The organism is Desulfosediminicola sp., assembly GCF_048381775.1.
Lineage (GTDB): Bacteria > Desulfobacterota > Desulfobulbia > Desulfobulbales > Desulfocapsaceae > Desulfopila > Desulfopila ganghwensis.
This window is the reverse complement of the sequence record NZ_JBLXGE010000006.1, coordinates 288,358-346,028: the sequence shown is the minus strand read 5'-3', so window position 1 is coordinate 346,028 and position 57,671 is coordinate 288,358. Positions and strand designations below refer to the sequence as shown.

Annotated in this window: 46 protein-coding genes and 7 tRNA genes (2 of these 53 only partly in view); 39 read left to right on the top strand and 14 right to left on the bottom strand. The window is 47.6% G+C overall.

The features are described from left to right. From ACN5NT_RS12655 to rnr, 4 genes are all read right to left on the bottom strand, one after another. Positions 1-2,111, bottom strand: partial view of a BTAD domain-containing putative transcriptional regulator gene (locus ACN5NT_RS12655; RefSeq protein ID WP_419175639.1) — the 5' portion only. 1,201 nt of this gene lie to the left of the window's left edge; the window shows 2,111 of its 3,312 coding nt (coding positions 1-2,111); its start codon is at positions 2,109-2,111; the stop codon falls past the left edge of the window. A 19-nt stretch (positions 2,112-2,130) separates the two neighbouring features. Then, positions 2,131-2,877: an RNA methyltransferase gene (locus ACN5NT_RS12650; RefSeq protein ID WP_136798130.1), complete on the bottom strand. Its 747-nt coding sequence runs from the start codon at positions 2,875-2,877 to the stop codon at positions 2,131-2,133. A 145-nt stretch (positions 2,878-3,022) separates the two neighbouring features. Beyond that, positions 3,023-3,550, bottom strand: a complete 528-nt coding sequence (locus ACN5NT_RS12645; RefSeq protein ID WP_136798129.1) for a hypothetical protein — start codon at positions 3,548-3,550, stop codon at positions 3,023-3,025. Positions 3,551-3,726: 176 nt separating this feature from the next. Continuing rightward, positions 3,727-5,946, bottom strand: a complete 2,220-nt coding sequence (rnr, locus tag ACN5NT_RS12640) for a ribonuclease R (RefSeq protein WP_419175638.1) — start codon at positions 5,944-5,946, stop codon at positions 3,727-3,729. A 147-nt stretch (positions 5,947-6,093) separates the two neighbouring features. Between rnr and ACN5NT_RS12635 the strand changes: the two genes are divergently transcribed. Beyond that, on the top strand, positions 6,094-8,199 hold the full coding sequence (locus ACN5NT_RS12635; protein ID WP_136798127.1) for an HD domain-containing protein: 2,106 nt from the start codon (positions 6,094-6,096) through the stop codon (positions 8,197-8,199). A gap of 38 nt (positions 8,200-8,237) precedes the next feature. On the opposite strand, the gene ACN5NT_RS12630 is transcribed toward ACN5NT_RS12635, so the two are convergent. Both ACN5NT_RS12630 and aat read right to left on the bottom strand, forming a co-directional pair. Next, the gene (locus ACN5NT_RS12630) at positions 8,238-8,783 is read right to left on the bottom strand and encodes a hypothetical protein (protein WP_228721398.1); all 546 of its coding nucleotides are present in this window, start codon (positions 8,781-8,783) and stop codon (positions 8,238-8,240) included. After that, positions 8,770-9,459 (bottom strand): leucyl/phenylalanyl-tRNA--protein transferase, encoded by a 690-nt coding sequence (gene aat, locus ACN5NT_RS12625; RefSeq protein WP_136798126.1) that lies wholly within the window; start codon positions 9,457-9,459, stop codon positions 8,770-8,772. The genes ACN5NT_RS12630 and aat overlap by 14 nt, the downstream gene beginning before the upstream one ends. Before the next feature lie 411 nt (positions 9,460-9,870). On the opposite strand from aat, the gene ACN5NT_RS12620 reads away from it, so the two are divergent. Beyond that, positions 9,871-12,063 carry an AAA family ATPase gene (locus ACN5NT_RS12620; RefSeq protein ID WP_419175637.1) on the top strand — a complete coding sequence of 731 codons (2,193 nt, stop codon included), beginning with the start codon at positions 9,871-9,873 and terminating at the stop codon, positions 12,061-12,063. Positions 12,064-12,428: 365 nt separating this feature from the next. Here ACN5NT_RS12620 and ACN5NT_RS12615 read toward each other — a convergent pair. Beyond that, positions 12,429-12,504 (bottom strand) — tRNA-Ala (locus ACN5NT_RS12615). Between the two features lie 264 nt (positions 12,505-12,768). On the opposite strand from ACN5NT_RS12615, the gene ACN5NT_RS12610 reads away from it, so the two are divergent. From ACN5NT_RS12610 to rodA, 5 genes are all read left to right on the top strand, one after another. Beyond that, complete coding sequence (locus tag ACN5NT_RS12610; RefSeq protein WP_136798124.1) at positions 12,769-13,806, top strand: rod shape-determining protein; 1,038 nt, start codon at positions 12,769-12,771, stop codon at positions 13,804-13,806. Between the two features lie 119 nt (positions 13,807-13,925). Further along, on the top strand, positions 13,926-14,804 hold the full coding sequence (gene mreC, locus ACN5NT_RS12605; RefSeq protein WP_167495802.1) for a rod shape-determining protein MreC: 879 nt from the start codon (positions 13,926-13,928) through the stop codon (positions 14,802-14,804). A gap of 16 nt (positions 14,805-14,820) precedes the next feature. Further along, positions 14,821-15,342 carry a hypothetical protein gene (locus tag ACN5NT_RS12600; protein WP_136798122.1) on the top strand — a complete coding sequence of 174 codons (522 nt, stop codon included), beginning with the start codon at positions 14,821-14,823 and terminating at the stop codon, positions 15,340-15,342. An 18-nt stretch (positions 15,343-15,360) separates the two neighbouring features. Beyond that, a complete protein-coding gene (mrdA, locus tag ACN5NT_RS12595) occupies positions 15,361-17,256 on the top strand; it encodes a penicillin-binding protein 2 (RefSeq protein ID WP_419175636.1) in 1,896 nt (631 codons plus the stop codon). Between the two features lie 47 nt (positions 17,257-17,303). Then, positions 17,304-18,431: a rod shape-determining protein RodA gene (rodA, locus tag ACN5NT_RS12590; RefSeq protein WP_136798120.1), complete on the top strand. Its 1,128-nt coding sequence runs from the start codon at positions 17,304-17,306 to the stop codon at positions 18,429-18,431. 128 nt (positions 18,432-18,559) lie between these two features. On the opposite strand, the gene hemH is transcribed toward rodA, so the two are convergent. After that, positions 18,560-19,519, bottom strand: coding sequence for a ferrochelatase (hemH, locus tag ACN5NT_RS12585; RefSeq protein WP_419175635.1), 960 nt, complete (start codon positions 19,517-19,519; stop codon positions 18,560-18,562). Positions 19,520-19,841: 322 nt separating this feature from the next. Here hemH and ACN5NT_RS12580 point away from each other — a divergent pair, with 322 nt between their 5' ends. Both ACN5NT_RS12580 and polA read left to right on the top strand, forming a co-directional pair. Continuing rightward, positions 19,842-20,372, top strand: a complete 531-nt coding sequence (locus ACN5NT_RS12580) for a cold shock domain-containing protein (protein WP_419175634.1) — start codon at positions 19,842-19,844, stop codon at positions 20,370-20,372. Positions 20,373-20,577: 205 nt separating this feature from the next. Then, positions 20,578-23,250 (top strand): DNA polymerase I, encoded by a 2,673-nt coding sequence (gene polA / locus ACN5NT_RS12575; protein ID WP_419175633.1) that lies wholly within the window; start codon positions 20,578-20,580, stop codon positions 23,248-23,250. Between the two features lie 93 nt (positions 23,251-23,343). Here polA and ACN5NT_RS12570 read toward each other — a convergent pair whose 3' ends face one another. Continuing rightward, the gene (locus ACN5NT_RS12570; protein WP_136798116.1) at positions 23,344-24,642 is read right to left on the bottom strand and encodes a citrate synthase; all 1,299 of its coding nucleotides are present in this window, start codon (positions 24,640-24,642) and stop codon (positions 23,344-23,346) included. A 213-nt stretch (positions 24,643-24,855) separates the two neighbouring features. Between ACN5NT_RS12570 and ACN5NT_RS12565 the strand changes: the two genes are divergently transcribed. Both ACN5NT_RS12565 and ACN5NT_RS12560 read left to right on the top strand, forming a co-directional pair. Beyond that, positions 24,856-25,080: a hypothetical protein gene (locus ACN5NT_RS12565; protein WP_419175632.1), complete on the top strand. Its 225-nt coding sequence runs from the start codon at positions 24,856-24,858 to the stop codon at positions 25,078-25,080. A gap of 162 nt (positions 25,081-25,242) precedes the next feature. Further along, positions 25,243-25,920, top strand: coding sequence for a hypothetical protein (locus tag ACN5NT_RS12560; protein ID WP_419175631.1), 678 nt, complete (start codon positions 25,243-25,245; stop codon positions 25,918-25,920). A 97-nt stretch (positions 25,921-26,017) separates the two neighbouring features. Here the strand turns inward: ACN5NT_RS12560 and hflC are convergent, their stop codons facing one another. The 5 genes from hflC to ACN5NT_RS12535 all read right to left on the bottom strand — a co-directional run bounded on the left by hflC (position 26,018) and on the right by ACN5NT_RS12535 (position 32,430). Then, positions 26,018-26,962: a protease modulator HflC gene (gene hflC / locus ACN5NT_RS12555; protein WP_419175630.1), complete on the bottom strand. Its 945-nt coding sequence runs from the start codon at positions 26,960-26,962 to the stop codon at positions 26,018-26,020. A 24-nt stretch (positions 26,963-26,986) separates the two neighbouring features. Further along, a complete protein-coding gene (gene hflK, locus ACN5NT_RS12550; RefSeq protein WP_419175629.1) occupies positions 26,987-28,099 on the bottom strand; it encodes an FtsH protease activity modulator HflK in 1,113 nt (370 codons plus the stop codon). Between the two features lie 184 nt (positions 28,100-28,283). Continuing rightward, the gene (locus ACN5NT_RS12545; RefSeq protein WP_419175628.1) at positions 28,284-29,177 is read right to left on the bottom strand and encodes a rhomboid family intramembrane serine protease; all 894 of its coding nucleotides are present in this window, start codon (positions 29,175-29,177) and stop codon (positions 28,284-28,286) included. A 268-nt stretch (positions 29,178-29,445) separates the two neighbouring features. After that, positions 29,446-31,413 (bottom strand): phosphoenolpyruvate carboxykinase (GTP), encoded by a 1,968-nt coding sequence (locus ACN5NT_RS12540; protein WP_136798111.1) that lies wholly within the window; start codon positions 31,411-31,413, stop codon positions 29,446-29,448. 930 nt (positions 31,414-32,343) lie between these two features. Next, positions 32,344-32,430 (bottom strand) — tRNA-Leu (locus tag ACN5NT_RS12535). 96 nt (positions 32,431-32,526) lie between these two features. Between ACN5NT_RS12535 and ACN5NT_RS12530 the strand changes: the two genes are divergently transcribed. From ACN5NT_RS12530 to rpoB, 28 genes are all read left to right on the top strand, one after another. Continuing rightward, positions 32,527-33,498 carry a bifunctional riboflavin kinase/FAD synthetase gene (locus ACN5NT_RS12530; protein WP_136798110.1) on the top strand — a complete coding sequence of 324 codons (972 nt, stop codon included), beginning with the start codon at positions 32,527-32,529 and terminating at the stop codon, positions 33,496-33,498. A 215-nt stretch (positions 33,499-33,713) separates the two neighbouring features. Continuing rightward, positions 33,714-34,343: a tetratricopeptide repeat protein gene (locus ACN5NT_RS12525; RefSeq protein ID WP_136798109.1), complete on the top strand. Its 630-nt coding sequence runs from the start codon at positions 33,714-33,716 to the stop codon at positions 34,341-34,343. 36 nt (positions 34,344-34,379) lie between these two features. Beyond that, positions 34,380-35,519: a DVU0298 family protein gene (locus tag ACN5NT_RS12520; RefSeq protein ID WP_136798108.1), complete on the top strand. Its 1,140-nt coding sequence runs from the start codon at positions 34,380-34,382 to the stop codon at positions 35,517-35,519. A gap of 2 nt (positions 35,520-35,521) precedes the next feature. After that, on the top strand, positions 35,522-36,130 hold the full coding sequence (locus tag ACN5NT_RS12515; RefSeq protein WP_136798107.1) for a tetratricopeptide repeat protein: 609 nt from the start codon (positions 35,522-35,524) through the stop codon (positions 36,128-36,130). 21 nt (positions 36,131-36,151) lie between these two features. Continuing rightward, positions 36,152-36,817, top strand: coding sequence for a riboflavin synthase (locus ACN5NT_RS12510; RefSeq protein WP_419175627.1), 666 nt, complete (start codon positions 36,152-36,154; stop codon positions 36,815-36,817). Positions 36,818-36,865: 48 nt separating this feature from the next. Beyond that, on the top strand, positions 36,866-38,074 hold the full coding sequence (locus tag ACN5NT_RS12505) for a bifunctional 3,4-dihydroxy-2-butanone-4-phosphate synthase/GTP cyclohydrolase II (protein ID WP_136798105.1): 1,209 nt from the start codon (positions 36,866-36,868) through the stop codon (positions 38,072-38,074). 63 nt (positions 38,075-38,137) lie between these two features. After that, positions 38,138-38,605 (top strand): 6,7-dimethyl-8-ribityllumazine synthase, encoded by a 468-nt coding sequence (gene ribE / locus ACN5NT_RS12500; RefSeq protein ID WP_136798104.1) that lies wholly within the window; start codon positions 38,138-38,140, stop codon positions 38,603-38,605. Between the two features lie 147 nt (positions 38,606-38,752). Then, entirely contained in the window at positions 38,753-39,178 is a 426-nt protein-coding gene (nusB, locus tag ACN5NT_RS12495; protein WP_419175626.1) for a transcription antitermination factor NusB, read from the top strand. A gap of 118 nt (positions 39,179-39,296) precedes the next feature. Beyond that, on the top strand, positions 39,297-41,432 hold the full coding sequence (locus ACN5NT_RS12490; RefSeq protein WP_419175625.1) for a DNA translocase FtsK: 2,136 nt from the start codon (positions 39,297-39,299) through the stop codon (positions 41,430-41,432). Between the two features lie 300 nt (positions 41,433-41,732). Further along, positions 41,733-42,149 (top strand): adenylyl-sulfate reductase subunit beta, encoded by a 417-nt coding sequence (aprB, locus tag ACN5NT_RS12485; RefSeq protein WP_136798101.1) that lies wholly within the window; start codon positions 41,733-41,735, stop codon positions 42,147-42,149. A 60-nt stretch (positions 42,150-42,209) separates the two neighbouring features. Then, positions 42,210-44,228 carry an adenylyl-sulfate reductase subunit alpha gene (gene aprA, locus ACN5NT_RS12480; protein ID WP_136798100.1) on the top strand — a complete coding sequence of 673 codons (2,019 nt, stop codon included), beginning with the start codon at positions 42,210-42,212 and terminating at the stop codon, positions 44,226-44,228. Between the two features lie 292 nt (positions 44,229-44,520). Then, the gene (locus ACN5NT_RS12475; RefSeq protein WP_136798099.1) at positions 44,521-45,780 is read left to right on the top strand and encodes an NAD(P)-binding protein; all 1,260 of its coding nucleotides are present in this window, start codon (positions 44,521-44,523) and stop codon (positions 45,778-45,780) included. Between the two features lie 6 nt (positions 45,781-45,786). Continuing rightward, entirely contained in the window at positions 45,787-48,048 is a 2,262-nt protein-coding gene (locus ACN5NT_RS12470; RefSeq protein WP_419175624.1) for an FAD-dependent oxidoreductase, read from the top strand. Positions 48,049-48,178: 130 nt separating this feature from the next. Continuing rightward, the gene (qmoC, locus tag ACN5NT_RS12465; RefSeq protein ID WP_136798097.1) at positions 48,179-49,378 is read left to right on the top strand and encodes a quinone-interacting membrane-bound oxidoreductase complex subunit QmoC; all 1,200 of its coding nucleotides are present in this window, start codon (positions 48,179-48,181) and stop codon (positions 49,376-49,378) included. 435 nt (positions 49,379-49,813) lie between these two features. Further along, positions 49,814-49,889 (top strand) — tRNA-Thr (locus ACN5NT_RS12460). 81 nt (positions 49,890-49,970) lie between these two features. Beyond that, positions 49,971-50,055: transfer RNA gene (locus ACN5NT_RS12455), tRNA-Tyr, on the top strand. Positions 50,056-50,088: 33 nt separating this feature from the next. After that, positions 50,089-50,164 (top strand) — tRNA-Gly (locus ACN5NT_RS12450). A 28-nt stretch (positions 50,165-50,192) separates the two neighbouring features. Then, positions 50,193-50,268, top strand: a tRNA-Thr gene (locus ACN5NT_RS12445). 58 nt (positions 50,269-50,326) lie between these two features. Next, a complete protein-coding gene (tuf, locus tag ACN5NT_RS12440; protein ID WP_419175623.1) occupies positions 50,327-51,517 on the top strand; it encodes an elongation factor Tu in 1,191 nt (396 codons plus the stop codon). 72 nt (positions 51,518-51,589) lie between these two features. Next, entirely contained in the window at positions 51,590-51,739 is a 150-nt protein-coding gene (gene rpmG / locus ACN5NT_RS12435; protein WP_136798095.1) for a 50S ribosomal protein L33, read from the top strand. An 8-nt stretch (positions 51,740-51,747) separates the two neighbouring features. Continuing rightward, positions 51,748-51,824 (top strand) — tRNA-Trp (locus ACN5NT_RS12430). 94 nt (positions 51,825-51,918) lie between these two features. Beyond that, positions 51,919-52,170 carry a preprotein translocase subunit SecE gene (gene secE, locus ACN5NT_RS12425; protein ID WP_136798094.1) on the top strand — a complete coding sequence of 84 codons (252 nt, stop codon included), beginning with the start codon at positions 51,919-51,921 and terminating at the stop codon, positions 52,168-52,170. Between the two features lie 88 nt (positions 52,171-52,258). Next, positions 52,259-52,792, top strand: a complete 534-nt coding sequence (nusG, locus tag ACN5NT_RS12420) for a transcription termination/antitermination protein NusG (protein WP_136798093.1) — start codon at positions 52,259-52,261, stop codon at positions 52,790-52,792. Between the two features lie 90 nt (positions 52,793-52,882). Continuing rightward, positions 52,883-53,308, top strand: coding sequence for a 50S ribosomal protein L11 (gene rplK / locus ACN5NT_RS12415; protein ID WP_136798092.1), 426 nt, complete (start codon positions 52,883-52,885; stop codon positions 53,306-53,308). Between the two features lie 73 nt (positions 53,309-53,381). Beyond that, positions 53,382-54,086, top strand: coding sequence for a 50S ribosomal protein L1 (gene rplA, locus ACN5NT_RS12410; RefSeq protein ID WP_419175622.1), 705 nt, complete (start codon positions 53,382-53,384; stop codon positions 54,084-54,086). Between the two features lie 216 nt (positions 54,087-54,302). After that, positions 54,303-54,830, top strand: a complete 528-nt coding sequence (gene rplJ, locus ACN5NT_RS12405; RefSeq protein ID WP_136798090.1) for a 50S ribosomal protein L10 — start codon at positions 54,303-54,305, stop codon at positions 54,828-54,830. Positions 54,831-54,883: 53 nt separating this feature from the next. Then, on the top strand, positions 54,884-55,264 hold the full coding sequence (gene rplL / locus ACN5NT_RS12400) for a 50S ribosomal protein L7/L12 (protein ID WP_419175621.1): 381 nt from the start codon (positions 54,884-54,886) through the stop codon (positions 55,262-55,264). 405 nt (positions 55,265-55,669) lie between these two features. Next, positions 55,670-57,671: the beginning of a DNA-directed RNA polymerase subunit beta gene (gene rpoB, locus ACN5NT_RS12395; protein ID WP_136798089.1), read on the top strand. Its footprint extends 2,078 nt past the window's final position; 2,002 of the gene's 4,080 nt are visible here — the first part of the coding sequence; it begins with the start codon at positions 55,670-55,672; the stop codon falls past the right edge of the window.

Sequence of the window (57,671 nt, the reverse complement as noted above, 5' to 3'; positions counted from 1 at the left end):
TCTTCTATGAAATGTACGGCCTCTTCATTGCTCCCCTGTAGCGCATGTCCATAAGCAAGCCACTGTAACAATTGACTGTGCATGTGATGACTGGAGGCTGTTGAAGTGATACCGAATCCCTTGTTCAAAAGCTCCATTGAGGTATCGGTCTGGCCCATGGAGATGTAGCAGGCGGCTCCCCATACATAAATATATGGCGCAGCCACAGTCTGGTCGACGATTGTCCGGTCAATGCTTTTCTGAATTGCTTCCTGTGCGATTTTAAAGTTGAGGAAATCACCGACCATGGAGAGGTAACAGAGGTACATCACGTGAATGGTCAGTTTGTTTGACATCCCAACTAACGGGTCGTTTGACAGGGAGTAGCATTTTTCAGCCTCACGCAGAAATTTTGCCCTATTGCCACAGAGTAATTCAATATATCCCTTGGTAAAACGGGCGGAGGCTTGGAAATTTCTACTGTCATAACGTTTGGAGAGGGTGTTGGCCATATGGATATAATTTCTGGCTTTATCCATTTGGCTATCAAAGAAGCAGTGACCGCAGGCAAGATTACGGGCAGCAAGAATTTTTACCGTGTCCGGGAGGGATTGTTCGTGTGCCTTTAAAAGGTGAGCAGTGTTGGGGAGCAGTCGTGAGCCTACATTGTATTTGCCGGTGATGACGAAATGGAAATAAATCATCTGGGACAGACACAAAATTTCACCTATGGGATCACGGCTTTCCATAAACAGTTCGATAGCCCGTTCGTAATATGGCAGGGTTGTCTGGGGCGAATAATCGTTTTGCATCAATCCGGCAAAAAAGGTCAGCCAGTTATATTCAAAAAGAGTCTCTTTTGGGATCGAATTTAACAGGGCAAAAATGGTAAATGTCCGGTTTTTGGATACAAGTTCCATACCTCTGGTTTGCAGGATACGGTCCATAGTCAGGTAGTCCTCAGCTTTCCGGTAGCAGGCAAGGGCTTTTTCAACCATGTCCAGTTCCAGATAGTACTCGGCTTCCCTGGTATGGATCGACTGGATTTCGGTGTTGCTGAACAGAGCTGTACCCTGCAATTGGAGGAATTCCTGAAAAAAGTGATGGAACCTGAATACAGATTTGTTGTCATCAAGTCTGTAGACGAAAAAATTCTCTCTGGCCATTTCTGAGAGGATGTTTCCAACGTCTTCGATACCGGTAAGGATCGTAGCGAGTTGAACGGGAATTTCACTGATGAATGATAGACGGAAGAACGGAGTGTGTAACTCTTCCGGGATCTTGTCGAAAATTTCATCCTGGAAATAATCAAGCATGTGTCCCTGGTCTGAATCCGGGGCAATGACAGAGTCATTGGTGGAGTTTTGCCAAAAGTGATTGCGGCCGCTCATCGGGTGGCTGGCGAGTACGATGCCCATTATCCAGCCGTTAGTCATGCGGTGGATATCAATCGCGTCCTGGCGGGTGATATCTCTTTCGAAAACATTGGTGAAAAGGTCTTCGATTTCTCTATTGTCGAGTGCGAGATCACTGGTGCTCAGGTAGCTGATTTTACTGCTGTCCCGGAAGGTTTTACATTTCATCTCGAGAGGGTGCCTTGAGATGAGTATAAAATGGAGTCGCGGCGGAGATGTGTCGATCATATACTCAAGCAGATTGTTGGTGAGTATGCTGCCGGTGAGTAAATGCAGATCATCAAAAACAATGAACATATCCTGTTGGAGGTAGATGTTCAGATCACCAAGCAGGATGTTGGCACATTTTTTCAGGTCGAGGGGACCGACGACTCCGTCCCGGAGTATGGTGGAGAGTTGCGGGGAGTAAAAATCGGTAAATTTCTGATTGAAATTTGCCAGTAGCGATGAGAGCAGCAATACCGGGTCGGAATCTTCAGGGCCGATCTGGTACCAGATAAAATCAATATTGTGATGATTGATGAATTGCGAGACGAGGGTCGTTTTTCCCTGGCCAGCCTGGGCTTCTATGATGATTGCTTTTTTGTTCCGTATCTTATGCGGAAGTTTAGAGTTCAGCAGGCCGGTGCGGAGCAGGGATTGAGATTCGTCAATATGGGGAGGATAGAATTTATTTGATGGAATGGCAAAGGGTCTGGGGATATCGCGTGTGTCCATCGTCGGCTCTCATAGTAAATCATTCTTTCTGGTTTTTCCCCTTGTACCATAAAAACTGGCGACAAATACCACGAATGACGCTGGCGTCTTTAGAGGAAAGTCTGACTCTTCCAAGGAACTGCCTGATGTTGCTCATCCAGTATGTATGACTTTTTTCTTTCAGAAAATCAATACGTAATAAGGCATCCTCCACATGCTTGTACATCCCTTCGAGTTCGAAAGATGATGCATATCTTGGATTGGGCTCAACAGCGTTGGGGGCGTGAACTATACTGAAATACAGCTCATAGCAGTGGATAGCGACAGCCTGGGCCAGGTTGAGTGATGAAAAATCGGCTGTCGGAATGCATGAGGTGTAATTGCAGTATTTTAGTTCGTCATTGGTCAGGCCGGTATCTTCCGGGCCGAACATTATGGCCATATGGTTGTTGGGGAGATCGGGGATAACCGCCTCTATCACTTCCCTGGGATTACGCTCGATGGTTCTCTTTTTGCCGAGTCGGGCCGTGGTACCGACGATAATAGAAAAGGGTTTCAGTGCTTCCTCCAGGGTGGAATATACCTCTATCGAGTCGAGAAGATGTGCAGCTTTGTGGGTGGCCATTTTGGCCATGTTTTCCCGGTCCGGCATTTCGTCGCGGACCAGAATGATTCTGCTGATGCCCATATTAAAAGCGACCCTCGCGGCAGAACCTACATTTTCTGCAAATTTCGGGTGGACGAGGACAATGGCCACCTGGGATAAAAGCTCACGGTCTTGATGCATGATATCTGTCAGGAAAAGGAAATTGTAAAAGGAGGGGTGTTGGCAGAGGGCTTAAACAACAAGCAGAGATTGAACCGTTGTTTCGGTCAATCCCTGCTTGAAGTAATTGAAACTGGCGTCGAATTTCCGCTCGTGCAGAAAAATCTCAGTTTTTCTTGCTGGTGGTATCCATTGAGATTCTGCTGATTTTTTCGTACTCTTCAACCTGCTTGTCAGCGGTAGAAGGCATCAGTCTTTTAAGCAGAGGTACCACACCACTTTCAGATTTTTCGAACAGTCTCTCAGCCTCTTTCAGGGTAACCTGCCAGGCTGGTGCAAACCCTGGAGCTTTTTCGAACATGATGTCGATTGCGGTCTGATAGATGTAGTATTGACGAATCTCTTTTCGACCAGGCTTCTGGTTCAGTGACTGCACAGTAATGCGGAGATTGTCGCGCTCCTGCTTCAGACGGGTTAGCTCTGCCTTACGCCGTTCGTTATCAGTAGAATCGATTTCCAGTTTGGTGTGCAGATGGTTGCGCAGACGGTCAACCTCTTTACTGAGTTCACGTCTGCGAAGCAGTCCGCGAATGTACATAAACGAACACAAGATGATACAGATCACTAAGCCTAAAGCAAGCCCCTTGGCAAAAGGATTGCCGAATAACGACGCAAGCATGCTGGTTTCTTCCATATGAACTATCCTCCAGAACGAGTTAACCGTAAAATATATCTTTAGAAAAAAAAGTATTAATCAGTACCTTCCTGAGAGTACTTAATTCGAAATATTGCAGCAAGTCAAGGTGCAAAAATATCGATCAATATAGGCCCTGTCGGCTGGATGGACTGATTTTTAAGTCTTTCTACTCGTTATTGCTGTGAAGATGGTTCGAAGTAAATTCTGTTTTTATTTCTATCAACATCGCTTGCGGTAACGCTGATGATATCACCAATTTGATAGATCTTGCCGCTTACCTCACCAATGACTCGATGATGTTTGCCGTCAAAGAGGTAATAGTCGTCATTGAGTGACTCGAGTGAGACAGATCCGCTTATGAAGAGATCCAGCAATTCGACAAAGAACGCAAAGTCAGTTACGCCGGAAATGATTGCTTTGAACGATTCACCAAGATGCTTTTCCATATAGAGCAGTTTGAGCCGGTCGGCCATGTCGCGCTCTGATGAGACTGCGGTCCGTTCTCTGCCGGAGAGGAATATCCCGACTTCGTGCAGGTCATTCTTCAATGTGTTTTCTGCCTTGGTCTGTTTTTTGCGTGCGCTCTGTTCCGCCAGCATTGCACAGAGCTCTCTGTGGACGATGAGATCGGGGTAGCGACGGATAGGGGAGGTGAAATGGGTGTAATCTGTAGCTGCCAGGGCAAAATGACCGACATTGTCCGAAGAATATCTGGCCTGCTGCATTGCTCTCAGCAGAAGGTTGTTAACGATATATTCCTTGGGTGAACCTTTACAGAGTTTAAGAACTTTGCCAAACCACTCAGCAGTTGATTCGGGTGGGGGGAGCTGAAGATCGAGCGTCTTGGCGAATTCGCTGAATTCCACAATTTTGTCATGATCCGGCAATTCGTGGATTCGATAGAGGCTTTGACGATGTTTCCTGGTGAAGGTTTCTGCCACCGCTTCATTGGCTGCCAGCATAAACTCTTCGATTATCTGATGGGCAAAATTCCGTTCAGCTCTGGTTATGCTCTCGATATGGCCGTCTGTATCAAGTTGGATTTCGGCTTCGGGCAATGAAAAACCAATAGAGCCTCTCTCCAGTCGTCTGGCGAGGAGTACTCGGGCGAGGTCGTTTGCATGATCAAGCATGGTAAGAAAGGGACCAAAAGCGTTTCGAGTCTCTTCATCTTTATCTATAACAAGCTGGGCAACCGTGGTGTAGGTAAATCTGTTATGACTTTTAATAACGGATCTGCAGAACCGCTTACCGATCCGCTTGCCGGAATGGTCGAAATCCAGGACTGCTGTCACTGCCATTCGACCTACGTTGGGGATAAGGCTGCAAAGATTATTAGACAACTTCTCGGGCAGCATGGGAATTACTCTGCCTGGAAAATATATGGATGTACCCCTTTGATATGCATCCGTGTCGATGGCCGAGCCGGGTTTCACATAGTGAGAGACATCGGCAATTGACACATGGAGTTGGAAACCCTGTGCGGTTTTGGTAACACAGACTGCGTCATCAAAATCTTTGGCTGTTTCCCCATCTATTGTTACATGCAGGATGTCACGTAAATCTTCACGGTCCTCGGTTAGCTTAACGCTTTCATGCAGTTGGTTCGCTTCTGCCAGGGTTTCATCGCTGAAGATGTGTGACAGATGGAACTTTTCAATCACCAGCCGCATTTGTACATCGATATTATCGGCTGGCCCAAGGAGTTCGATGATCTTCCCTTTTATAACAGGCGATGGTTTTTCAGGACGACGGAACTGGGCGATGACTGCAATGCCATTGGCAAGGTTGTCGAAGCCGGCAGGGTTCACTTCGACAGTAAAAGGGAATCTGCTGTCATCCGGGTGAACGAAGCAACCGCGCCGTGTTAATTCTATAGTACCTGCAATTGTGTCTGCCCCAGGGTTCAAAACTTTTAAGATTGTACCTTCAGGGCGTCCGGAAGAGCCGCCACGCCGGGTGTGAACCAGAACCCGGTCGCCGTGCATGGCACCGCCCATCCTGTTCGAAGTGATGTGGATATCCTTGGCCAGATCGGGAGCCTTGGCGTGCTTGACAGCGACGGATACGAAACCAAAGCCTCTCGGATGTTGCTGCAATGTGCCCTCGTAAAGAGGAGCATTGGGACTGAGTTGAAATCTCTTCTTGTCCGCCTTGGTTAATGTTTTAGTATGTAACAGATGAGTAAAAGTACCTTTGACCTCTTGGGTCAGTGTACTCTTTCCGGTAACAGCCCGGGTGATGTCGGCCATGCTTGCCGGTTCTGTGGAGGTGTAGAGGTAGGCCAAAACCTGCTTTTCAAAATGTTGTATTGTTTGGTCTTTCGACGATGATCCTCTTTTGTGAGAGGATTTGGAATGATGCTTTTTTCGTGAGTATCTTTTTTGAGTCATGAAATGAAATTTGTTCCCCCTGAACGGGGAATTCTGTTATTCTGAGACAAGATTGTCTGTTATTTTATTAGTTTTCTTCAGTGTAGCATGGTTTTAGCGGGCAGATATATATCTGTGCCGATGCTGGCATGCGCCTAAAAGGAGAGTATGCGTCGTATTCCTTTTGATATAGTTTCTTACCGTCGGCAGATGCTTGACCTCTTGGGAGATTCTCCGGATCAGGTTGTTTTCTGGGAAGCACTCGATTTTGCAATTGAGGCCCATTATGATCAATGGCGTAAATCTGGTGATGCGTATATCCTTCATCCTTGTTCAGTTGCCAAAATTCTAGCCGAAGAGATGGATATCATCCATCCGGAAATTCTTGCTGCTGCACTGTTACATGACACTGTTGAAGATGTGGAGGAAGTGACGGCTGAAGTGGTAGGTGATCGATTTGGTCACTATGTTCAGGCAATCGTTGAGGGTTGCACAAAAGTAACGCATGTTTCGGGCAGTAAGCAACATAATTCCCAGAGAACGCACAGAAAAATATTTTCAGGTGCGGCACTGCGACCGGAAGTTATGCTTGTTAAACTTGCCGACCGGCTGCACAATCTGCGTACCCTGCAGGCATTGCCGCGCAAGAAGCGCCAGAGAATAGCTGATGAAACAATAGATATTTATGCGCCTTTGGCAACCGTGTTCGGCTTATTTACCATTAAGAGGCAGATGTATAATCTGGCTCTGCTTTTTAAATATCCCAAACAGGGTGCTAAGCTTAACAGTCATATCAGGCAGTTGGGCAAGTCACCAATCGGCCTGGAAATAGTACAGGCACTCAGGCAGCAGGTGAAGGCATATGAGCTTCCCGCCGAAGTGAATATGCGTACTAAAGAACTTTGGGCCTATTACGATGCTACCAACCGGTTGCTCCTGAAACGCATCGAAACTCCGATGGAGATCGTTATTGTCGTTAAAGATCGCCATTCCTGTTATCGCGCCCTGGGCATAATCAACGAGACATTCCGTCCTATTCCCCGAACTATTCGTGACTTTATAGCCAATCCGAAGCCGACAGGCTATCAGGGGCTCCACGCAAGGGCTATCATTAAGGGTCAGAAATTCCTCTTTAAAATACGGGACTATGAGATGGCCAGAAAGGCTCAGCGGGGCCTTTTTCGTAACTGGAGTTCCAAGTCGGGTAAGCAGGGACATTTTGTCAAAGAGGTTCAGGAGCTCTTCGATGTATTGAGTTCAGACGAGTCGTTCTCGTACCGGGATGTCATCGCCGCCAGTGGCAAGAAAGAAATTTACACCTATACGCCCCAGGGAGATCTTATCTGTCTGCCGTTTAAATCAACGGTTCTCGACTTTGCCTTTCGGGTTCATACTGAGATTGGCCGGACCTGTCTCGGTGCGATGATACGAAATACCAGGGTGCCTGCTGATCATGTGCTGACGGATGGTTCCATGGTCCGAATCATACGAGCCAAGGAGCCGGTTCGCTTTGAGCAGCATGTCATTAATATCTGTAAGACGCCCAGGGCCAGAGCTGAATTGGCCAGGGGATTCAGGATTCGGCGGAGAAGAGTTACCCGTCAGGTCGGTGAATCGCTTCTCAGGCAGGAGATGCTCCGTTACGGTTTCCCGTTTCATGTTCTGGAGGGGGAACCATTGCTTCAACTGCTCAGGGATTTCCATGTCGACACGCTGGAGGAACTTTACGGTCGTACTGGTGAGGGGCGTCTGCGGCTTTATGATGTTATGGCCAGGATTAAAAATGATATGTTCGATGGTGTGTCTCCACTTTTCACACCAACCGGAGCCTTTAATAAAATTCAGCTGACCACACTGGATCCCGTAGTTGTGAAGCTCTCTTCCTGTTGTAAGCCAAACCCTGCCAACAAGGATAATTGCGCGTTACTCACCGAGAAGGGATTCTCAGTACACCACAAAAAATGCACTCGATTGCACTCCATCAAGTTCAGGCGCGAAGACGCGGTAAATATCAGCTGGCAACTTCGGGAAACATCTGTGCGCAAGCAACAGGAGTTGCACATCCTACGGGCGTCCCGGGCTGAAGTTATGCAGTCCCTGGGAAATGCACCAGAAGAATTGGATGTCACCCACCTTCAGCTGCTTTCTAAATATTCCACCCTTGAGCCGGCCTGGCAACTTAACTTCAAGGTGCCGAACCTGCATGCACTGCACAAGGTCTTGCGGCACTTCGACAAGTCCAATATCCCCTATGAGTTTTACCTGGAGTGCTGATCACCTCCAGCAGGTTGCGAAACACTGCTCTGAAAAGATCAGGGTGTTTCAACTTCGTGTCTGGCAATATCCTCTGGGCGGTTCGCATACTTACTGAGAACCTTTACCAGCATATCCGGTAGATCGTCGCGTTGCCTGGAGCTTCTGTGTAGTTGGGTTAGGGTCTTTTCCAGAGTCAGATCTTCACCAAGTGCTATATGCCGTAAAACCAGGGAGACCAGCCGGGTAATTGTTGTCAGATTGGATATTCTTGACTGAAGGTGCTGGTCCCGGTCAAAGGCAGTGGAAGCAAAAATTTCAACTGGTTCACCTTTCATTTCGCTGATGGAGACGTACCAGCTATTGTGTTCCCGATCTTTAGTCCTGTAGCGAACAGCATCCAGAACTTCCGGAAGTACCACCGGATCGCCATTTTTCCTTTCTGGCAGCAGATTTTTGATTCGAGTGACCCGATCTTTGTCTCTGGCAATCATTTCCGCGATCGACCCGCATTCGGAGCAGAGTTCAAGGTTATCAAATGGGGTCAGTTCTCTTTCCTTTATACAGCCTGGACAGGTTCCTGTTCTCTTCTCATTTTTGCTCATTCGTCCACCTACCATCAGGGTTGGATGATTGGATATATTTATCCAACAATTGTTGAAACGTTTTTCCCTCAACCTCTCGTGCTCCGAAGCGGAGCAAGTGTTCCGTTGTCATCTGGCAGTCAACCAGCTGAACCCCAATTCTTTTGAGGTGTTCAATCAGCGCAACAAAGGCTATCTTTGAGCCATCAGTAATCCGGGTGAACATCGATTCTCCGAAAAAGACCTTGTCTATCAGAACCCCGTAAAGACCACCGGCGAGTAGGCCTTTTTGCCAGCACTCGACGCTATGACAGTAGCCACGCCTGTGTAATTCGATATATGCGTTTTGCATTTCATTAATGATCCAGGTCTCTTCACCTTTTTTGGTCCTGCAGCTGGCGCAGTTATGGATGACCTGCTCAAAATCCCGATCAAAGCTGATTTCAAACGGTTGCTTTCGGATGGTTCGGGCTAATCTTTTAGAGACCCTGAGTTCGTTGGGAAACAATACCAGTCTCGGGGCAGTGAACCACCAGAGAATAGGATCACCTTCCGAGTACCATGGGAAAATCCCGTTACTATAAGCTTTAATGAGACGTTCGGGGCTGAGGTCGCCGCCTACGGCAAGCAGCCCGCTATCCTCTGCGAGGTCAGGGTGGGGAAATACAATATTATCTGTTAGTTGAAATACTGGCATGAATGAAGTTAACCGTAGTTTTCCAGGATGTCAATAATATGCGATGCAGAGCAATCGGCAGAGGGAAAATGCATCTGTATCGTAAAATACTCATTAAAATATTAAACACAGAGCCTGTTACGTACCAACAAGAGACCTGCCGGAAAAGCTCATCTTTTAAATAAAGTTGTACCAGGCGATTATGGATATTGAAGGCAGCGAACTGCCGGATCGATTTCAGAGCGGTTGAAGCGAAGTGCCGACAATGGTAGGATTGGTGCGCGATTGGTCATATAATGGCAGGATTAGGTGAATGGTTGTACCTGTTCCAAGTGAAAGGACAACAGGAATTGAACGTTACAGCGAGATTGGAATTGCTGCAAAATGTCTGGTTTATGATTAAGGGCGGCAGTTCCAGATGGATATAGAGAAATGAAGATAGACGACAAAATGACAGAGGCCACCCCTAAGGAATTTTCACCTTTTTCTGAGGAGTTTATTCCGCAAAATTTTCATCCCGAGATAGGGCGTCTGAATCTATTGAAGAATATCAGGCAGGACCTGGCGGAAGGCGTGCCAATGGTGGTGGTAACCGGAGAGGCGGGAAGCGGCAAATCGGTAATAGGTAAGATGGTTGCCAACGAATCAGTTGATGGCTGCCGGCTGATATATTTTAGTAAGACTGTGCTGTCATTTGAAAATGTTGTAAAGGTCGTTGCCCGGATTGTCGGGGTCGAGGTGACAGATCTTACAAGAAAAGGCGTCGCGGCGGCGGTGGGGGAGATCGCCGAATCAGCAGCAAGTTTATCTGAGCGTTTGACGTTGGTTTTCGATGGCGCAGAACGAATATATCTGGCTACACTCGAGCGCATTCGTAAAATGCTGGACATGGTTAACGCTAACAATTTCCGTATGCAGATCCTCTTTATAGGCCGGCCTGGCCTGTTGGAGAACTTGGAACAGTTGCATATTTGTAATCTGAATGAGGTTGTTGAAAAACGTTATGGTCTGCAACCGCTGAGTGAGTCTGAGACCGCCCTGTATATTGAAATGTGTACAGGGCGTCTGGCTCAAGTCGATGCCGGTTCGTTTACTACGGAAGCTGTTGCGCGAATTAATCAGGTCTCGAGGGGAAATTTCAGGAAGATCAATAGCTGCGCAGACGAAGTGCTGAAACGAGGAAACTCAGGGGCTTCCTTTTGTGTCATGTTGGAAAATGCAGAAAGCGGCGAGGGTGGAACCGGAGCAGGGATTAAAGGGGCAGTACTACCTGGGCCTGGCGGTTATTCAAACAAGAAGATGTTGATGGCAGGTGGAGCCATTGTGGCCACTCTTGCTGTTGTTTTTGTGTTGGTGACAGGCAATAAAAAAGAGAGCTACGAACCAATTGAAGCTGTTGCCGGGCAGCGGCCTATTATTGAAGAACCTGAAACAATATTAGAGCAGGCATCAGCCGAAATCGGTCTCACAGAAAGAAAACAGCCTGAACAAGGTACACCGGCAGGGCATGATGTTATTGTTGATAATAGTGCCGGTTTAGAAAATGAACCCACCACAATAAATGAAATAGAGATTGATGAGTTGGTTGCTCTCAAATCAGAATTGCCGGAAGGCGCCGCCGAAGCGAGTACATTGAAACAGGAAGCGTCAGGAGTTGCAGACCTGTCCGAAGACTCCAGCCAGATAGTTAAACCAGATCTGTCCAAGGCATATGCTGAGGAAGCCGATAAGGAAGAAAATTCGGTGATCATTGGTGATGACGATTTCGTCAAGGAAGTAGTCAGCATAGTACCACAGCCCACAGTTGGGAAAAAAATTATTGAAGAGCGGGTAACGCGCAAGCCGGTGACTCTGAAAAAAGGTTCCGCTAAAAGGATTGTGGCAGAAGAAACCGAATCATCTGAATCACAGGGCGGGGCAGAAGAGATCGTGGCTGAGATCGACGGCACTGTTCAAACCGAAGCAGAGAGTGTCGTTGAAGGTCTCTCGAATGAGGATATAGACCTGATATTTGAAAAGTCTCTGGACGATTCCACCGAAAACATTGAGTTTCAGCCCGGTGCGCCTGTAACTGAGATGACTGAAGTAAAACCGGCCAGTACAGAACATTTGAGGGCGGGACAGGATACAGTCGGAACCGTGAGCGCAGAGCCAAAAAAAGTAATAAAACCAGCTGAAGCTACCGTCTCAAGTATCAATATACAGGGTTCGAATATCAAGAAAGTCCCTGAAATGGAGAGTGCTGTTATTGAGTCTTCGGTAACAAAAGTTGATTTGGTAACAGATCCGGGCTTGGAGAATGAATACTTCCGCCGCCTGGCCGCAGGTGAGAACTGGTTGCATGGTGAAAGTGACAGCAAATATACCATGCAGCTCATGGTGCTCTCAGCCGAAAATGCGCAGGAAAATATTGAGCAGATGCTTGACGCCGAAGAATATAGACAGGAAGCCGACAACTTTTTCATCCTGGAAGACAGACAAAATTCCGGGCAGGTGTATGTGTTCTACGGGGAGTACGAAACGATGGAGGCTGCGCGGATGGCACGAGACGCAATCTCTGATGCACTGCGGGAACATAGCCCCTATGTGCTTTCGGTTCCGGTGGCTGTTCAAAAGCTTCTTTAAGCTCTGTGCTCCATAACCGGATTAAAAGGGTCATGTGAGGAACACTTCATTTTTCTTATTTCAGATGAGGGAGCTTATTCAATCCCCTGCGATGATTATCACTGCACCAATGTTTTTTGGGTCTGCATGTATACTTTGTCATGAGGGAATGTGCAGCAAGGGTGCTTACTATCGGGCAGGGCATACCATAAGTAGTTAAAATTAAACTATGGGTGTGTATTTGATTGTGCATCGATGATGCTGTTGTTCGTGTGGAGCCAGTGTGGCAAATGTGTGCTGAGTCGGACGACGGGATGATGGAAAGTGAAGTGTGACGCAAAAAGAAAAGGTTACACAAAATTAATTGTGTAACCTTTTTATATCTGTGGTGGAGCTAGGCGGGATCGAACCGCCGACCTCTTGAATGCCATTCAAGCGCTCTCCCAGCTGAGCTATAGCCCCACATTTTGCTCTCTGCAATTTGTGACCGATTATATACCTGGCTTTGAAATCGCTGTCAACGAAATTTCTTCTATTATTGTAGCCGACACCTAATTTGTTGCCAAACCCTATGGTGGTTTGTTATGGTTTGGAGTTTTGTAAGTGATCTCTTAGAGACCTTGAATTTACGCGATTGAGGGGGGTAAAACACCAAGTCGATATCCCGCTGAATTGATCATCTAATTTCCCCACTGAAGGTGGTTTTTTTACTCCAAGGAAGGCTGTATGTATTCACCATTTAACTTTCTTTTTGGTTGGCTCTCTAACGATCTTGCAATAGATCTAGGCACAGCCAATTGTGTGTTGTACGTCAAAGGTAAAGGGATCGTGTTGCGTGAGCCCTCCGTTGTTGCGGTCCGCCAGGATGGCAGGATGAGCAAAGTGCTTGCAGTTGGGCAGGAGGCGAAAATGATGCTCGGCAAGACACCGGGCAACATCAAAGCAATCAGGCCGATCAAGGATGGCGTAATCGCCGATTTTGAAGTGACTGAGGCTATGCTACGTTATTTCATCAACAAAGTTCATAACAGGCGTACCCTTGTTCATCCGCGTATTATGATCTCGGTTCCATCCGGAATTACCCAGGTGGAAAAGCGTGCGGTAAAAGAATCTGCAGAGTCGGCCGGTGCCCGCGAAGTATATCTCATCGAAGAGCCAATGGCAGCCGCGATCGGTGCAGATTTGCCTATTACTGAGCCGACAGCGAACATGATCATCGATATCGGTGGTGGCACCACAGAGGTTGCAGTGATTTCCCTTGCCGGAATTGTTTATGCCAAATCAGTTCGTGTTGCTGGCGATAAGATGGATGAGGCTATTCTGCAGTACATCAAGCGCAAACATAACCTGGCGATTGGTGAGAGAACTTCAGAGTCGATTAAGACCACTATCGGTAATGTTATGCCGGAAGAGCCATACGAGACCATGGAAATCAAGGGACGCGACCTGGTTTCAGGTGTTCCGAAAACTCTCACTATTTCAGCCGACGAGATTCAGTCTGCAATTGCCGAGCAGGTAGACGTGATTGTTGAGGCCGTAAGGGTGGCACTTGAGGTGACTCCACCAGAACTTGCTGCTGATATCGTCGATCAGGGAATTGTGCTGACCGGTGGTGGAGCACTGTTGAAGAATCTTGATAAGTGCTTGAAAGAGGCTACAGGAATGCCGATTATCGTAGCAGATGATCCGCTTTCTTCAGTGGTACTTGGCTCGGGCAAGGCTCTGGACAATCTGGATATTCTGCGAGAAGTCACCATCTATTAACCGGCTTGCACAGGCCGTTTTTTCGCCTGGCAGGTTGTGTTGGAATGTATCGGTTCAACCTGGCGGTTGGACGCCAAGGTGGTATCGGTTTCTAGCCGATGAATGTTAAGTGGAGATCCGTGAGAAATCGAGCGAAAGCGAGAAATGGACAATCTGGCCTGCTTTCAGTGCGAATCCTGCTATTGTTCGGGACTCTGCTGGTGGTGGGCCTTCTTTTGCTTGCCTCAATGCTGGGCGGGCGCTTTGGGGCGTTGCACAGGGTAACGCTTGACCTGATAGCTCCATTGCAATCAGCGGTCACGCACTCATTATCCGGGGTCGCGGCGATAAAAGACGATTATATAGCCCTGATCGAAGTCAGAGAAGACAATAAACGGCTGAAGGCGTTGGTCGATAAGTACATGCTGGAGTTGAGCGAACGTCGGGAAGGGTATCAGAAGTACAAACACTACGAGGAGTTGCTTGAGTTCAAACAGCAAGAGGGGTTTGGCCGTATAACCGCACGAGTTGTGGGTAAAGATCCGTCACTCTGGTTCCAGACTATAATTATTGACCGTGGCTCGGAAGATGATGTGGTTGAGGGTATGGTGGTGGTCAATCCGCGCGGGGTGGTAGGCCAGATTATTCATGCTTCTGAAAATTATTCCAAGGTCTTGCTGGCAAATGCGCCCAGTAGTGCAATTGATGCAATGCTTCAGAAAAACAGAGTGCGCGGCATCTTAAAAGGTGCCGGAGAGCATGGCTACGTACTGCAGTATGTTCTGAAAAATGATGATGTCGCAAAAGGTGATTATATTGTAACTGCCGGTATCGGTGGTATATTCCCGGCTGGTATTCCGCTGGGGCGTGTCTCCAATGTTCGCATCATGGAGCGTGGCATGTTTCAGGAAATAGAGGTTGAGCCGAGCGTGGATTTTCAAAAACTTGAAGTAGTTTTTGTTGACCTCACTGACCGTAAAAAAATCTTGCGTGAAATGTATATGGAGGCAGAGAGATAGTCAGATGCTGGTTGCCATGATCTATCTTCTCCTGGGGGTTTTGCTGGTTGTAGTGCAAACCTCCATGCTGCAGCTTCTACCCGGTAATTTCGCCCGACCTGACATAATATTTCTGTTGGTTGCTTTTTCTGCATATAAGCTGCCCTGGATACCCGGGGTGTTCCTGTCGTTTTCACTGGGGTGGATGCTCGATGTGCTTGTAGCGGCAAATCTGGGTTATTACCCGTTCATTTTCCTTGCGGTTTTTGTCATCCTGAAGACTATCACTGTCAACAGTCCGGTCAAAGAGAGTGCCTATCAGATTCCAATGGTTGGCGTAAGCTATTTCCTGCTGCAGATCGGGTTGTATTTTTTCGCAACCATCTCCGCGGCTCATGCTATACCAGATTGGTCCTGGGGGCAGGTTGTCCAGGACACCTTACTGCTCATATTAGCTGCAATTCCATTTTTCCTTGTTTTCAACAGCCTCTATGAGCATTTGCAGATGCGCAGTGCACGATCTCGGCGCTTGAAAAACAGAACGAGGAACCCGCTTTAAGCGTAGAGGGAAAAGTATATGAAGTTGTTTTTTAAAGAGGTCGAGGAATTCAGCGAGCGGGACGAAGAGGCTGTAGACCTTTTGCGGAGACGTTTGCTTGGCGGAATCGCTGTTATTATACCATTTTTCTCGATTATCATATCCAGGCTCTGGTCATTGCAGATTCTCCACGGCGATGATTACAAGGAACATGCTTACAGTAACAGGGTGAGAGTTCAGGAAATAGCAGCTCCCCGTGGCCACATACTCGACAGAAAAGGGCGTGAGATTGTTACCAACAGGCCTTCTTTTAATGTGGTTCTCATGCGTGAGGACAGCCATGACATCGAGGATGTCCTGAAACATCTTGCGCCGGTGTTAAAGGAAGATATATCCCTTCTCTGGGAGAGGATTCGCAAATCCTCGGGAGTGCCACGGTATTTGCCGATCACTCTCAAAGAAGATATTGACTGGCAGACCCTAGCCTATATTGAAAACCACAATCAGGAATTTCCAGGTATTCGTATTGAGGTGAAACCTGTCAGGGTGTATGAGTACGGGAATCTTGCCTCCAATACTATCGGTTACCTTGGTGTGATCAGTAAGGCAGAGCTTGAAAAGTCAGATCAGGAAATCTATAGCGGCACGGACCTTGTTGGCAAGCAGGGGTTGGAGAAGCTCCGCGAAGCAGATCTCAGGGGTGGCAAAGGACATCGCTATATTGAAGTAGATGCCAGAGGTTTTGAACGCAAACAGCTCAAACAGATCGATCCCTTGCCGGGCAATCAGATTTACCTCACTATAGATGCCGAACTGCAGAAGGTTGCAGAGAACCTGATGGATAGGGATGAGCGCGCTGGTGCAGTAGTTGCCATGGAGGTGAAGACCGGGCGCTTGCTCGTTCTGGCAACAACGCCGTCAATCGTGCTCGATCAGTTCATCGGCGGTATCTCACACAAGAACTGGAACGCCCTGCGTGATAATCCACAGCATCCGTTGCTGAACAAGATTGTCCAGGCAAACTACCCGCCTGGCTCAACCTACAAGATGGTCATCGGTCTGGCTGGCCTCGCGAAAGGTCTGGTTGATCGCGAAACCAAAATCTATTGCCCTGGTCATTATTCTCTCGGCAATAAGACGTATCGCTGCTGGAAGCATAGCGGGCATGGTTCCGTAAATCTGGAAGAGGCTCTTGAGCAGTCTTGTGATGTTTACTTTTATCAGTTAGGGCAGTGGCTTGGGGTTGATACTATAGCAGAGTATGCCAAAAAATTCGGCCTGGGTGAGAAAACCGGCGTGGAGATGGAGCATGAAAAAAGTGGCCTCGTCCCTACCAAGAATTGGAAAAGGCAGCGGTATGGTGAAAGATGGCATGACGGTGAAACAGTAATTGTGGCTATTGGCCAGGGCTATAATCTTGCAACGCCTATCCAGCTCACGGTAATGACAGCTGCTTTGGCGGCCAATGGTAAAAGAATGCAGCCGCAGTTGATAGAGAAAGTTGTCGATCCCAGCGGTGAAGTTACCGATACATTTGAGCCGATAGTTGTGGCCGATGAAAAATTCGATTCCCGGTTTATGGATATCATTCATCAAGGCATGGTAGACGTGGTTCACGGGCGAAAAGGCACTGCTCGTAAAATTGCGATCGATGGCCTGACAATAGCCGGTAAGACTGGTACATCCCAGGTCGTTCGTGTGGCAAAGTACCGTGGATTGAAAGACGATGACATTCCTTATAATTATCGGGACCATGCACTTTTCACCTGTTATGCGCCGGCGGATGACCCTGAGATTGCGTTGACTGTCATTGTCGAGCATGGGCTTGGCGGGTCCTCGACTGCAGCACCTATCGCCAAGGTAGTCCTTGAGAAGTATTTCGAGGATTATCTTAATGAATTACAAGGGAATGAAGAAAAGGAAAATCAAGCCTGATTGAAACCGGTCAAAAAGGAGTTTCAGCCAGGAGAGAGGATATATATATGATTCGTGTTGACCGGCGGCATTTTGAAAATTTTGATTTCGTACTGCTGCTGCTTATTCTACTTGTTTGTGGTATGGCACTGTTTAATCTTTACAGTGCTTCCTACCCACCCAAACCATATGGGACACCACCCTATCTGAGGCAGGCGTATTTTTTCCTGATGGGTGCGGCCTGTTGTCTGGTCATTCTGAGTTTTGACTATAACGATCTGCATATCTGGAATTATCCGTTCTATTTCCTTGTTATCATGCTTTTACTCCTATCGTACTTTGTCGGCAGTAAGGCAGGTGGTGCACAGCGTTGGATTGACCTTGGTTTTTTTAATCTTCAGCCCTCAGAACCTGCCAAGCTGATGCTTGTCATTTCCTTGGCCAGCTATTATTCCAGAAAAGAGGTCATCGACGGTTATAACCTCAAGCAACTGCTCATGCCCATCTTGCTGACAGGCTTTCCCTTTTTGCTGATCTTGCTGCAGCCGGATCTCGGTACGGCGCTGATGCTTGGCATCATCTTTGTGTCGATGACGCTCTTTGTAAAAGTGAAATTTTCCACCATCGCAACTTTAGGGACCTCCGCTTTGGTGGTGGTGGTTTTCGCCTGGGAAAAATTACTGCGACCTTATCAGAAGCAGCGCATTCAAACCTTTCTCAATCCCGAGCAGGATATGATGGGCAGTGGGTATCAGATTTTTCAATCCAAGATTGCTGTAGGCAGTGGTGGAAAATTCGGTAAAGGATATATGGAAGGTACCCAGGGACACCTGCACTTCTTGCCGGAGCGGCACACCGACTTTGCTTTCTCGGTCTGGGGAGAGGAGTGGGGATTTGTTGGTTGTCTTTTCTTTCTCGGTTGTTATTTTTTTATGCTGCTCTGGGGACTGTATGTGGCGATGAATGCCCGCGACAGGTTTGGTGTATTGCTTGCGTATGGAATTGTTATGTTGATCTTCTGGCAGGCGGTAATAAATCTCTTGATGATACTCGGATTTTTACCGGTTGTTGGTATTCCTTTGCCACTGGTTTCCTATGGCGGGTCCTCTCTGTTGACCACTGTCGCGGCGTTGGGAATTTTGATGAATGTGCGGATGAGAAGATTTCAGACCCATAATCCTCCCGGGGTGACCTAGTCATCAACTGCGGATCTGTTGTTGGAACGGTAGGGATATTTTACCTGGACCTGTCTGACTCAAGACAATAACTGAATGGGGATGAGCTGTATGCTGGCAGCTCATCCCCATTTTTTTCTATACAGCAGCTAGTTGTTTTTGAGTTGTCTAAGAATGATGGAGCGCAGGGACGAGATGAAAGCTGGGTCAGAGTTGAGCGAGGGAGTTGAAATAAGGCGAACTCCCAGCTCTGCGGCGTGATCTTTAAAAAGCATATCAATCTCATAAAGCGTTTCAACGTGATCTGAAACGAAACTTATCGGCACCATCAGAATGTTTGTACACCCGTTGGCTGCCAGCCTGTCTATGGTCTCAGATGTTTCAGGCGAGAGCCACTCGACGGGGCCACTTCTCGACTGGTAACACAGTGTTCCCTTGAGCTGCAACCGCTCCTCGATACCGGTGATGGTTTTAGCGAGCTCATCAACGTAGGGATCACCTTCTTTGATAAACGACACCGGCAGGCTGTGCGCGCTATAAACCAACTCGAATGGCTCTCCCTTGAATTCCTCTGCGGTAGCAGAGATTCGTTGGGCCAGAACATCGAGATACCCAGGTTCTTCCGGCCACGAACGGACAATCTCCAGCGGGATTTGAGGCATACACCTTTTATGGGTAGCGATCAGGTCGTTAATGGAAGATCCGGAGGTTGCCTTGGTGTAGTGCGGGTAGAGAGGCAGGGCGATAATTTTTGCAACACCATTGTCCGCTAACTCGGTGAGGGCCTCCTCACAGCTCGGCGCCCAGTACCGCATAGCAACACGAACGATGAACTTCCCGTCTGCGGATAATTCTCTTTCCAGCCGGGCAGCCTGTTGCTCACTTATTTTTCTTAGCGGAGAGCCACCACCTATTTTTTTATAGATGGACTGACTTTTGGCAGCTCTTCGTCTGGAAATCAAACGGGCGAGTGGCTTCTGCAAAAAAGAAGGCCCTAGTTTAATTATGTCTCTGTCGGAAAAGAGATTGTAGAGAAACTGAGGGACATCTTCAAGAGTGTCCGGGCCGCCCATATTGAGCAGAACAATACCTACTGGATGATTATTCATTTAATCACGAATAGTTAAAGGGGTGGTGATCGGAAAGGCGAATACATTCTACTGTATTCCCTGTCAATCCGCCATACTTTGCCAATATTCGATATCGAATTCGTTTGGATCATAATTTTCTTGTGCCTAAACAACTTCCCTAAGCTTGATTCTGAGCCTCTGCGAAATATACTGTAAGTAAAGGTGATGAACGAGAGTGGCTGAAGGTTATCTCTGGCCGGTAAGGCGCTCTGTTCTGAAATCATCAGGGAATGCGCTACGTCGCATGCAGTGGATGGTGGAGAAAGTGCACCACTATCGAAGTATTCAACGGAGGAACTCTATGGAACTTAAGATCGAAGCCCGGAATGTTGAGTTACGCAAAGGATGGCAGACTAAGATCGAAGAGGAGAAGAACAAGTTGGTGCGTCATTACGCCGGTCTGGTTCTTCACCTGCGCGTCTCCATCGAAGGAACTGCTCATCATAAGGAAGGAGGGTTTGAGATCAAGATTATCGCGACTATTCCGAATGACACAGTAGTTGTTGCCAGAAAAGGAGAAACCGTTCGACCGCTGCTGACAGAGGCCTTTGATATCCTGGCTTTACAGTTAAAGGAATGTCTTCGCAAGAAGAGGAAAAACGTTAAGGCACACACCAACGATGAAACAGATAAGATAGGAGTTATTCGTAAACTATCCCCTTTTGAGTCATATGGTTTTATAACCTCTTTTGATAACAGAGATATCTATTTTCATGAAAATGCGCTGAAAAATATTGATATGGAGCAGCTTACCGAAGGAGACAGCGTCTATTTTGGTGAAACAATAGGAGACAAGGGGCCGCAAGCCTCATGGGTAAGGCCCGCAAGGTAATAGTAGAGTCTCATATTAACATTTCAGGCCGCGGACGTTTTTTGTCTGCGGCCTTTTTTATTGAGCGTTTTTCTGTGCCAGGGAATGAATGGGTAATGTTCTTTCGCAGTAATGGCAGAGATTAAAACATGCGTAGAAATCGGTGATGCGGTATAGATAGGTCAAACATTTTCATATAAACACAGTCGCCAAAGGAGTTCATTTCGTGAAAGAAGATGTCTACTTAATAGATGGCAGCGCCTATATTTACCGAGCGTACCATGGGGTTAAACCTCTCTCCAACAGTAAGGGCATGATGACCCACGCTGTTTTTGGATTCATAAATATTCTTCGACGCATCATGCGCGAACGCGACCCGAAATACATTGCAGTTGCCTGGGATAGCCGAGGACCTGTCTTCAGACATGAAATTTATAAGGAATACAAGGCCAACAGGCCGCAAATGCCGGAAGATCTCGCCCAGCAGCTTCCCTATATCCGGGAGTTTGTAGCGTCTTCAAATATACTCTGTCTTGAAGAACAGGGGATTGAGGCAGACGATCTCATTGCTTCATCGGCCAGGAAACTTGCCGAAAAAGGCCATAACGTTGTCATCGTCTCCGGAGACAAGGATCTGTTGCAACTGGTTGGTGATTCCATTGTCATGTGGGACCCCATGAAAGACAAAGTCATGGATTCTGAGGCTGTTGTCGAAAAGTATAAAGTCACCCCGGATAAACTTCTGGAAATCTTCGCCCTCATTGGCGATAGCTCCGATAACGTCCCAGGTGTGCCAGGAGTAGGGCAGAAAACCGCGGAAAAATTGATTGCCGAGTTCGGCGACCTTGATGGTCTCTATGCAAATGTTGAGTCGATGAAAAAGTCAAAGATGAAAGAGCGACTCATCGAAAACAGGGAATCCGCCTATCTTTCCAAAGATTTGATCAGGCTCAAGGAGGATGCCGAAGTACCAGTGGCACTCGATGTCTATTCGATTCAGAAACCGGACGATGCAAAACTTGCCGCACTCTTTACTGAACTCGAGTTTACCACCTTTCTGAAGGATATCGATACGTCGGAGAAAATATCGACAGACGGATTTTCACTGGTTACCGATGAGGGTGAGCTGAAGGCGGTTGTAGAAAAATTGCAAGAGTGCGGTTCGGTGGTGTTCGATACTGAAACCACCTCGCTTGACGCTCGCGTGGCCAAACTGGTGGGTATTTCTCTCTGTGCAGACTCAGATCAGGCCTGGTATGTGCCGGTTGGACATCGTGACGAAGCAGGGGAACGGGTGGCAGGCCAACTTGATGAGGAGTTGGTTAAATCAATACTGGAGCCGCTGTTTTCCGATCCGACCATTGCCAAAATCGCTCATAATCTGAAATATGATTTTACCGTACTCGATCAGCATTGGGGCATTCGCCTTGCTGGCAGACTGATCGATACCATGATTGCGGCTCACCTGCTTGAAGTTCCAGGGCGTTCATTGAAGCTTGATGATCTCTGTTTTGAGCGCGGCATAAAAATGACAGCCTTTAAGGATGTCGTCGGCAAAGATAGTCGTGAAGACTGCTTTGCCTATGTAGGTCTGAAAGAAGCATGTGATTACAGCTGTGAAGATGTTTATGGCACCCTGCAACTCTGGCAGGAGTTCGAACCGCAGATAGTTGAGAAAGATCTCGACCAGCTTTTTTATGATCTCGAAATGCCGCTTGTCCCGGTATTAGCCGATATGGAGGTGAGGGGAATCTGTGTGGATGAGCAGATTCTGAAAGAACTCTCGCTTGAGTTCGCGGGCAAACTCGAAGCAATTGAGGCAAGCATTTATGAACTCGCAGGAAAAACGTTTAATATAAATTCACCTAAGCAGCTTGGACAGTTACTTTTTGAGGATTTAGAGCTTCCCCATGGCAGGAAGACAAAAACAGGCTATTCGACCGATGTTAAAGTGCTTGAAAAACTTGCCTCTAAGCACGAACTGCCAGCCCTCATCCTTGAGTACCGTACACTCGCCAAACTGCAGTCGACATATGTGGATAAGCTGGCCTCTCTGCGTGATAAAATTACTGGTAGAATCCACACTTCATTCAACCAGGCAGTTACTGCTACCGGACGTCTCTCGTCCAGTAATCCTAATCTGCAGAATATTCCGATTCGAACTGAAGAGGGCAATCGGATTCGCCAGGCGTTCGTGCCGGCGGAGGGCTATACTTTTGTGTCTGCTGATTATTCTCAGATCGATCTTCGGGTTCTGGCCCATTACTCGCAGGATGAGGCCCTGCTCGCAGCTTTTAACGCAGGAGAGGATATTCATTCCAGAACGGCGGCACAGATCTTTGGAGTATCCCCTATGCTGGTAACTCCGGATATGCGCAGAGTTGCCAAGAGCATCAATTTCGGAATTGTTTACGGCATGAGCAGTTTTGGTCTCTCCAACCAGCTGAATATCAGCAGAAAGGATGCGCAGAATTTTATTGATAAGTATTTTGCTCACTATTCCGGAGTGAAACAGTTTATGGAGGATATTGTCGAGCAGGCGAGAAACGATGGGTATGTGACCACCTTGATGCATAGACGCCGAGGCTGTCCCGAGATAGATGTTAAGAACAAAATGCGCAGAGAATTTGCAGAGCGCATGGCGATTAACACCCCAATCCAGGGTACAGCAGCCGATATTATCAAGCTTGCCATGCTGCAGGTTGAGCACAAGATCGCAGAAACAGGCAGCCCGGCAAAGCTGTTGCTGCAGATTCACGATGAACTCGTTTTAGAGGTACCTGAACATGCGGTTGAAGAGACCAGCGAGATGGTTCGATTGGCCATGGAAGGCGCTATGAAACTTGATGTGCCGTTGGTGGTTAATGTTGAGATCGGGAAAAGTCTGGCTAAATCCTGATAACCATTTTTGCATGGGCGTAATTGCAAAAGAAAAGGGAGTGATCCAGCCGGATTCGCTCCCTTTTTATTTTGCAGAACCGGGTATGCTGAATTACTTGCGCTGGTGCATCGGTATGAATTGTCGGAGATTGTGGCCAGTATATACCTGTCGGGGTCTGCCGATTTTTGAATTGTGTTTATCTTCTTTCATTTCACGCCACTGGGCAATCCAGCCTGGTAGTCGGCCGAGAGCAAACATAACGGTAAACATATTTGTGGGAATGCCTATGGCCCGGTAAATGATACCGCTGTAAAAGTCCACATTGGGGTAGAGGTTTCTGGAGAGAAAATAATCGTCTTTTCTTACGCGTTCCTCAAGTTCCAGTGCAATGTCAAGTAATGGATCCTCAATTTCAAGTGCAACAAGCACTTCATGGCAGGCATCCTTGATGATTTTAGCACGCGGATCGAATGTTTTATATACCCTGTGGCCGAAACCGGAGAGCCTGAACGGATCATTTTTATCTTTGGCTTTCTCTATATATTTCTTGTAATTACAGTCATCTGCATAGATCAGTTCGAGCATTTCAAGAACTGCCTGGTTGGCACCACCATGGAGCGGCCCCCAGAGGGCGCTGATGCCTGCTGAGATCGAAGCGTAGAGGTTAACTCCGGCGCTGCCTACCAGGCGGACAGTTGATGTTGAGCAATTCTGCTCATGGTCGGCGTGGAGAATGAGCAGTTTGTTCAATGCGGAAGCCACTTCAGGTTTGATGACGTAGGGCATATTTGGACGATCGAACATCATGTGCAGGAAGTTCTGCACATAGTTCAATTTTGCATTGGGGTAGACCAGTGGATGGCCTATATTCTTTTTATAGGAAAAGGCTGCGATTGTTCTGATTTTTGACACTAGTCGTGCAGTGGTTACAATAATTCCGCCATAAGGATCTTCTTCGACATCCATTTCCGGGTAGAAATTGTGCAGCGAACCAACCATGGTGGAAAGGATGGACATTGGTGAGGCGTTAGGCGGGAAGTGATCGAAGAAATGGATCATGTCCTCATGAATCAGGGCAAACCGACGCATATCCCTTTTGAACTGTTCGAGTTGCTCAAAGTTCGGCAGTTCCCCATTGAGGATAAGGTAGGCTACTTCGATGAACTGGCAGTTTTCTGCGAGATCTTCAATGGCGTAACCGCGGTAGTTGAGAATTCCTTTTCCGCCGTCGAGATAGGTAATGGAACTGGTGCAGGAGCCGGTATTCATGTAGCCGCTGTCGAGAGTGATGTAGCCGCTATCTTTAAGTAGCGTTCTGATATCAATAGCTTTTTGACCAGCAGTACCTTCAACGATCGGAAGAGTATAGGTTTGACCATCAATACAAAGCTGCGCAAATTCCTGGGACATAGGTATACCTCGTAGCTGTTGAAACGGTGACCAGAAATGGTAACACACACTTCAGTAATTTATTCGGCAAGCGTTAGGGAAAGTTACTGCTGATTGATGCACAGACGGTACGATTACAGTAGAATGAAAATGTCTGGGTGCATGAAATTTGCTGCCGAAAGGAGCGGTCCTGGCGGGCTGGCATGGTGCTGATAGCGGGGTGAACAGACGACCATGTTGGGACCGTATTTCCATCGATTCGTCAGTAATATAGCCGAAAATAGAGAACAACGCAATTTTTCTTTTTATTTCGACGTGGTTGCCCGTCAGGCGGGGCATAGCGGTTCGCATGAGGCTGTACGAAGGTGTTACGCAACAATCAAAGTTGCGCTCTTGCAGGTAGCCACCTGTCAGCTCATGAGCTGGGGTACTGTTTTGATGGGTGAGCACCACTCCTGAATGTATTTCAAGCTACTGTTTGCGACAATTTTTAGTGCCTGGTAAATGACGGGTGTGTAATTTATAGCGTTTTGCAAAAAAAAGTGACTGAGGTTTAGCCAGGCAGTGTGGCCTGAAAATACTACTTTTACATTGAGAATTGATAATACAGGAGTCAGGAAAATGATGTTGCCCGAGAAGTCCCAGCAGAAGTTGATCGGAGAACTAGATATATTTATCGAGTACGGGGTAACCGATTCCGAGAGAGATTCAGCGAAAAAATTGGTCGAGAAATACAAAAATAACTCTGAAGCGCTGGAGGTTTTGCTTGAGTTTTACAGGGTGTTGCCGGAAACCCGGGAAGAGGCTGTGGTAAAAATTCAGCGACTGGACACTATTCAGGGAGTCATCCTGTTGGCGTTGACTACTGCCAACCATGTGTATAATGCTGTGGTATCTGAAGGGCAGGCACAAATCCTCGGAGAATTCAATCAGGATGAAGTACCCGCTGACATCCTTCAGTTTTTCGGTCATGGCACGAATGATGAGTTTGTTAAGTCCTACAGCCCGATCGAAGAGCAGGAAGAACTTGCAGTAGAAATTGGCGAAGAAGTCTGCCCCGCCTGCCAGGTTGCAGTGGGCCAGGTTCATGTACTGGGTTGCCCTGTGGAGATTTGTCCATGGTGTGACGGTCAGTTGAATAAATGTAACTGTCGCTTTGAAAAGCTCGATGTCGAGAGTCTTGAGTCAAATGCAGAATTGGATCAATTCCAGGAACTGCTGGAGACGAAAGGACGTATACCGTATAAACCTGAGCAGAAACCAGCTTATCCCGGAACAAGTGATGGCCTGGATTCGTAATCAAGCTGTGAACCTGCTTTAATTACGCCAATAAAAAAGGGGGACGTTGCGCAAGCAATGTCCCCCTTTTTCGTTAGTACTCCGAAGTTCTGTCAGCTTATTTGGTTGGTTCTACACTTTTCAGGTAGCGATAGAGATCGGAATCCGAAGAGATAACCAGATTGGTGTTACCACCAATGACCTTATCATAGCTTTCAAGAGTCTTGAGGAACTGATAGAAGTCAGGGTTCCGAGAGTAAGCATCACCATAAATCTGGGTTGCCTCGGCATCAGCATTACCGCGGATTATCAGTGCTTCACGGTTGGCGTTGGAGATGATCTCCTTCAGCTCTCGCTCAATGGTACCGAGAATCTCATTCTTCTGACCTTCACCGAAAGAACGTTTCTCTGCAGCGATTCTCTGTCTTTCGGAGATCATTCTGTCATAAACTCTCTCACGTACGGATTCGATGTAGTTGACGCGTTTGATCATTACGTCAACCAGCTCAATGCCGTATTGTGGGGTTGCCCTGCCTGCGGTCTCGAGGATAATGTCGGCAATCTTGTCGCGACCCATCACCGGTCTGGTCCCCATAGCCTCATTACTGATGCCGGGGGTCATGGTATCTTCAGACCAATCAGAACTGCGGATAATCTCAATCAGATTATTTTTGTTCACCATATCGCGAACGGTACCGCCGATAATGTCATCCAGAAGGGACTGGGCCCGAACCTCAGAACCACTTGCTGCCTGCAGATACCGGAGTGCGTCGGAGATTTTCCAGCGAGCGGTAATGTCGAGGAACACGAAAGTCTTATCATTGGTAGGGATCTGGTTTGGTTCACCGTCCCAGATCTGGATCTTCTTTTCAAACTCATTAACCTGCTGGATAAATGGCATCTTTAAATGCAGTCCGGCATCGGTTACGGGGTCGCCGACAGGTGCACCGAACTGGGTGACAACAGCCTGCTGACCTTCTTCTAAAATATAAAAGCCGTCATATATGACAGTGATAGCCAGGAGAATGAGGCCGACTGAGAAAAACTGTATTATTTGTTTCATCTGTGCTTCCTTATGGTTTCCACACTAGTTGGTCTTCGGGGCTGCGATAGCTGGTGAGCTGCCAATGTTCAAAAGCGGAATTGGCGACTGCTGATTCTCGTCGATGATGTATACAGACTCGACATTGGGCAGCACGTCCTGCATCGTCTCGATGTACATACGGGTGCGGGTTACCTCGGGTGATTTTTCGTATTCTTTCAGAATGGAGAGGAACCTGTCTGTCTGACCGTTGGCTTCGTTCAATCTCTCAGCGGCGTAACCACGAGCCTCTTCCATAATCTGCAGTGCGGTACCGCGAGCTTTAGGGATAACTTTGTTGTACTGGGCCTGTGCCTCGTTAACCAGACGTCTCATGTCCTGGTCGGCAGCGTTCACTTCGTTAAAGGCAGGTTTAACCTGTTCCGGTGGATTGATATCCTGGAACTGTACGGTAACCAGAGTGACACCAGCCTCGAACCTGTTTAGCTCTGTCTGCAGTTCGCTCTTTACGCTTGCAGCGAGCAGGTCACGGTTACTGAGAACATAGTCGAAGTCCATGTTACCCACGACACGACGGGTCACACTTTCGGAGGCATCGTGAACAGACTGTTTGACATCTTTTACTTTGAAAAGATACTGGTAAGGGTCGCTGATTTTGTACTGAACGATCCAGGCAACGTTGATGACGTTTTTGTCTGCGGTCAGCATCAGTGATTCCATTTCATAGGCGCTTCTGTCAAATGAACTGACTTGGCTGGAGCGGGTTCTGAAACCGAATTCCTGCTTTCTGATCTGCCCAATATCGACTTTGTACAGAGCTTCGAGGTAGGGAAGCTTGAAGTGCAGACCCGGGTCAACGGTACGAACGTATTTACCAAGTCGAAGTATTACACCGACTTCACTGGGCTGGATCTTGAATACCGATGAGTAGACACCTTGGATCATGATGAGCACAAGGATGATAGCTAGAATTTTGCTTATGCTGGCAAAAGGATTGACCGGCTTGCGTTCTGGCGTGGAGCCGTTTGGGCCGGGACTTTGTTTCTGGTTTTCCGAGAAGAAATCCTGCAGCTTTTTTATAAGCTGTGCAACCATTTCTTCCGGAGTCTGGGGCTTGTTTTTGCGGCCCCAAGGAGGCTGTTGATCCTGCATGGACATAGAAAAATCTCCTAAACTGAAATGTTCCGGATAACACTGAGTTAACCATGTCAGTGTCCGGGTGAAAAAAAGTGAATAACTCTATAAGCTTTTAATTCTAAACAGGTAAGTCTTTACTGTTTTAGATGCTACCAAATCGTATCAATATTTCAACCCGATTCGGCGGTTGGGCACGGGTATGGCGTCAATTGATAGCATAATACCATGCCATGAGTACAATAAACCAGCTTGATAGTGCCAGTATAAGCTGCAGTTTAAATTTTTCCCTCTGTCTAAGGACCGTCTCAAAACTTAAAAATAAACCAGTAATAAGCCCTGTTGCCAAGCCGTAGAAATGGGCGCCCAGGTCTGTTCTTTCTCCGCTACTGCCGAGCATTGCCAGCAGCGCAGCCCCTGCCATGAGCGGTAGCAGCAGTCTGGCTGGACGTTTCAATTTGTAATGTCGGAAATTAATAGCAGATAATATTCCAATTACCGAGAAAACCGCTGTGGAAAAACCAACAGAGAGATGGCCTGGTCCGTGACCTATGACATTCAGCATATTGGCAGAAGTTGCAGCAACAAGCAGGGCGGCAAGACCTATTCCGTTTCCGAGGATGCGAAAATAAAAGTGCAACAGAAAAGCGCCAAGAAAGCAATTACTCAACAAGTGAACTATGTCTGAATGAAGTGTCAGTGCAGTTACCAGCCGGTAATATTCCCCATCGTTAAGAATCTGGCTGGAGTTGACTGCGCCTTGTTGAAACCACTCCGACAGTGGTGACCAGCTTCCGGTAACAGAAAAAAAGAGAACCATTATGCCAATCAGGAGCAGGGTGTGTGCCTGAAATATTGGGGCAAATTGATCCTGAGCCGGTTGGCTTGGCGGCCAGTTTCGATTTTCCTCGATAAAGACACCCAATTCGTAATCGGCCTTGGGGTAATCCCGACGGTTGACGTGTATCTCCCAGTTGGCGGAATCAATCTTTTGCACAGTGTGATTGATTCGTGCTGCAGAGAGCACCAGTGAAAAGAGGTTTGCCTGTTGTTGGTTATTGGTCTGGGTAACTGTCTGGGTAGGGTGCTGGTTTTCAGTCACGTTCAATCCTGGAAATTACGGGGAGCATCCTGATGTGCGTGTAGCGAGGTTATGTAGATGAGGTTGCGTGGTTTGTGTTGTCAGGCGTTTTTTCTCTCATAACTTATCAGCCTCTACAATAGGTCCGGTTGGCTGAGTTGGCAAGGTAACTGTTTGTAAGCAAGACGTATTTTTTCCCAAAAAACAAAAAAGGCCGAGGGTGGGGACCCTCGACCTGAATTTTCTGGTATGTAACTCGTTTTCAGAGCGGTGAAAAAGCTGTTTCCGCCTAAGGCTGACTCAGGATCAGGTCATCAGCACTGACAACACTTCCGTACTTGGCCTTGAGATCAATAAGCGCATTTCTCTGCCTTTGGTAAACCTCAAAAAGCTCGACAGGGATGCCAGTCTCTTTCTGGTAGGCGTCGGTTTGAAGATCAATCCTTCCGACTATATTATCCACATAGAGGGCAAACTGCATGTTGTAGAGAGCTTTAGGATATTCCTTGTCAATTCCATTGAAGAGTTTCTTCAGGTCTTCATATTTCGGAATCAAGCCGATCGGGGTTTCGATGGCCTCTACATCTCCGTGTGCATAGAGTTCAAGCCAGCCGAGCCAGGCGCGCACATCCCGTTTTTCACCAAGCAACCCGGTCCCTGAACCACCTCTGTTCTCATGGGTGAGGAAATAGTTGAGTCCGGCCATGATTGGTCTGTCAGAATCGGAAAACTCGGGTGAATTGAAAAAGATAAACTGAGCTTTCATGTAATCGGCAAGAGCACCGGGGATAAAAGGTGCGTTCGCCCAGGGTTGTCTGCGTACACCGGAGGCGCCCACCTCGGTAGCCGTGGCCTTTGATACGATGGAAGCGCCTATCACAACACCCTCGTTCATTGACTTGGCAACCCAGACGGGTGGCATGGTATCGGCATCACGACCGGAATACGTAATAATTTTTACCGGCACTCCCTCAGGGGATTCGGAGATCTCGGTGGCATGATTGGCGATGGCGGATGCAAGCAGGGTGCAGCGTGAATTTTTGTGTGACATGGGAACTGGCTTGCCGTCTGAGTTGAGTTTGCCATTGTACCACTCACCCTGAAAGTTTATGCCTCTCTCTGGTACAGGCTCACCGTTACCGACCCAGTGCGGTACACCTTTATCATCTATCAGTACGTTGGACCAGATTACTTCGGTGCCGTCACCACGCAGGCAATCCATCAAGTACGGGTCACCTTCCCGGTTAACATCCTCGACTATGCCAAAAATACCCTTTTCAGGGTTAATTGCCCGTAAAGAACCATCCTTTGCGATCCACATCTGGGCCAGATCATCCCCGACAAAGTCTGTACCGACCATGGCTGTGGTTGTCTTGCCGCATCCGGAAGGGGCAGCACCGGCGAAGAAGGTTTTTCTGCCGTTGGGACCGGTCAGGCCTGTGATAAACATGTGCTCGGAGATTTGCTCGCCAAGTTTGTAATAGGTCGCGTAATCGACAGAAAACCGGTGATTACCTTTTTTAAGCAGCAGGGTATTACCTGCATAAGTACAGAAGGTAGAAAACGTGGTTTGCCAGCTTCTGTCCATAAGAATCCGGGCATTGGGTACATCTTCCGGGGTATTATTACCTTCGGCGTGCACGTTGGTGTAAAAAAGTCCGGCTCGTTCAGTTTCCTTGTCAAAAGCCTCGTAGCAGTTACGATAGAGGAGCTCGGCAGAATGCATAACATAGGATGAAGAGGAGATTTCTATGGCTGGGATGGCAGCTTCAGCTCCGACAGGACCGCGTGCGTAAAAGCCAATCATCATGACCTTATTGGCCATAACGCCGGGCATGAATTCTTTTACGTAGTCCAGAGCCTCGTCACGTAAGAGCGATTTTGCCAGCGAACTCATCTGTTCGCCTTCGTTGATGATGTAATAGGTCTGATTCACCAGTCGGGCCTGGTCCTGAGGCAGGTCAAAGTGAATGGTGTGGCCTGGCTTGGCAAGCTTGGCTTCTTCACCTTTTTGCAGGGAATACTCACGAATCCACTGCTGGTCATCATCGTTGCCGGTATTGATGAAAACTTTCTCAGGGCCGCACATTACAATAGCGTTGGCGATCTTGATGAGAGCATCCTGATTTTTTACAACGGATAACTTTTGCTGGTTGGTTTCGTCAAGTCGCTCGGAAAGAACGGCTTTTGCATCCTCTATGGTAGCAATTCCTCCGACTGCTTCCAGGATATCTACACCTTTTTTGAGTTCAAGCATTCTTGAATTCCTCGATTAGAAAAATGAAATATTTGCTCCATCCGCCTTAAAAATCAGGCAGATGATTAATGTGCGAAGCCTCATATTAGGGTCTTTTCAGAGTGCAGTCAAGGTCTGACTTCGGAGGCGATCGAGGTTGGGTTTCGTTCTAAGTTGTTAAAGTTTCAGGTGTATGTCGGAAAGTGAAACAGTGAAAGGAGCAAAGGAAAGGGCAGCAAACGTTCAGATTTGCTGAAATAACCTATAACTTTTATTGATATAGCCACCCTTGCGGGGTTGTCAGGGTTTTCATTTTCCCTTCAAGAGAATGATGCAGGGTAGTGAAAGTGAAAGTGAAATATTTATTAAATTTTCTTTATATATCAAGAAGAATCGTGCTTGATTATGAAAATATTGGAGTGGAAGGAGGTGGTGGTACCACCATGTAGAAATCAAGTCGGCTCGAAATTCCTGGCAAAATTATTTTAATTACAGATCCTCTGGCAGTTGAGATCGGCTATAGTATCGGGATTTTTTGAAAATGAGTAGTTTTTTTATAACTTATGTACATAGTGTCAGTGTCATCATCAGATCCCTGCCGGGCTTGCTTGTGTTGGGCTGCTGGAGAAAGGGTATGCATTTCCGGCTGGCTGCTCATCCTCCGGATGTTCTAACATGATTGCGTGAAAGGCGATTTCATGATATACGGCATCCTGCTTTTCTGGGCATTCTGTATCTGTGGCCCGAAAAGCAGATTGTACGGATTATCGGACATGGAGAGTATGCCGGGATACGCAGGGCAAGACAAAAGAATATAAAGTTATGCACTTGGTTTAGGATGCAAATCCGCCAGGCCAGCACTGTCTACATTAAGGAAGGAGATTCGATGATGATTTCACTATCAAATAAAAAAAGGGTTACAGTCATGAAGACTGTAACCCTTTATTCATTTGGTGCCGAAGAGAAGACTCGAACTTCCACGGGGATGCCCCCACTAGACCCTGAACCTAGCGCGTCTACCAATTCCGCCACTTCGGCTTGCGACAACGGCCGTGATAATGCTTGATCGTGAGTTTTTTGTCAACACTTTATTTTTCACAAAAGTTAAAAAAATATCAAATTAGTTTTTAAGAAATGAGAATAGTAAGGAAGATTGAGGATATCGACGGACCGCTGGTTAACGCCTGTGTCACCATTGGGAATTTTGATGGTGTTCACCTTGGGCATCAGCAGTTATTTGCCGAAGTTGCGGCCAGGGCCAACAGGCTGAACGGGAAAAGTGTTGCCATAACATTCGACCCTCATCCGCTGCAGGTTCTTCGGCCTGGGGGAATTAAGCTGATTTCCAATTGCGAGCAGAAAATAGAGCTCGTTGAGATGGCCGGTATCGACGTGATGCTGGTCGTCCCATTTACCAAGGAGTTTGCCAAGACAACGGCCGAATACTTCGTCGACGAAGTTCTGCTCGGTGGACTTGGCATGAAAGAGTTGGTGGTGGGGTACGATTATGCCTTTGGGAAAAACCGGTCAGGAAATATCCCCTTTCTCAAAAAGCAAGGGGAAGAGAAAGGATTTTCGGTGACCGTAGTCGAGGCTCAGTATGTAGGTGATATGCTTGTCAGCTCAACCCGTATAAGAACTTTGCTTGCAGAAGGTAACATGGGCGAGGCCCGAAGGCTTCTCGGTCGAAGTTACCAGATCCGCGGTGAAGTACAATACGGAAAACAACGTGGCGGCAAGCAGATCGGCTTTCCCACTGCCAACCTTCGTTTTGCCAAAGAGGACCTGGTGCCTAGGCTGGGGGTATATGTTTCACAAGTTATTTGTGACGGAAAATGTTATGGTGGCATAATCAATATCGGTCGCAACCCCACCTTTGGCGAAGATGAGTTGGTCGCAGAAACACATATTTTCGATTTCAATCAGGATATCTACGGTAAACCTATAAAAGTCAATCTGCTTGAGTTTATCCGCAGCGAACGAAAATTCAGTGGTGTGAAGGATCTCGCCGAACAAATTAGTCGAGACGTTGTGCAGGCTAGACAGGTTCTGGCTCATCAGAGCAAGGAGCTGGTAATCTCCTGCACAGATAAATTCAATAGTTGAACAGGGTCGCACAAATGTGAAAAACCGACTTTTTTCTTCTTGCATGTCGATCGATGGTGTCTATAGTGTAGACCGTTTTTAGGTCTACAAGTAAGCAGCAATGTTGGTCATGCATCTAGCTGATGTTGCTGTACTGACGTGATATAATCCCATCCGGGGAGAGCATAATATGCTTTCATCCGGATGAAAGACATTTTTTAATATTGAGGTGAGCAATGGCAGAGCAACTTAGCGAAGATCTCGTAAAGATCATCGAAGAACTTGAGAAGAAGTGCGAGCAACATCCGGAGTCGTTGATGGCCCATCATCATCTCGGCCTGGTATACATGAAGGCGGGTAGGATTGAAGACGCGATTAAATCCCTTGAAAAAGCTATCGAGATTGATCCCCTGAATGCTGACAGCATGGTAAATCTCGGCGCAATTTTCTTTGGTCAGGGTAAACTCGATAAAGCGAAGGCTCTCAACGAGCAAGCTGTCAAAGTTCAGCCGGAATCAGCACAGGCCTACGCAAATCTCGGCCTTATCTGTCAGCAGAGCAACGAGCTGGAGAAAGCAATCGAGAATTACGACCTTGCTCTGAAATATGACCCTAAACTTGTTACAGCCTGGCTGAACCTCACTTCCGTGCTCACCATGAAGGGCGAAGATGACCGAGCTGTCACCGCGGCCCTCAAGGCTCTTGAGATTGAACCTGACTCTGCACTTGGTCACAATAATCTTGCAGTATCCCTCTATTTCAAGCAGGAATTCGCAGAGGCACACAAGCATATGCTGAAAGCTCAGGAACTCGGATATTCGGTGGATCCAAACTTCAATGCAGCGCTAGCAGAGAAGCTGCAGTAAGCCGAAGTCAGAAATCCACCTTAACAAAGAGTTTCCATGAGTAAGTCAGATATCAAGAATCCGCCGTGGTGCCCGTTTTGCGGGCAAAAGGTAGGACGTCCCGGTGATGCTGCCGAAAGAAAGCTCAATGAGTTCCCGGTAGGTGAATGCCAGTGTGGAGCAATTTATACCAGTGACGCAACCGGCCACAATGTTGGTGCCGCCATGGTTGAGGCGCTGGTTCATGCCTGTAAGGACAACTGGGACTTTGCCTGGGAGTTGCTGCCGGAAGATGATTACCTCACGGGCCGGATAGAGAACTATGATGAGCAGTACCACGAGGTAATGGACAAAGGCAATGTCGATGGTCGCCCGGTCCGAGGTGTTCTCTACTTCGTACGTCTGCACACTGAGATTAAAGACATCGCCAGTCGCATCAAAGCCCGAAAGGAGAATGGTCTCCAGCAGGAAGCTGTACAGCAGATGCTGGATGAGAACCGGCCAGTGGTCGAGCCTGCTCCCGACAAAAACAGGAAGAAGCAGCGGGCCAACAAACGGTTGGTGAAGGAGATGGTCGAGCAGTCTGATGTCGACGGTCTTGTTGCGCTTTGTTTTGACGACAAGAAGACTGTCCGGCTCATGCAACGGTTGCTTTATACTCCCTATGATGACCAGAGGTGGCATGTGGCCTGGATGATAGGCCAGGTAAGTGCCCGAGTTGCGACCCGCGAGCCAGGACAGGTCTCAGAGTTATTACATCGTCTCTATGAGGCGTGCAATGATTCTGCGGCTACCCACTGGGGAATGGTCGAAACGCTTGGGAGCGTGATCGCTGGCCGGCCAGATATCTTTGGAGCCTTTACCAGGTATCTGCTCAATTTCCTGGGCCAGGACACAACCAGAGTACAGGTGCTATGGGCCTTGGGTGAAATTGCGGAAACGAGGCCGGATCTGATCCGTGACACTCCGTTTTTTAACCTTTTTCATTTCCTGGAGCATCCTGATGCGGCAGTCCGTGGTCATGTTGTACGGCTGCTTGGTCGAATCACGGCTTCTGAGGCGTCCATTCAAATTATGGCTTTGTCCGGAGATGAGGCTGAGCTGCTGATCTGGGAGAAAGGCCGTATGATTTCCACTACTGTTGCCAACGAGGCCTCGATCGCGCTTGCGGCAATTCAGGGAGGTAAAAAAGAATAACTATGAGTAATCCGATTCAGAATTTAAATTCCATCGGTCCGATGACCGGTGATAGTGATGATAAGAATAAAAAGCCTGCGGATCCAGTAAAGGCCGATTATGAGGAAGGCAAGCGCTTTCTTGATAACGGTAACCTTTCCCAGGCAGCAATTTCCCTGCATAATGCCCTTCTCGGTTACGAGGAAAAGGGAGATAAGACCGGGATTGCCAATGCAGCTAACCAGCTTGGGCATGTCTGTCTTGCCAAGGGTGATTTCACAGGTGCAGAGAATCATTACAAGCGTGCCTGGGATCTCTGTATTGAATTTGATGATCCCATGAGTCTTATGGCGCTTTCTTCTAAATTTGTAGAGGTATATCGCGGTCAGAAGAACTATGGTAAGGCTGTGGAAGCGTGTTTCGACATCCTCGATACCCATCAGAACAACAATAATCCGCGTGGCAGTGTCGAGTTGCTCGAAACTCTTGCCGGAATTTATATTGAGGCAGAGGAGCCAGCCAAGGCTGCTGATGCGTACAGGACTATCGCTTCAATTCATCGTAATTTCAAGCATGCAGCCACTGCTGATGAATTCGAGCAGAAAGCTAAGGAACTGGAGGCGGGTGCATAGCATCCGTCCAGGCCGGATAATATGTTCACAGGAATAATACAAGGCGTCGGCAAATTACTGGCCAGGAGAACAGTGGGCGGAGGTGTGGCTTTTGATCTCGAAGCAGGCTTTGACCTGGATGAGCCAATGGAAGGCGAATCCATAGCGTGTTCGGGAGCATGTCTTACTGCCTATAATATTACAGGTCGTCGTTTCACCGCAGATGTCTCGCCGGAAACGCTCTCCCGTACCAAGCTTGGGAAGTTTACCGTAGGCGATTCCATCAACATGGAGCGGGCTCTGAAACTCTCAGACCGGCTTGGTGGCCATCTGGTCTCGGGTCATATAGACTGCATGGCCGATGTGAAACGGATAGAGCAGGTGGGTGATTACACTATCTTCACCTTCACCTTGCCCGAAGTTCACTCGAAGTACATAATTGAGAAAGGTTCCGTAACAATAGATGGTATTAGTCTTACTGTTAACAGTTGCGCACCCGGTACCTTTTCTGTATCTATTATTCCACATACCCTCAAGGTTACCACCCTTGGTCAGCTCAAAGCTGGCCATGGTGTAAACATTGAGGTGGATGTGATCGGTAAATATATAGAAAATCTGCTCCTCGCCGGTGGAAGGCTTGCCGGCAACGGTCAGAAAGAGCAGGCTCATATAACCCCGGGGTTCCTAGCCGAACATGGGTTCCTCTAAAGCACCCTTTAGTCGGGTATTGAACTAACCTTTTTACTCGTGAATGCTATGGCAGTAAGTCCTATAGAAGAAGTAATTGAAGATATCAAAGCTGGTAAGATGATCATTCTGGTTGACGATGAAGATCGTGAAAACGAGGGTGATTTATGTATGGCAGCCGAGGCGTGTACCGCCGAGCACATTAACTTCATGGCCAAATACGGTCGTGGTCTGATCTGTCTGACCATGAGTCCGGATATTGTGGACCAGCTCGAATTGCCGATGATGGTCACCAATAATAAGTCACCATACGGAACTGGTTTTACCATCAGCATCGAAGCCCGTACCGGAGTTTCAACTGGTATTTCCGCCGCAGACCGTGCCCGTACCATCGAGGCGGCAGTAGCGCCGGATGCAAAGCCCCGTGATTTGATCAGCCCTGGCCATATTTTCCCGCTAAGAGCCAAAAAAGGCGGTGTGCTGGTTCGTACCGGTCAGACTGAAGGGTCGGTAGATCTCGCCCGTCTTGCCGGAATGCGAACCGCGGGTGTTATCTGTGAGATCATGAATGATGACGGGACCATGTCCCGCATGCCTGACCTCGTCAAATTTGCAGAAGAGCACGACCTGAAAATTGCGACCATCGCTGATCTTGTTGCCTACCGCCTGAAGCAGGATGTTTTGGTACACAGGCAGGTTGAAGCACGTATTCCGACCGAGCATGCCGGTGAGTTCCGTTCTATCGTGTACACCAACGATGTTGATGAGCTTGAGCATCTTGCACTGGTGAAAGGTGATATCAGTAACCAGGATAAAGTTCTGGTGCGTGTCCACTCAGAGTGCCTTACCGGAGATGTGTTCGGTTCTTCCCGCTGCGACTGTGGTCTTCAGCTGAGTGCAGCCATGCAGATGATCGATCAGGAAGGTGCCGGTGTCGTTCTTTACATGCGCCAGGAAGGGCGTGGAATCGGGCTGGTCAATAAGTTGAAAGCGTATAATCTCCAGGATGAAGGTTTCGATACTGTTGAAGCGAACCTCAAACTTGGTTTCGATGCCGACCTGCGTGACTACGGTATCGGTGCTCAGATTCTCCGTGATCTCGGAATTACCCGGATGGCGCTTTTGACCAACAACCCGAAGAAGATTGTTGGCCTTGAGGCGTATGGTCTCGAGGTGGTCGCCCGATTTCCTATTGAGATTGCCGCAGGCGATGAGAGCAAAGGTTACCTCGTCTGTAAGCGCGATCGTATGGGGCACCTTATCGAAGTTGAAGAGTAGGCCGTACTGTTAACCAGATAGCAGTAAGGCTTTATGAGAATAGATATGGCTTAAGGAGAAAAGATGGCTAATTTTATTGAGGGGAACCTCAAAGCTGATGGCAAAAAATTCGGCATAATTGTTGCGCGATTCAACTCATTTGTTGCCGATAAATTGCTTGAAGGCGCAATCGATTCCCTGGTTCGTTCCGGTGCACTGGACAATGATATTGATGTTGTTCGGGTACCCGGTGCTTTCGAGATTCCTCTTGCTGCCAAGAAGCTCGCAGGAACACAAAAGTATGACGCAATCATAACTCTTGGTGCCGTTATCCGTGGCGCGACCCCTCATTTTGACGTGGTTGTCAATGAGGCATCCAAGGGTACTGCCCAGGTGAGTCTTGAAAGCGGCATCCCTGTTCTTTTCGGTGTTCTTACCACCGAGACCATTGAGCAGGCAATTGAACGCAGTGGTACCAAGGCCGGTAACAAGGGTGCTGAGGTTGCCATCGCTGCCATTGAGATGGCGAACCTGCTTGAAAATATTGACTGATATACGCAAAGCAGGAATAGAGAAGTAGTCGGAGGCAGGAATACTGCTTCCGGTAATTTTTAGTACAGGAGGTCTGAAGAAAGGTGTCTGGTCGATATCTGATTTCGACCTCCTGTTCTGGTATTTTAGACACTAAGTTGAAATTTTATGGGAGTTCGTCGAAAAGCCCGTGAGGCCGCCCTGCAGTTCCTCTTTCAAGAGGACTTTATGCTGGAGGAAGGTCACCAGGTAGAAAATTTTTTAGAACGGTTTGATTCTTTCTGTACCTTGTATCAGGTAAACAGGAAAGCACGGCCGTATGCGCAGCAGCTGCTTGGGGGTATCCTGAGGGACCGCATCGACATTGATACCTGTATAGAACAGGCAGCCAGTAACTGGCGGCTGGCCAGGATTGCGGCCACAGATCGCAATATACTGCGTCTGGCTGTTTTTGAGATGATGTCCGATGATGAGATTCCCGATCAGGTAGCAATAAACGAGGCAGTTGAAATCGCTAAGCGATTTGCCGGTGATGAATCTCCGGCCTTCATTAATGGAGTCCTCGACGCTGTAAAAACCTCAATCAGGTCATAGTGCAGTTCCTGAAGATCCTTTGAAACTTGGCGGCCTTGCAATTCTAGTAATTTCCGACTACTTTGCTTGGTTGTTTTAATAGTTATCAATCAGTATCTTCAGGAGCATTCTGCACATTATGACTCAAAACAAAGCGCAGTCTCGCCCCGGATTCAAACAGGAATTCGTGGCTGTTCTCGGCATATTTTCCTCTCTATTTCTTTTCCTGAGCCTTCTCTCAGCAAGTCTTGATACCGGTTCCAACTGGTGCGGCGAGATAGGTCTTCTCATTGCCCAGGTTGTATCCGGTTTTGTCGGCTGGGGTGGGTACCTTCTCACTGTTCTTCTCCTGCTGCTTTCTGCATTATTTTTCAGCCCACGCATGTCTTTTGAGCGTCTTCCTCAGGTTACTCTCGGACTCACAGGCGCAGTGATCTCCTTCTGTGGTCTGCTCTCTGCTACAGCGTTCTATAATCCCGATTATATCGAACTCGGTGGTTTCCTCGGCAGGTCATTTTTCTCCCTCGCCAGCTCGTTGATGGGAAATGGCGGAACTTTGTTGGTTCTGATTTTTATTTTCCTTCTGTCGCTGATGCTTTCAGTCCAGTTTTCACCTTACCGATTGTTGATGCTGATTGGGGCTACTGCTAGAAGATTGTTCAGTTTTGTCGGGAATGCGTCCAGGGGAAAAGAGGATGGTTCTGTCAGGGTTGGGGGCAAACAGAAACTTCTGAAGCCCGAACGTGAGGCGAAACCGGTTGTGGAAACTGCGTTACCGCCGGCAAGCAGCAAACCCGTGGTCAAGGAACTGCCCAAAAAGGTTGTTGAGTCAGCAAAGGATGATGAATTTGCCATGACCCAATTGGCTCGAGGTGACTGGAAACTGCCACCGCTCTCCCTGCTCGCCAAAAACGAGCAGGAGCAGGAGAAGGTTGATCATGAGGTGTATTACAAGGTCTCCAAACAGTTGGAACAAAAGCTCAAGAATTTTGGTGTTTCCGGCAGTGTGGTCGGCATTTCCCCGGGGCCGGTTGTTACCACCTACGAATTTTCGCCGGCACCTGGTATCAAAATAAATAAAATTGTCGGGCTTGCTGATGACCTGGCCCTCGGGCTGAAAGCAAAATCGGTACGCGTGGTCGGCTCCATTCCGGGTAAAGCCGCTCTTGGTATTGAGATTCCTAACGAGAACAGGCAAATAGTCTATATCCGTGATCTGCTTGGTGCGAAACAGTACAGAAGCAACTCTTCAAAGCTCACCATCGCACTTGGTCTTGATGTGATCGGTAATATAGCTGTGGGCAATCTGGCAAAGATGCCGCATTTACTTATTGCAGGTGCAACCGGAGCAGGAAAGTCGGTAGGAATCAACACCATAATAGCTTCAATATTATATAATGCGACGCCTGATGAGGTGCGCTTTTTGATGATTGACCCTAAACGCATTGAGCTGTCAGGGTATGAAGGCATTCCGCATCTGCTTCACCCGGTGGTAGTTGATCCCAAACTTGCTTCCCGGGCATTGAACTGGGCGGTGCGTGAGATGGAACGTCGCTACAAGATGCTTGAAGAAGCAAAAGTGAAATCCTTTGATTCTTACAACAAGACGGCAGAGGAGAAAATGCCGTATATTGTTGTGATTGTAGATGAATTAGCCGATTTGATGATGGTGGCATCCAAGGATGTGGAAGCGGCTATTGCCAGGCTTGCCCAGATGGCTCGCGCCGCAGGTATTCACCTTATTCTTGCAACCCAGAGGCCATCAGTTGATGTTTTGACCGGTCTAATCAAAGCAAACTTCCCTACTCGAATCTCCTTTCGGGTTTCTTCCAAGATCGACTCACGTACTATTCTCGATACCAGCGGGGCAGAACATCTGCTTGGTGCTGGTGATATGCTTTACCTTGCACCGGGAGGTTCGAGTCTGCAGCGGATTCATGGCGCGTATATCTCTGAGAAAGAAACTTCTGAAATTGTCGAGTTTCTCAAAAAGCAGGGAGAGTCGACATATGACGACACGATTATTGAGGAGATTGAAAAAGAATCGGCAGGTGGCGGGGAGAATGGCGATGAGGATTATGACGAAAGATATGATGAGGCTGTCCAGTTCATTACGGAGTCAGGTCAGGCTTCAATTTCTTCCCTGCAGAGAAGGTTACGGGTTGGCTACAACAGGGCCGCAAGAATGATTGAGACCATGGAAAAGGAAGGGTTGGTAGGGCCTGCGGATGGTGCGAAACCAAGGGAGGTACTTGCACGTAAAAGCTACTCGTGACATAGTAAGCTTTAGTGTGAATTCTCTTGACAATAGTATGGCAACCAATTATAAAAAAAATTCGTTAAATAAATGAGGGACCGTTCAGTAGTTTCTTATTGGTTTTACGTGGGTTTATAATCTGTTCATCTGGTAACTAAAACCGCGTAAGTTTCTTGAGGATGTTCACGGCAGTACGGCCTCAATAGGCTTAGCGGGGTTGAGTTTAGATGTTTTATTTTGCAGTACAAGAGTATAGGTTTAGCTGGTCCTGAATTTGTCGGGACCACATTGTTTAAAACTAACTGAGGAGGTAGTTTAATGCCAAGTTATGTAGATCCTTCCAAGTGTGATGGCTGCAAGGGTGGAGACAAGACCGCATGCATGTACATCTGTCCGAACGACCTGATGGTACTCGAAAAAGGCGAAATGAAAGCCTACAATCAGGAACCGGATGCATGCTGGGAGTGCTACTCCTGTGTCAAGATTTGCCCGCAGGGTGCTATTTTCGTTCGTGGTTACGATGACTTCGTACCTATGGGCGGCCAGGTTCACCCAATGCGTAGTGCAGATTCCATCATGTGGACCGTTAAATTCCGTAACGGCGCAATGAAGCGTTTCAAATTCCCAGTGCGTACCACCGCTGAGGGTGCTGCTAACGCATACGTTGGCGAGACAGGTGCGAACCTCGATGACGAGTGTCTCCTTCTCGAAAGCGATCTCCCGACTCCTAAGTAATCGGGAACCGGAATCTAAACTAGAACGCAAAATCTTTGATAGATATAAGGAGATTAAAATATGGCATTACCAAATAAACCCAAAGGTGAGTTGCTTGCAGTTGTCGATCCTGAGGTAGTAGAGCATGATGTTGATGTTCTCATCGTCGGTGGTGGTATGGCTGCTTGTGGAACCGCTTTCGAGATCAAGAAGTGGGCTCCTGAAGATATGAAAATCATGCTCGTGGATAAAGCTTCCCTCGAGCGTTCTGGTGCTGTTGCCCAGGGTCTTTCTGCTATTAACACCTACATTGGTGAGAATCCGATCGAGAACTACGTAAAAATGGTTCGTAACGATCTGATGGGCGTTGTACGTGAAGATCTTATTTACGACTGCGGTCGTCACGTAGATGAGTCTGTTAAACTGTTCGAGGAGTGGGGTCTGCCAGTATGGAAGAAAGATGCTGACGGCGAGAACCTCGACGGTTCCAAGCCTGCTCCAACCCTGCGTGAAGGCGGACAGCCTGTGCGTACCGGTAAATGGCAGATCATGATCAACGGTGAGTCTTACAAGTGTATCGTTGCAGAGCCTGCAGCAACCGCACTTGGCGCAGACAACATCCTTGAGCGTGTATTCATCGTTAAGATGTTGCTTGACAAGAACAAGCCAAACCAGATCGCTGGTGCGGTAGGTTTCTCCACCCGTGAGAACAAAGTACACGTTTTCCGTTGCAAAACTGCAATGGTAGCTTGTGGTGGTGCGGTTAACATTTTCCGCCCACGTTCTACCGGTGAGGGTAAAGGACGTGCATGGTACCCAGTATGGAACGCAGGTTCCACCTACACCATGTGTGCTCAGGTTGGTGCTACCCTGACCATGATGGAAAACCGTTTCACCCCAGCCCGTTTCAAAGATGGTTACGGTCCTGTTGGTGCTTGGTTCCTTCTGTTCAAAGCGAAAGTTGCTAACGGTCTGGGCGAGTTCTACGCAATGGGCGATGCTGCTAAAGAAGAGCTTTCCAAGTTCATGCCTTACGGTCAGTCTGCGGTTACCCCGACCTGTCTGCGTAACCACTTGATGATCAACGAGCTGAAAGAAGGCCGTGGTCCTATCTACATGGCTACCGACGTTGCTCTTAACGCTTTCCTTGACGAGCGTAAAGAAGCAGGTATGGATGAGAAGTCCCTCAAGAAGTTCTGGAAACACCTCGAGTCTGAGGCGTGGGAAGACTTCCTGGATATGTCCGTTGGTCAGGCAGGTCTCTGGGCTGGTATGAACATCGAGCCTGAGAAAGTAGGTTCTGAGATTATGCCAACCGAACCATACATGCTTGGATCTCACTCCGGTTGTTGTGGTATCTGGACCTCTGGTCCGGAAGAAGAGTGGGTACCAGATGTACAGAATGACTCCCGTGCTCACAAGTACAAGTGGGGCTACAACCGTATGACCACCGTTGACGGTCTGTTCACCGCTGGTGATGGTGTTGGTGCTTCCGGTCATAAGTTCTCCTCCGGTTCCCATGCTGAGGGTCGTATTGCTGCTAAGCAGATGGTTAAATTCTGCCGCGACAATGCTGACTTCACCCCAGAGCTCATGCAGACTCCTCAGGAGCTTGCTGATGAGATCTACGCTCCAGTTAAGCGCTACAACGAGTTCAAGGATGCATCTACCGCTGAAGATGTGAATCCGAACTACTGCAAGCCTGCTGGTATGATGATGCGTCTCATGAAGGCTACCGATGAGTACGGTGGTGGTGTTGCTACCTACTACATGACTTCTGGTAAACTTCTGAACATCTGTCTGGATCTCCTCCAGATGCTTCGTGAAGATGCTGAGAAGATGGGCGCTGGTGACCTCCATGAGCTGATGAGAGCTTGGGAGAACTATCACCGCATCTGGTGTGTTGAGACCCATATCCGTCACATCGAGTTCCGTAAAGAGTCCCGTTACCCAGGATTCTACTACAGATCTGATTTCCCGACCTGTGATGACGAGAACTGGAAGTGCTTCGTTAACTCCACCTTCAACCCAGAGACCAAAGAGTGGCTCTGTGAGAAGGTTGAGGTTATCAACATCGTTGAGACCGAACCTTGGATCTAATTGATGGACCCAAAGTGTTAGGTTAGATGTGAAGTAGTACTAAAATCTCCAGGGGTCAGCCGGCTCCTGGAGATTTTTTGTTATAAGGAGACCCTTTTTGGCGTATGCCGGGTAAAGAGTTTGGTAAACTTTGTCCAGCCTAAGCTAAAAAAGTTTTCATCGGTATTAAAAATATGTTATCTAGGGATCTTAGTCCATTAATTGGTGTTGGTTTACAGAGATGTTCGTCGCAGATCAGTTAACCATGCCAATGGTCAATATATTTTTTTAAGAGTAATTATGGAGGAAAGGTATGACTGACGAGCATGGCACCAATGGTGCAGTATTGGTCGTAGGCGGAGGAATCAGTGGCCTCACAGCTGCCCTTGAGACCGCCGAAGTCGGAAACGACGTATTCCTGGTCGAAAAGAGCCCAACCTTTGGTGGTCGGGTAGCCCAGCTGAATGAGTATTTTCCGAAGATGTGTCCACCTAGTTGTGGACTCGAAATCAACTTCCGGCGGATTAAAGACAACCGTAAGATCCGTACATATTCCATGACCACCGTGAAAGAAGTCACCGGTGGCCCTGGCAATTATGAAGTTACACTGGAAATCAGCCCACGTTACGTAAACAGCAATTGTACCGCTTGCGGTGACTGTGCTGTTGCCTGCCCTGATGAGATCGACAGTGATTTCAATTTTGGTCTTGGCAAGACGAAAGCTGCTTATCTTCCGCACGCTATGGCGTTTCCACGTCGTTATGTTATTGCCAAAGACGCTCTTTCTGCCGAGGGTGCAGAGGCGGTTAAGGCTGCTTGCAAATATGATGCTGTTGACCTCGATATGCAGTCCGAGACAGTAACAGTCAACGTTGGCTCGATTATCTGGGCCACAGGCTGGGAACCATATGATGCAACTAAGATGGAGAACCTCAAGTTTGGCCAGTCTGATGCCATCATCACCAATATGATGATGGAGCGTCTTGCTGCTCCGAACGGTCCTACCGAGGGTAAGATCCTCCGTCCTGGCGACAACAAGGAAATCGAGTCTATTGGTTTTGTTCAGTGTGCTGGCTCCCGTGATGAAAATCATCTCGAGTACTGCTCGCACATCTGTTGTATGGCAACTTTCAAGCAGATGTCCTACGTCCGTGAGCAGTATCCTGATGCCAAAATCTATGTTTTCTATATAGATCTGCGTACCCCAGGAAAATACGAGAAATTCCGTGAAGCCCGTATGAATGATGCAAACGCCGAGTTTATTAAAGGCAAGGTTGCAGATATTCTGATCGAGGAAGATGGCGGTGTAACTCTTATCGCAGAAAACGCTGTTACCATGGAGAAGATCTCCCAGAAGGTCGATCTGGCAGTCCTGGCAACCGGAATGCAGCCATCACTTGATGTACAGGGTGCACCTGTTGCCTTGCAGATGGACAGCAACGGTTTCGTAATCACTGATGCAGAGAAGGCAATGATTGCTGCAGGTTGTGCTAAAAAAGCAGCAGACGTTGTTACAACTACTCAGAATTCCACTGCCGCTGCCTTGAAGGCAATTCAGGTTTCCAGGAGGTAATGATCAATGGATAAAAAATACTGTGCATATATTTGTACCGGGTGTGGCATCGGAGATGCGCTCGACATTGAGGCCCTTTCCGAGATTGTATCCGGTGAGATGTCCATGGAGTGCAAGACCCATGCATACCTCTGTGGCAAAGAGGGCAGGGCGTTCATCGAGACTGATATCGCTGACGGTGTTAACACCATAGTTGTAGGTGCCTGTTCTCCACGTGTTATGACGAACGAGTTCAACTTCGGTGATGATAAGATTACTGTTCGTGCAAACCTTCGTGAGCAGGTGATCTGGTCTGAGGTAAAACCTGCTGAAGGTGAAGAGCCCCATGCAGAAGCAGCAGAGTTTCTTCAGGAGACCGCTTCTGACTACATGAGAATGGCTTGTACCCGTGCCAAGAAGACCGAACTGGCAGAGGCATTTAAATTAGAGACCATCAACAAGACCATTATGGTCATGGGTGCTGGTATCTCCGGTCTTACTGCAGCAAAAGAGGCTGCCGCAGCCGGTTACGATGTACTGGTAGTTGAGAAAGAGGATGAGCCAGGCGGTAAGGCGAAAGGCTGGAGAAAGTCTTTCCCCTCCAAGTCACCCTGGACTGACCTCGAAGAGAATCCTGTTGCCGCCCTGCTGGCAGAGATTGAGGCAAACGAGAAGATAACTGTTAAGACTGCAACAGAGGTGGCACGTATCTCTGGTGCTCCTGGTGATTTTAACGTTACTTTTAAAGATGCCGGAACAACTGGCGAGTGGGATGCTCCTGCGAAGGTAACTGTTGATGAGCAGGAACTGATTGATAAAGGTCAGAAGGAAGACCCGAATGCAGGTCTCCAGAAGTACACCGAGATCGATCCTAACGCGACCAAAGTTGGTGCAGTTGTACTCGCCACCGGTTGGAAGCCTGCTGATGTCAGCCAGTATGAGCATCTCGGCCATGGCAAGATACCTAATGTTGTAACCAATGCGGAATTCGAGAAGCTTGCCAAAGAAGGAAAGGTTCCTGCAAATGTAGCCTTTGTTCAGAGTCCAGGTGGAAAAGACCATGATCAGGATTTTCCATACTGTAACTCTGTAACTTCCATGGTCGCTCTTAAGCAGGCTCAGTATGTCTGCCAGGATAATGCAGAAGGTAAAGCATATATTCTTTACCAGCATATGCGTACTCCAGGTTCCATGGAACTGTTTTACAAGGCTGCTCAGCTAAACGATGGTATTTTCATGACCAAAGGTAACGTGATGCAGGTCGGCGAGGCCGGCGGCAAGGTTACTGTGGCTGTTGAAGATACCCTGCTTGGCGAAAACCTTGATCTTGAAGTGGATATGGTTGTTCTTGCGGCAGGTATGGAGCCAACCACCCTGCATGAGAACACCATTAATCTTGCTTATCGCCAGGGACCAGCCTTTAACGATCTCGACCTGTTCGACGGTTATGCTGACTCTCATTTCATCTGTTTCCCATACGAGACCCGAAGAACAGGTATTTACGCCTGTGGTGGCGTTCGTAAGGCTGAGACCATGGATGAAGCGCTTGATGATGCAACCGGTGCTGCACTCAAAGCTGTTCAGTGCCTCGAGTCAACTGATCGCGGCGTATCTGTTCATCCTCGTTCCGGTGATGCAACCTACCCGGAATTTTTCATGCAGCGTTGTACCCAGTGTAAGCGTTGTACCGAGGAATGTCCGTTCGGTGCTCTCGATGATGATGATAAAGGTACTCCGCTGCCTAACCCGACCCGTTGTCGTAGATGTGGTACCTGTATGGGTGCATGTCCGGAACGTATTATCGGATTTAAGGATTACAACATTGATCTGATTGGTTCGATGGTTAAGGCCATTGAAGTACCTGAGGACGATGATGATAGACTGCGTATTGTCGTTTTTGTTTGCGAAAACGACGCTTACCCGGCACTAGATATGTCTGGTATGAAGCGTAATGGTCTCAATCATATGGTACGATTCATTCCTGTACGCTGTCTTGGTTCTGTGAATATGGCCTGGATCCGTGATGCTCTGTCTGCTGGTATGGACGGTGCTATGCTGCTTGGTTGTACTTATGGCGACGATTATCAGTGTCACTTTGTTAAAGGTTCCGAGATTGCTTCCAAGCGTATGGAAAATATCGGTGACACTCTCTCCAGTCTCGGCCTTGAGTCTGAGAGATGTGCTGCTGAGCAGGTTGCAATTACTGATTACGACAAGATTCCGCAGATCATTAACGATTTTGTCGAAGAGATCGTTGAAATGGGTCCGAACCCATTCAAAGGCTTCTAACCTGTTGTATATCATGAACCGTTCCGCGGGGGGCTTGCTCTCCGCGGTTTGAGGAATACTCGGAGTTTGAGTTTAGTAATTTCATGAGATCATGATTTGTAGTTTTTGATAATATAACAGGAGGGGAAAAATGAATGTTCAACCGGATTTACAATTTATACGATCTCTGAAAGAGGCTGGAGGTGACACTTTAAAAAAGTGTTATCAGTGTGCAACATGTTCTGTTGCTTGTCCTCTTTCCAGTGATGAGAAACCATTTCCAAGAAAGGAAATGATTTGGTCCCAATGGGGTATGAAAGAAAATCTCGTTGCTGATCCCGATGTGTTTCTCTGTCACCAATGTGGTGATTGTACCGCTAACTGTCCACGTGGTGCCAAGCCAGGTGAGGTACTTGGTGCAATTCGTTCCTTTGCCTATACCTTCTACGGTTGGCCAGCCGGTCTGGCTAAGCTTTGCACAAGTGCAAAGAATCTGCCGATGTTGATTGGTATTCCTGCAGTTATCATCCTTATTTTCTGGTTTCTTTCTGGTGCGATGCATATTCCAAGCACTGAAGAGTTTGCCAAGAAAGGATATCAGGAGTTCTTTGGTCACTGGGACTTCAGGTGGTACGCAAAGAATATTGCTTTTATCGTATTCTTTATGGTGCCTTCGCTGGGCTTAGCTGTGTTCTCATTGTTTATGGGAATCACCAAGATGTGGAAGGCGATGAGCAGCAACGCTGGAATTAGCTCCAACTTCAGGCCATCTGTAGTAGGATTTTTTCAGGATTTCCTTTGGCCATCGCTTGTGGAAACCATGAAGCACAGCCGGTTTCGTGAGTGCACAGTGAACACAGACCGTGTAAAAGGTCATTTGCCTCTGGTGCTGGCCTTCATCGGACTGTTTATAGTTACCTGTTGGTCCTTGTTCAAGAACGATGTGCTGGGGCTTATCTGGCCACACCTCCACGGACCACTCTCCCTGATTGATCCGTTCAAAATTCTTGCTAATGTTTCTGCCGTTGCTCTTCTCTACGGTATTTGGGTTTTATGGAACAACCGCAAGGAAATGGAGAAAAAAGGTGAGGCAAGCAATACCTTCTATGACTGGTTCCTGATCTGGGAAATCATGGCAGTAGGTATAACCGGTCTTGGAGCTGAGCTTATTCGTCTCGCTGGTCTCCCTACCCTTGGCTATATCGTGTATTATCTGCATCTCGTATCGGTAATGATGCTGTTCCTGTATTTGCCATACACCAAATTCGCACATATCGCCTACAGAACCACAGCGATGTGTTTTGAGAAGTATCGCGAAAGTAGCTATGCAAAAAACGTTAATGAGCTGTAAGATTAGCGCTAATGGCTAATGCATAAGAAGAAGGCCGATTCCTGTGACAGGGATCGGCCTTCTTGCGTTTAGCTGTGAAGGTGGAGCGGTTTGCGTTTGGAAAGCGCATAAAAAAATTAATAGAATGCAACTCAGGACTGGACTGAATCGCAATAGGGACTTACCATTGCTTGTGAAGTTGTACCGTTGTCCGGTACTTCAACAGTCGCATGTTTACAGGGTGCCGGGATTCACAGTCTCAGTACTTGAAAAAAAAAGCTCATAAAGCGATAATTGCCTTTGACTCTATATGGGTTTTGTAAGTTACTGTAAAATCGCTTTTCTCAAATGCTGACTGAGTATAGGGCAGGAACTTTTGTATAAAAAAAAGACAAAGTAATGGAAAAAAGAGGTTGAATTAACAATACCGAAAGTGTATATTCCCGTGCTTTGTAAGCTGGCGTAGCTCAATTGGCAGAGCAGCTGATTTGTAATCAGCAGGTTGCGGGTTCAAGTCCCATCGCCAGCTCCAAAAAAAATTAAAAAGTACTTTACAAAGTGCTGTGAAGGGTATAAATAGGTGCCTGTCTTTTATTCAGGCGCTCAATAGCGAGGAGGGGTTCCCGAGTGGCCAAAGGGAACAGACTGTAAATCTGTCGGCTCAGCCTTCGGAGGTTCGAATCCTCCCCCCTCCACCATCTTTTCAGCATGGTAGAAGACTTTAAGATAGAGCGGGAATAGCTCAATTGGTAGAGCATCAGCCTTCCAAGCTGAGGGTTGCGAGTTCGAGTCTCGTTTCCCGCTCCATGCTGTCTATACAGAAGTAGTTTTAGGTGCCCACGTAGCTCAGTTGGTAGAGCGCATCCTTGGTAAGGATGAGGTCACCGGTTCAAATCCGGTCGTGGGCTCCAGTTTTATTTGAATACTATTGAATAAGAAAACTTTCAACGGCCTGAGGAGACAAGAGATATGTCAAAGGAAAAATTTGAAAGGACTAAACCGCATGTCAATGTCGGTACTGTTGGTCACATCGATCATGGTAAAACCACACTGACTGCAGCTATTACCCGCGTTTTGTCTACTAAAGGTCAGGCTTCTTTTACTGACTTCAGTGATATCGATAAAGCGCCGGAAGAGAAAGAGCGTGGAATTACCATCGCGACCGCTCACGTAGAGTATGAGACTGAGAAACGTCACTATGCTCACGTTGATTGTCCTGGCCATGCTGATTACATCAAGAACATGATCACCGGTGCTGCTCAGATGGACGGCGCGATCCTGGTTGTTGCTGCGACTGATGGTGCTATGCCTCAGACCCGTGAGCATATCCTGCTTGCTCGCCAGGTAGGTGTTCCGGCTATCGTTGTCTTCCTGAACAAGTGTGATATGGTTGACGATGAGGAACTCATCGAACTCGTTGAGATGGAGCTCCGTGAGCTGCTCGACAAGTATGAATTTCCTGGTGATGATATTCCTTTTGTTCAGGGTTCTGCTCTTCTCGCACTTGAGAATCCGGAAGATGAAGAGAAGGCTGCTTGCATCTGGGAGCTTATGGATGCGGTAGATAGCTACGTTCCTGAGCCAGAGCGTGATGTTGATATGCCTTTCTTGATGCCGATCGAAGATGTGTTCTCTATCTCCGGACGTGGTACCGTTGCTACCGGTCGTGTAGAGCGTGGTATCATCAAGGTAGGTGAGGAAGTTGAGATCGTCGGTATCAAAGAGACTCAGAAAACCACCTGTACTGGTGTAGAGATGTTCCGCAAGCTTCTCGATGAGGGTCAGGCTGGTGATAACATCGGAGCTCTCCTTCGTGGTGTTAAGCGTGAAGAAATTGAGCGCGGCCAGGTACTTGCCAAGCCGGGTTCTATTACTCCTCACACCAATTTCGAGGCAGAGTGTTACATCCTTGGTAAAGATGAGGGCGGACGTCATACCCCATTCTTTAACGGATATCGTCCACAGTTCTACTTCAGAACAACTGACGTTACCGGTATTGTAACCCTTCCAGAGGGTACCGAGATGGTTATGCCAGGTGATAATGTATCTGTTACCGCAGAACTGATCACCCCTATTGCCATGGACGAGGGTCTCCGTTTCGCTATTCGCGAAGGTGGTAGAACCGTAGGCGCCGGCGTAGTATCTAAGATCGTTAAGTAGTATCGGCGCAAGAATATTTTACCCTGCCTCGGGTGTGTTCGGGCAGGGTAAATTTCGCATAGGAAGATCAGAATGAGAGATATAGTCACCCTTGCATGTGGTACATGCAAACGTCGTAACTATACGACCACAAAAAACAAGAAAAATACTCCGAACAAACTTGAGTTCAAGAAGTATTGTCCTTTCTGCCGGAGTCATACTCCGCACAAGGAGACTAAGTAACGAAACACAGGCCAGTAGCTCTAATTGGTAGAGCACCGGACTCCAAATCCGGGGGTTGGGGGTTCGAATCCCTCCTGGCCTGCCATTTTTATGGCAGGTGTTTTTGTGTTTGGTGTACGTAGTTTTTTTGACCTCTATTTGCTGGAAATAACTAGGTAAATCTCTTCTCGGATAATGATATGGCAGGTAAACCCAAGACTAAAAAGACTGATGCAGTGGCTAAGGTTAAGGAGCCATCACCATTCGCACCTGCTCAAATCAAAAAATTTATTGAAGAAGTAAAGGTTGAATTCGGCAAGATAGTGTGGCCGGACAAAAAAATGACCTTGGGTCTGACTGGAATCGTAGTTGTGCTTACATTTGTAATGGCGGCGTATCTTGGTTCTGTTGATCTTCTTCTCGGTAAACTTGTTTCGTCTCTCTTGCGATAGGATGATTCCGGGGTCCAGTTTGATAGGACGGACCAGGCTGATAGAACTGCTCCAACTTTTTTCAAACACTCGAGGAAAAATTTGACTCATGGCAAGGCAATGGTACATACTTCAGGTTCACTCCGGGTTTGAGGACAAGGTTAAGACCACCCTCGAAGAGAGGATTCGTAAAGAAGGGCTCGAAGAGTACTTTGGCGAAATTCTCGTACCGACAGAACAGGTAGTTGAGATGATCAAGGGATCCAGGAAGACCTCATCACGTAGGTTCTTTCCTGGTTATATGCTTGTTAGCATGGAATTGAACGATCAGACCTGGCATACAATTCACCAGAACATGCCAAGAGTAGTTGGCTTTGTTGGCGATGATCGCAATCCGGTCCCCATATCCGACGAGGATGCAGCAAAGATTATAGGTCGAATCCAAGACGGCTCAGATAGACCGAGGCCGAAAGTCATCTTCGATGTGGGTGAAACGGTACGTGTAATCGATGGACCGTTCGCTAACTTTCAAGGCGTTGTTGACGAGGTCTTTCCTGAGAAAGGCCGTGTTCGCGTTATGGTATCTATCTTCGGTCGTGAAACACCCGTTGAGTTGGAGTTTGTTCAAGTCAGCAATACCTGACAGGCAGCTAGACCGATACCATTCGTAGCTGCGGCAATCTAATCTTGGATTGCATAAAATAGAAAACAGCTTGTTAGTTGGAGTGAAAAAATGGCCAAAAAAGCAATGGCATTCATTAAACTGCAGATTCCTGCAGGTAAAGCGAACCCATCTCCGCCAGTAGGTCCTGCACTGGGCCAGCATGGTGTGAACATCATGGAGTTCTGCAAGGCATTTAATGCAAAGACTCAGAGTCTCGGCGATACAATCGTTCCGGTTGTTATCACTGTGTACCAGGATAGGTCTTTCAGTTATATTACCAAGACCCCACCGGCATCCGTTCTGTTGCTCAAGGCAGCAAACCTGCAAAAAGGTTCCGGTAATCCGAAAGCAGAGCGTGTAGCTGAGCTCGGTCGTGACAAGGTTCGCGAAATTGCGGAAATCAAAATGCCTGACCTGAACGCATACGATATCGATGCAGCGATGAAAATCGTTGAAGGTACTGCCCGTAGCTGCGGAATAACTGTAGTAGATTAATTAAGTTAATCAAAAGATTTGCATAAAATCACTGCTGACTGAGCTTGTTAGCTTTGTCAAAGTAGGAGGCATCATGCCGAAACGCGGAAAAAATTATAAAAATAAAGTTGAGACATTAGATAAAAGTGTTCTTTACTCTCTGGAAGAAGGTATCAAAAAAGCTCTTTCTATGAGCTATGCTAAATTTGACGAAACCTTCGACATCGCACTGAAGCTCGGAGTAGATCCGCGTCACGCTGATCAGATGATCCGTTCTTCTGTTGTTCTGCCACATGGTACCGGTAAGGTTACCAGAGTACTGGTTTTCGCTAAAGGTCCTAAAGAGGCCGAGGCGAAAGAAGCGGGTGCTGATTTTGTTGGTGCAGACGACCTTGTTGAGAAAATCCAGGGTGGTTGGCTCGAATTCGATAAGACAGTTGCTACTCCAGACATGATGGGAACTGTTGGTAAAATCGGTCGTATTCTCGGACCACGTAACCTTATGCCGAATGCAAAACTCGGTACTGTAACCTTCGATGTCGCCAATGTTGTCAAAGATATTAAAGGCGGAAAGGTTGACTTCAAAGTAGACAAGTCTGGTATCATTCACGCAGGCATTGGTAAAGCCTCCTTTGGGGAACAGAAAGTAATCGAGAATGTTACCGCATTTATTGAGAAAATTATTCAGCTGAAACCTTCAGCGAGTAAAGGAGTTTATCTCCGGTCTATCACTGTTTCCACAACAATGGGACCTGGCGTTAAACTCGACCCTGTGCAAATCAGGGCAATGATTAAGTAAATTTTTGGACGGAGCATCAATCATCTGGTTGATGCTCTTTTTGGTCGAAGACAGCGGGTACACAAGTGTTTAATCATGCCGATCAGGGTGTGACCTGCCGAGACGCAAGGCGTAAGCCTTACTACATGGACAAAATTGGGTAACCATTTTTGTTCGTATCAGCGTTGTAGCTGCTGTTTCGAAAACTATTAAAACTTCTATATAGGGAGGAGCACTTTGAATCGTGATGAAAAAGCGACGGTAGTTTCGGAATTGAACGACTCGTTCAGCCGGGCTAGCTTTGCTGTTGTCGCCGACTATTGTGGTTTGAAGGTCTCTGAGTTACAAGAATTGCGTGTGGAATTACGCAAGAGTGATTCTGAGATTCGCATTGCCAAAAACACTCTCCTGAAAAGAGCTGCCGCTGATACTGATAATGCCGCGTTGAGTGACGATTTCGTCGGAACCACCGCAGTTATCATGGCCTACTCGGATCCGGTTGCACCTGCAAAGGTGCTTGCCAAATTTGCCGAAGACCATGCGAAGTTCAAGATCAGAAGTGGTGCTCTCGAAGGAGAGAAACTTGAACTGGACGGAATTATTGCTCTGTCCAAGCTGCCATCCAAAGAAGTACTTCTTGGACAGTTCCTGTCCGTACTCAACGGTGTACCTACCGGACTTGTCCAGGTACTCACCGGAGTTCCACGTACCTTTGGCTATGCACTGAACGCTCTCAAAGAGCAGAAAGAGCAGGCTGGCGCCTAAATTATCATTAATTGAGACGAATTGTTAAAAAATTCTGAACGAGGTATTCTATAATGTCCATTACTAAAGAAGATGTAATTGAGTTTATTTCCAACATGTCTGTACTTGAGCTCTCCGAACTGATCAAAGAGTTCGAAGAGAAATTCGGTGTTTCCGCTGCTGCTCCTGTAGCTGTTGCAGTTGCCGGTGGTGCTGCAGATGCTGGTGCTGCTGCAGAAGAAAAAACTGAGTTTGACGCTATTCTGGCGGCTGCTGGAGATCAGAAGATCAAGGTTATTAAAGAAGTTCGCGCTATCACCGGTCTCGGTCTGAAAGAGGCTAAGGCTCTGGTTGAGGGTGCACCTGCTCCGTTGAAAGAGGCTGCTTCCAAGGAAGAGTGCGAAGAGATCAAGACCAAGATCGAAGCTGTAGGTGGTACTGTAGAGATCAAGTAGTCCACTTACTTGCAAGCAACCGCTTCGGCGGTTGCAATCGGTACACACGACACGCTACGGGCTCTGCCACGTAGCGTGTCGTGCTTTAGACTGTACGAAAAATTCGAAAAAAATGTTCAGTAATTACAAGCGATTAAATATGTATCTTTGCCGTTTCTATATTTGAGTAAACAAATAAAAGAGGAGAAAAGGTATGTTCAGTCCCGCAATATCGCTTTTTTTTACCGAAAGTCTGCTTATTCTTAACACGAACTACCCGAAAGTTATCATTTCGCATAATTCATACTCAAATCCTAAACTTTAATCACTTCCTTTTTGTTCAGCTAAACGCTGAACCATCATTTTTAGAAATCAGACTGGGCTAAGTAGTTTGTAACAAATTACAGGCAACCTCGAGGATAATTTATGGAACGAGTTAGAAAGAACTTTGCCACGGCCGACAACATCATCGAGCCACCTCATCTCATTTCAATGCAGAGAATATCGTATGAGGAATTCCTGCAGATTAACACTGAGCCGGAGGATCGAGAGGACATCGGGTTAGAGGCGATTTTCAAGAGTGTCTTCCCTATTAACGACTTTAACGGACTCTGTTCCCTCGAATACGTCAGATATAAATTTGGTGAGCCAAAATATACCGTTGAAGAATGTCAGCAACGGGGCATGACGTATGAGATCCCGCTGAAAATTGTCGTTCGTCTCATCACTTTTGATGTAGACGAGGAGACCGGTGTTCAAACCATTCGCGATATCAAAGAGCAGGAGGTCTTTCTCGGCTCACTGCCTATGATGACCGCCGATGGTGTTTTTGTAGTTAATGGTACAGAGCGAGTTATCGTCTCGCAGTTGCAGCGTTCACCAGGTCTGTTTTATACCCACGATAACGGTAAAACTCACGCCAGTGGTAAGCTGCTCTACTCTGCCCGTATTATCCCTGTACGTGGTTCCTGGATTGATCTCGAATTCGATATTAAGGACGTTCTTCACGTTCGTATCGACAGGCGTCGTAAATTTCCGGTTACTACTCTCCTCAAAGCGATCGGCTACGATGCAGAATCCCTGCTGAGTGAGTTCTACCCTATCAGCAACGTAAGCATCGAGGGAGAGGAATTCTTCATTGATTTTGATCCGGAGATCATGCTCGGCCAACGGCTTGAGTACGATCTGGTGTCTCCTGCTGATGGCGAGATTATAGCCAAGACGGGCCGTAAGATCAGTAAGGCCATGGCGAAGCGGATTGCTACGGATGAAATCAGCAAACTGCGTATTTCCGTCGAATCGGTTACCGGTAAGGTGTTGGCTGAGACTATCCTCAACCCTGAGGATGGGGAACCGCTTGCACTTTGTAACACCGAGATCACGGAAACAGTTCTCCAGACTCTCGTGGCAGCCGGTATCACCTCCTTCAAGACATTGTTCATTGATGGTGTTAAGTACTCCGAATCGTTCTCCAAGACCCTCTCGGTTGATAAGGTCGCTTCAAGCGAGGAAGCACTTCTCGAAATCTATAGAAGACTTCGTCCATCAAGCCCTCCAACCATTGAGGTTGCTCAGGGATTTTTTGACAATCTTTTCTTTAACGCAGATCTCTACGATCTCTCGGAAGTAGGTCGATACAAGATCAACGCCAGACTTGGTCTCGATATCGATATCGAAAACCGTGCTCTAACCAAAGAAGATATTGTCCAATCGATTAAATATCTTGTTCGTCTTAAAGACAGCCAGGGTGCTGTAGATGATATCGATCATCTCGGTAACAGAAGAGTTCGTACGGTAGGTGAGTTGGTTGAAAACCAGTATCGCATGGGCCTGGTCAGAATGGAGCGCGCCATCAAGGAGAGAATGACTCTTCAGGATGTCGAGACGTTGATGCCACATGACCTGGTCAATCCCAAGCCGATCTCTGCTGCCATCAAAGAGTTCTTCGGAACCTCCCAGCTGTCCCAGTTTATGGATCAGACCAACCCATTGTCCGAGGTGACCCATAAGCGCCGTCTGTCAGCGCTCGGACCGGGTGGTCTTTCCCGCGAACGTGCAGGCTTTGAAGTTCGTGACGTACATCCGACACACTACGGACGTATATGTCCCGTTGAGACTCCTGAGGGGCCGAATATCGGACTGATCGTCTCGCTTGCAACATATGCGCGTATTAACCCATACGGCTTCATTGAGACTCCGTATCGCAAGGTTGATGACAGAATCGTTTCTGACCAGATCAAATATCTGAGTGCACTGCAGGAGCAGAATCAGATTATCGCCCCGGCCTTGATGAAGGAAGGTGGTGATAAGGAAATTGCCGAAGGAAATCTGGTTGTTCGTGAGGAAGGTGAGGTTGTCACCGCAAATGCCGACAGCGTCACCTACATGGATATTGCGCCAAACCAGCTCGTTTCCGTCGCCACATCGC

Bases quoted from the DNA above. Each gene is read 5' to 3' on its own strand.
- ACN5NT_RS12650 (WP_136798130.1), bottom strand. From the start codon at position 2,877: ATGCATCAAGACCGTGAGCTTTTATCCCAGGTGGCCATTGTCCTCGTC.
- ACN5NT_RS12645 (WP_136798129.1), bottom strand. From the start codon at position 3,550: ATGGAAGAAACCAGCATGCTTGCGTCGTTATTCGGCAATCCTTTTGCC.
- rnr (WP_419175638.1), bottom strand. From the start codon at position 5,946: ATGACTCAAAAAAGATACTCACGAAAAAAGCATCATTCCAAATCCTCT.
- ACN5NT_RS12635 (WP_136798127.1), top strand. From the start codon at position 6,094: ATGCGTCGTATTCCTTTTGATATAGTTTCTTACCGTCGGCAGATGCTT.
- ACN5NT_RS12630 (WP_228721398.1), bottom strand. From the start codon at position 8,783: ATGAGCAAAAATGAGAAGAGAACAGGAACCTGTCCAGGCTGTATAAAG.
- aat (WP_136798126.1), bottom strand. From the start codon at position 9,459: ATGCCAGTATTTCAACTAACAGATAATATTGTATTTCCCCACCCTGAC.
- ACN5NT_RS12620 (WP_419175637.1), top strand. From the start codon at position 9,871: ATGAAGATAGACGACAAAATGACAGAGGCCACCCCTAAGGAATTTTCA.
- ACN5NT_RS12610 (WP_136798124.1), top strand. From the start codon at position 12,769: ATGTATTCACCATTTAACTTTCTTTTTGGTTGGCTCTCTAACGATCTT.
- ACN5NT_RS12600 (WP_136798122.1), top strand. From the start codon at position 14,821: ATGATCTATCTTCTCCTGGGGGTTTTGCTGGTTGTAGTGCAAACCTCC.
- mrdA (WP_419175636.1), top strand. From the start codon at position 15,361: ATGAAGTTGTTTTTTAAAGAGGTCGAGGAATTCAGCGAGCGGGACGAA.
- rodA (WP_136798120.1), top strand. From the start codon at position 17,304: ATGATTCGTGTTGACCGGCGGCATTTTGAAAATTTTGATTTCGTACTG.
- hemH (WP_419175635.1), bottom strand. From the start codon at position 19,519: ATGAATAATCATCCAGTAGGTATTGTTCTGCTCAATATGGGCGGCCCG.
- ACN5NT_RS12580 (WP_419175634.1), top strand. From the start codon at position 19,842: ATGGAACTTAAGATCGAAGCCCGGAATGTTGAGTTACGCAAAGGATGG.
- ACN5NT_RS12570 (WP_136798116.1), bottom strand. From the start codon at position 24,642: ATGTCCCAGGAATTTGCGCAGCTTTGTATTGATGGTCAAACCTATACT.
- ACN5NT_RS12565 (WP_419175632.1), top strand. From the start codon at position 24,856: ATGTTGGGACCGTATTTCCATCGATTCGTCAGTAATATAGCCGAAAAT.
- ACN5NT_RS12560 (WP_419175631.1), top strand. From the start codon at position 25,243: ATGATGTTGCCCGAGAAGTCCCAGCAGAAGTTGATCGGAGAACTAGAT.
- hflC (WP_419175630.1), bottom strand. From the start codon at position 26,962: ATGAAACAAATAATACAGTTTTTCTCAGTCGGCCTCATTCTCCTGGCT.
- hflK (WP_419175629.1), bottom strand. From the start codon at position 28,099: ATGTCCATGCAGGATCAACAGCCTCCTTGGGGCCGCAAAAACAAGCCC.
- ACN5NT_RS12540 (WP_136798111.1), bottom strand. From the start codon at position 31,413: ATGCTTGAACTCAAAAAAGGTGTAGATATCCTGGAAGCAGTCGGAGGA.
- ACN5NT_RS12530 (WP_136798110.1), top strand. From the start codon at position 32,527: ATGAGAATAGTAAGGAAGATTGAGGATATCGACGGACCGCTGGTTAAC.
- ACN5NT_RS12525 (WP_136798109.1), top strand. From the start codon at position 33,714: ATGGCAGAGCAACTTAGCGAAGATCTCGTAAAGATCATCGAAGAACTT.
- ACN5NT_RS12520 (WP_136798108.1), top strand. From the start codon at position 34,380: ATGAGTAAGTCAGATATCAAGAATCCGCCGTGGTGCCCGTTTTGCGGG.
- ACN5NT_RS12515 (WP_136798107.1), top strand. From the start codon at position 35,522: ATGAGTAATCCGATTCAGAATTTAAATTCCATCGGTCCGATGACCGGT.
- ACN5NT_RS12510 (WP_419175627.1), top strand. From the start codon at position 36,152: ATGTTCACAGGAATAATACAAGGCGTCGGCAAATTACTGGCCAGGAGA.
- ACN5NT_RS12505 (WP_136798105.1), top strand. From the start codon at position 36,866: ATGGCAGTAAGTCCTATAGAAGAAGTAATTGAAGATATCAAAGCTGGT.
- ribE (WP_136798104.1), top strand. From the start codon at position 38,138: ATGGCTAATTTTATTGAGGGGAACCTCAAAGCTGATGGCAAAAAATTC.
- nusB (WP_419175626.1), top strand. From the start codon at position 38,753: ATGGGAGTTCGTCGAAAAGCCCGTGAGGCCGCCCTGCAGTTCCTCTTT.
- ACN5NT_RS12490 (WP_419175625.1), top strand. From the start codon at position 39,297: ATGACTCAAAACAAAGCGCAGTCTCGCCCCGGATTCAAACAGGAATTC.
- aprB (WP_136798101.1), top strand. From the start codon at position 41,733: ATGCCAAGTTATGTAGATCCTTCCAAGTGTGATGGCTGCAAGGGTGGA.
- aprA (WP_136798100.1), top strand. From the start codon at position 42,210: ATGGCATTACCAAATAAACCCAAAGGTGAGTTGCTTGCAGTTGTCGAT.
- ACN5NT_RS12475 (WP_136798099.1), top strand. From the start codon at position 44,521: ATGACTGACGAGCATGGCACCAATGGTGCAGTATTGGTCGTAGGCGGA.
- ACN5NT_RS12470 (WP_419175624.1), top strand. From the start codon at position 45,787: ATGGATAAAAAATACTGTGCATATATTTGTACCGGGTGTGGCATCGGA.
- qmoC (WP_136798097.1), top strand. From the start codon at position 48,179: ATGAATGTTCAACCGGATTTACAATTTATACGATCTCTGAAAGAGGCT.
- tuf (WP_419175623.1), top strand. From the start codon at position 50,327: ATGTCAAAGGAAAAATTTGAAAGGACTAAACCGCATGTCAATGTCGGT.
- rpmG (WP_136798095.1), top strand. From the start codon at position 51,590: ATGAGAGATATAGTCACCCTTGCATGTGGTACATGCAAACGTCGTAAC.
- secE (WP_136798094.1), top strand. From the start codon at position 51,919: ATGGCAGGTAAACCCAAGACTAAAAAGACTGATGCAGTGGCTAAGGTT.
- nusG (WP_136798093.1), top strand. From the start codon at position 52,259: ATGGCAAGGCAATGGTACATACTTCAGGTTCACTCCGGGTTTGAGGAC.
- rplK (WP_136798092.1), top strand. From the start codon at position 52,883: ATGGCCAAAAAAGCAATGGCATTCATTAAACTGCAGATTCCTGCAGGT.
- rplA (WP_419175622.1), top strand. From the start codon at position 53,382: ATGCCGAAACGCGGAAAAAATTATAAAAATAAAGTTGAGACATTAGAT.
- rplL (WP_419175621.1), top strand. From the start codon at position 54,884: ATGTCCATTACTAAAGAAGATGTAATTGAGTTTATTTCCAACATGTCT.